This is a genomic window from Streptomyces sp. ID05-26A (assembly GCF_033794685.1).
GTDB lineage: Bacteria > Actinomycetota > Actinomycetes > Mycobacteriales > Pseudonocardiaceae > Lentzea.
Genome location: NZ_JARAYZ010000004.1, coordinates 423,302 through 480,972 on the forward strand (window position 1 = coordinate 423,302; position 57,671 = coordinate 480,972).

46 protein-coding genes (2 of these 46 running past the window's edge) are annotated in these 57,671 nt (G+C 71.3%); 25 read left to right on the plus strand and 21 right to left on the minus strand.

The features are described 5' to 3' along the window. Together PV646_RS33265 and PV646_RS33270 are read left to right on the plus strand one after the other, a co-directional pair. On the plus strand, positions 1-370 hold the end of the coding sequence (locus PV646_RS33265) for a YeiH family protein (RefSeq protein ID WP_500346260.1). It extends 626 nt beyond the left edge of the window; the window shows 370 of its 996 coding nt (coding positions 627-996); its start codon lies off the left edge, out of view; its stop codon occupies positions 368-370. A 29-nt stretch (positions 371-399) separates the two neighbouring features. Then, entirely contained in the window at positions 400-933 is a 534-nt protein-coding gene (locus PV646_RS33270; RefSeq protein ID WP_500346261.1) for a cysteine dioxygenase family protein, read from the plus strand. On the opposite strand, the gene PV646_RS33275 is transcribed toward PV646_RS33270, so the two are convergent. Next, positions 920-1,534, minus strand: a complete 615-nt coding sequence (locus PV646_RS33275) for a TetR/AcrR family transcriptional regulator (protein WP_500346262.1) — start codon at positions 1,532-1,534, stop codon at positions 920-922. The two genes, PV646_RS33270 and PV646_RS33275, sit on opposite strands and share 14 nt — an antisense overlap. Positions 1,535-1,608: 74 nt before the next feature. On the opposite strand from PV646_RS33275, the gene PV646_RS33280 reads away from it, so the two are divergent. The 8 genes from PV646_RS33280 to PV646_RS33315 are packed head-to-tail and all read left to right on the plus strand — an operon-like array spanning position 1,609 to position 8,785. Continuing rightward, positions 1,609-2,274, plus strand: coding sequence for a 3'(2'),5'-bisphosphate nucleotidase CysQ (locus PV646_RS33280; RefSeq protein WP_500346263.1), 666 nt, complete (start codon positions 1,609-1,611; stop codon positions 2,272-2,274). Next, positions 2,271-3,158 carry a sulfate adenylyltransferase subunit CysD gene (gene cysD, locus PV646_RS33285; RefSeq protein WP_500346264.1) on the plus strand — a complete coding sequence of 296 codons (888 nt, stop codon included), beginning with the start codon at positions 2,271-2,273 and terminating at the stop codon, positions 3,156-3,158. The genes PV646_RS33280 and cysD overlap by 4 nt, the downstream gene beginning before the upstream one ends. Next, entirely contained in the window at positions 3,158-4,933 is a 1,776-nt protein-coding gene (gene cysC / locus PV646_RS33290; protein WP_500346265.1) for an adenylyl-sulfate kinase, read from the plus strand. Before cysD ends, cysC begins: the two co-directional genes overlap by 1 nt. 59 nt (positions 4,934-4,992) lie before the next feature. Further along, on the plus strand, positions 4,993-6,048 hold the full coding sequence (locus PV646_RS33295) for a DUF1214 domain-containing protein (protein ID WP_500346266.1): 1,056 nt from the start codon (positions 4,993-4,995) through the stop codon (positions 6,046-6,048). After that, positions 6,045-7,193: a sulfotransferase family protein gene (locus PV646_RS33300; RefSeq protein ID WP_500346267.1), complete on the plus strand. Its 1,149-nt coding sequence runs from the start codon at positions 6,045-6,047 to the stop codon at positions 7,191-7,193. Before PV646_RS33295 ends, PV646_RS33300 begins: the two co-directional genes overlap by 4 nt. Continuing rightward, on the plus strand, positions 7,193-7,972 hold the full coding sequence (locus PV646_RS33305) for an SDR family oxidoreductase (RefSeq protein ID WP_500346268.1): 780 nt from the start codon (positions 7,193-7,195) through the stop codon (positions 7,970-7,972). Before PV646_RS33300 ends, PV646_RS33305 begins: the two co-directional genes overlap by 1 nt. Continuing rightward, a complete protein-coding gene (locus PV646_RS33310) occupies positions 7,969-8,427 on the plus strand; it encodes an SRPBCC family protein (protein ID WP_500346269.1) in 459 nt (152 codons plus the stop codon). The genes PV646_RS33305 and PV646_RS33310 overlap by 4 nt, the downstream gene beginning before the upstream one ends. A 43-nt stretch (positions 8,428-8,470) precedes the next feature. After that, the gene (locus tag PV646_RS33315; protein WP_500346270.1) at positions 8,471-8,785 is read left to right on the plus strand and encodes a hypothetical protein; all 315 of its coding nucleotides are present in this window, start codon (positions 8,471-8,473) and stop codon (positions 8,783-8,785) included. Here PV646_RS33315 and PV646_RS33320 read toward each other — a convergent pair. Next, positions 8,782-9,420, minus strand: a complete 639-nt coding sequence (locus PV646_RS33320; protein WP_500346271.1) for a TetR family transcriptional regulator — start codon at positions 9,418-9,420, stop codon at positions 8,782-8,784. The genes PV646_RS33315 and PV646_RS33320 overlap by 4 nt on opposite strands. 72 nt (positions 9,421-9,492) lie before the next feature. On the opposite strand from PV646_RS33320, the gene PV646_RS33325 reads away from it, so the two are divergent. Then, the gene (locus PV646_RS33325; protein ID WP_500346272.1) at positions 9,493-10,707 is read left to right on the plus strand and encodes a cytochrome P450; all 1,215 of its coding nucleotides are present in this window, start codon (positions 9,493-9,495) and stop codon (positions 10,705-10,707) included. Further along, a complete protein-coding gene (locus tag PV646_RS33330; RefSeq protein ID WP_500346273.1) occupies positions 10,704-10,898 on the plus strand; it encodes a ferredoxin in 195 nt (64 codons plus the stop codon). Before PV646_RS33325 ends, PV646_RS33330 begins: the two co-directional genes overlap by 4 nt. Here the strand turns inward: PV646_RS33330 and PV646_RS33335 are convergent. Then, positions 10,895-11,368: a cupin domain-containing protein gene (locus PV646_RS33335; RefSeq protein ID WP_500346274.1), complete on the minus strand. Its 474-nt coding sequence runs from the start codon at positions 11,366-11,368 to the stop codon at positions 10,895-10,897. The genes PV646_RS33330 and PV646_RS33335 overlap by 4 nt on opposite strands. Positions 11,369-11,437: 69 nt before the next feature. Beyond that, positions 11,438-13,045 carry a serine/threonine-protein kinase gene (locus PV646_RS33340; RefSeq protein ID WP_500346275.1) on the minus strand — a complete coding sequence of 536 codons (1,608 nt, stop codon included), beginning with the start codon at positions 13,043-13,045 and terminating at the stop codon, positions 11,438-11,440. Between the two features lie 45 nt (positions 13,046-13,090). Between PV646_RS33340 and PV646_RS33345 the strand changes: the two genes are divergently transcribed. Next, complete coding sequence (locus PV646_RS33345; RefSeq protein WP_500346276.1) at positions 13,091-14,563, plus strand: tannase/feruloyl esterase family alpha/beta hydrolase; 1,473 nt, start codon at positions 13,091-13,093, stop codon at positions 14,561-14,563. A 71-nt stretch (positions 14,564-14,634) separates the two neighbouring features. Here PV646_RS33345 and PV646_RS33350 read toward each other — a convergent pair whose 3' ends face one another. Then, positions 14,635-15,189 carry an EF-hand domain-containing protein gene (locus tag PV646_RS33350; RefSeq protein WP_500346277.1) on the minus strand — a complete coding sequence of 185 codons (555 nt, stop codon included), beginning with the start codon at positions 15,187-15,189 and terminating at the stop codon, positions 14,635-14,637. A gap of 164 nt (positions 15,190-15,353) precedes the next feature. Between PV646_RS33350 and map the strand changes: the two genes are divergently transcribed. Continuing rightward, positions 15,354-16,175 carry a type I methionyl aminopeptidase gene (map, locus tag PV646_RS33355; RefSeq protein ID WP_500346278.1) on the plus strand — a complete coding sequence of 274 codons (822 nt, stop codon included), beginning with the start codon at positions 15,354-15,356 and terminating at the stop codon, positions 16,173-16,175. Here map and PV646_RS33360 read toward each other — a convergent pair. The 15 genes from PV646_RS33360 to PV646_RS33430 all read right to left on the minus strand — a co-directional run bounded on the left by PV646_RS33360 (position 16,157) and on the right by PV646_RS33430 (position 44,910). Further along, entirely contained in the window at positions 16,157-16,573 is a 417-nt protein-coding gene (locus PV646_RS33360; protein WP_089927032.1) for a VOC family protein, read from the minus strand. The two genes, map and PV646_RS33360, sit on opposite strands and share 19 nt — an antisense overlap. Beyond that, on the minus strand, positions 16,570-16,815 hold the full coding sequence (locus PV646_RS33365) for an acyl carrier protein (protein ID WP_500346279.1): 246 nt from the start codon (positions 16,813-16,815) through the stop codon (positions 16,570-16,572). The genes PV646_RS33360 and PV646_RS33365 overlap by 4 nt, the downstream gene beginning before the upstream one ends. Next, complete coding sequence (locus PV646_RS33370; protein ID WP_500346280.1) at positions 16,808-18,661, minus strand: HAD-IIIC family phosphatase; 1,854 nt, start codon at positions 18,659-18,661, stop codon at positions 16,808-16,810. The genes PV646_RS33365 and PV646_RS33370 overlap by 8 nt, the downstream gene beginning before the upstream one ends. Positions 18,662-18,672: 11 nt before the next feature. Next, positions 18,673-19,689: a 3-oxoacyl-ACP synthase III family protein gene (locus PV646_RS33375; protein WP_500346281.1), complete on the minus strand. Its 1,017-nt coding sequence runs from the start codon at positions 19,687-19,689 to the stop codon at positions 18,673-18,675. Further along, on the minus strand, positions 19,686-21,017 hold the full coding sequence (locus PV646_RS33380; protein WP_500346282.1) for a hypothetical protein: 1,332 nt from the start codon (positions 21,015-21,017) through the stop codon (positions 19,686-19,688). The genes PV646_RS33375 and PV646_RS33380 overlap by 4 nt, the downstream gene beginning before the upstream one ends. Continuing rightward, entirely contained in the window at positions 21,017-21,244 is a 228-nt protein-coding gene (locus tag PV646_RS33385) for an acyl carrier protein (protein ID WP_382438095.1), read from the minus strand. Before PV646_RS33385 ends, PV646_RS33380 begins: the two co-directional genes overlap by 1 nt. Beyond that, entirely contained in the window at positions 21,241-21,417 is a 177-nt protein-coding gene (locus PV646_RS33390) for an MbtH family protein (protein ID WP_500346283.1), read from the minus strand. Before PV646_RS33390 ends, PV646_RS33385 begins: the two co-directional genes overlap by 4 nt. A gap of 9 nt (positions 21,418-21,426) precedes the next feature. Continuing rightward, a complete protein-coding gene (locus tag PV646_RS33395) occupies positions 21,427-22,773 on the minus strand; it encodes an MFS transporter (protein ID WP_500346284.1) in 1,347 nt (448 codons plus the stop codon). Then, positions 22,773-28,472 carry a condensation domain-containing protein gene (locus PV646_RS33400; RefSeq protein WP_500346285.1) on the minus strand — a complete coding sequence of 1,900 codons (5,700 nt, stop codon included), beginning with the start codon at positions 28,470-28,472 and terminating at the stop codon, positions 22,773-22,775. Before PV646_RS33400 ends, PV646_RS33395 begins: the two co-directional genes overlap by 1 nt. Then, complete coding sequence (locus tag PV646_RS33405; protein WP_500346286.1) at positions 28,469-31,516, minus strand: type I polyketide synthase; 3,048 nt, start codon at positions 31,514-31,516, stop codon at positions 28,469-28,471. The genes PV646_RS33400 and PV646_RS33405 overlap by 4 nt, the downstream gene beginning before the upstream one ends. Further along, positions 31,513-34,740 carry a non-ribosomal peptide synthetase gene (locus PV646_RS33410; protein WP_500346287.1) on the minus strand — a complete coding sequence of 1,076 codons (3,228 nt, stop codon included), beginning with the start codon at positions 34,738-34,740 and terminating at the stop codon, positions 31,513-31,515. Before PV646_RS33410 ends, PV646_RS33405 begins: the two co-directional genes overlap by 4 nt. Then, positions 34,737-37,898 carry a non-ribosomal peptide synthetase gene (locus tag PV646_RS33415; protein ID WP_500346288.1) on the minus strand — a complete coding sequence of 1,054 codons (3,162 nt, stop codon included), beginning with the start codon at positions 37,896-37,898 and terminating at the stop codon, positions 34,737-34,739. The genes PV646_RS33410 and PV646_RS33415 overlap by 4 nt, the downstream gene beginning before the upstream one ends. Continuing rightward, a complete protein-coding gene (locus PV646_RS33420; RefSeq protein WP_500346289.1) occupies positions 37,895-38,638 on the minus strand; it encodes a thioesterase II family protein in 744 nt (247 codons plus the stop codon). Before PV646_RS33420 ends, PV646_RS33415 begins: the two co-directional genes overlap by 4 nt. A 147-nt stretch (positions 38,639-38,785) precedes the next feature. After that, positions 38,786-41,773, minus strand: coding sequence for a BTAD domain-containing putative transcriptional regulator (locus tag PV646_RS33425; protein WP_500346290.1), 2,988 nt, complete (start codon positions 41,771-41,773; stop codon positions 38,786-38,788). A gap of 101 nt (positions 41,774-41,874) precedes the next feature. Further along, complete coding sequence (locus tag PV646_RS33430; RefSeq protein ID WP_500346291.1) at positions 41,875-44,910, minus strand: AfsR/SARP family transcriptional regulator; 3,036 nt, start codon at positions 44,908-44,910, stop codon at positions 41,875-41,877. 449 nt (positions 44,911-45,359) lie between these two features. Between PV646_RS33430 and PV646_RS33435 the strand changes: the two genes are divergently transcribed. Both PV646_RS33435 and PV646_RS33440 read left to right on the plus strand, forming a co-directional pair. Beyond that, positions 45,360-45,920 (plus strand): hypothetical protein, encoded by a 561-nt coding sequence (locus PV646_RS33435; RefSeq protein WP_500346292.1) that lies wholly within the window; start codon positions 45,360-45,362, stop codon positions 45,918-45,920. Next, a complete protein-coding gene (locus PV646_RS33440; RefSeq protein ID WP_500346293.1) occupies positions 45,905-46,792 on the plus strand; it encodes a sporulation-delaying protein SdpB family protein in 888 nt (295 codons plus the stop codon). Before PV646_RS33435 ends, PV646_RS33440 begins: the two co-directional genes overlap by 16 nt. On the opposite strand, the gene wecB is transcribed toward PV646_RS33440, so the two are convergent. Continuing rightward, positions 46,749-47,867: a non-hydrolyzing UDP-N-acetylglucosamine 2-epimerase gene (gene wecB / locus PV646_RS33445; RefSeq protein WP_500346294.1), complete on the minus strand. Its 1,119-nt coding sequence runs from the start codon at positions 47,865-47,867 to the stop codon at positions 46,749-46,751. The genes PV646_RS33440 and wecB overlap by 44 nt on opposite strands. Positions 47,868-47,973: 106 nt before the next feature. Between wecB and PV646_RS33450 the strand changes: the two genes are divergently transcribed. From PV646_RS33450 to PV646_RS33490, 9 genes are all read left to right on the plus strand, one after another. Then, positions 47,974-48,801: a hypothetical protein gene (locus PV646_RS33450; RefSeq protein ID WP_500346295.1), complete on the plus strand. Its 828-nt coding sequence runs from the start codon at positions 47,974-47,976 to the stop codon at positions 48,799-48,801. Further along, a complete protein-coding gene (locus tag PV646_RS33455; protein WP_500346296.1) occupies positions 48,798-49,739 on the plus strand; it encodes a polysaccharide deacetylase family protein in 942 nt (313 codons plus the stop codon). Before PV646_RS33450 ends, PV646_RS33455 begins: the two co-directional genes overlap by 4 nt. Then, positions 49,730-50,902, plus strand: a complete 1,173-nt coding sequence (locus tag PV646_RS33460) for an O-antigen ligase family protein (protein ID WP_500346297.1) — start codon at positions 49,730-49,732, stop codon at positions 50,900-50,902. Before PV646_RS33455 ends, PV646_RS33460 begins: the two co-directional genes overlap by 10 nt. Next, on the plus strand, positions 50,884-51,912 hold the full coding sequence (locus PV646_RS33465; protein WP_500346298.1) for a glycosyltransferase: 1,029 nt from the start codon (positions 50,884-50,886) through the stop codon (positions 51,910-51,912). Before PV646_RS33460 ends, PV646_RS33465 begins: the two co-directional genes overlap by 19 nt. Beyond that, positions 51,909-52,763, plus strand: coding sequence for a YveK family protein (locus tag PV646_RS33470; protein WP_500346299.1), 855 nt, complete (start codon positions 51,909-51,911; stop codon positions 52,761-52,763). The genes PV646_RS33465 and PV646_RS33470 overlap by 4 nt, the downstream gene beginning before the upstream one ends. A 271-nt stretch (positions 52,764-53,034) precedes the next feature. Further along, on the plus strand, positions 53,035-54,285 hold the full coding sequence (locus PV646_RS33475) for a glycosyltransferase 87 family protein (protein ID WP_500346300.1): 1,251 nt from the start codon (positions 53,035-53,037) through the stop codon (positions 54,283-54,285). Then, the gene (locus PV646_RS33480; RefSeq protein WP_500346301.1) at positions 54,282-55,682 is read left to right on the plus strand and encodes an oligosaccharide flippase family protein; all 1,401 of its coding nucleotides are present in this window, start codon (positions 54,282-54,284) and stop codon (positions 55,680-55,682) included. Before PV646_RS33475 ends, PV646_RS33480 begins: the two co-directional genes overlap by 4 nt. Continuing rightward, entirely contained in the window at positions 55,679-56,746 is a 1,068-nt protein-coding gene (locus PV646_RS33485) for a glycosyltransferase (RefSeq protein ID WP_500346302.1), read from the plus strand. Before PV646_RS33480 ends, PV646_RS33485 begins: the two co-directional genes overlap by 4 nt. Further along, a protein-coding gene (locus PV646_RS33490) for a glycosyltransferase family 4 protein (protein ID WP_500346303.1) crosses the window boundary here: on the plus strand, positions 56,743-57,671 show its 5' portion. Its footprint extends 169 nt past the window's final position; only the first 929 of its 1,098 coding nucleotides appear in the window; its start codon is at positions 56,743-56,745; the stop codon falls past the right edge of the window. The genes PV646_RS33485 and PV646_RS33490 overlap by 4 nt, the downstream gene beginning before the upstream one ends.

Below are 57,671 nucleotides of genomic sequence, written 5' to 3' on the forward strand. Positions count from 1 at the left end.
GGCGTTGGCGATCGCCGTCGCGGTGAAGCTGACGCGGGTCGTGCTGCTCGCGCCGATGCTCGCCGCCGTGAGCTTCGCCGAACGCCTCAAGTACCCCACTTCCGGCCGGCGTCCGCCGATCGTGCCGTTGTTCGTCGTCGGCTTCCTCGCCATGGCGGCGGTGCGGGCGACCGGTCTGCTGCCCGACGTCGTGCTGTCCGCGGCGACGTTCGTCGACAACGTGTTGCTGGCGGCGGGCATGTTCGCGCTCGGCACGGCGGTGCGCCTGCGTTCCCTGATCCGCTCCGGCCCGGCGGTGCTGCTGCTGGGCCTGCTCTCGACCACGGTGATCGTCGTCCTGGTGCTGACCGGCACGGTGCTGATCGGCTGATCTCCCTTCCTCAAAGGAGGAACCCGCTCATGACGCACAGCCTGCTCTCCCCCACGGCCACGCTTCTGGTGGGCTCGCTCCGGGCCGCCATCACCCCCGGTGGCGGCGAAGCGACCGTCGCGGCGCGCGTGTCGAGGACCCTCGAAGGCCACCTCACCGACCCGTTCCTGCTCAGCGCCGCGCACCGGGAGCCCGACCCGAACGCCTACCGCCAGCACGTCCTGCACGTCGAGCCGGACGGGAGCTTCTCGGTCGTCGCGCTGGTCTGGCTGCCCGGCCAGGAGACCTGCATCCACGACCACGTCTCGTGGTGCGTCGTCGGCACGTACGTCGGCGAGGAGGAAGAGACCACCTACCGGCTGCGCGGCGATCGGCTGATCCCGTTGCGCGTCAACAAGACCCCGGAAGGCGTGGCCTCCTACCTGGTGCCGCCGGGCGACATCCACAAGGTGTGCAACAGCTCCAGCTCCGTGGCGATCTCGATCCACGTCTACGGCGCCGACGTCAGCATCCTCGGCACGAGCATCCGGCGCCGCTACGACCAGCCGATCAGCGGGCGATGATCCCGCGTTCGATCGCGCCGGTGGCGAACTCGATCAGCTGAGCCGGCTTGACCCGGTTGATCCGCGCGCCCTGCAGCAGCAGGTCGTCCGCGAGGCCGATCAGCGAGTCCCAGACCCAGTGCGGCAGCGCGGGATCGTCGATCAGCCGCTGCCCGGAGGCCTCGGCGGTCTCGCGCAACGCCTTCGCGAGCGCCTTCAGGGTCTTGCGGTAGTCCTGGGCCGAGTTCGCCACCTCCTTGCCCCGGCGGCCGCCGGAGAGCACCTTGGCCTCCCACTGCGCCGCTGACCGCCCGAACCGCCGCCAGAGGTCGGTGATCTGCGGCTCGATCTCCCTGAGCACACCCGCGACGCCCAGACCGCGGTCCACCTGGGCGAGGGTGCGTTGGAGCTCGTCCAAGCGCCGTTCCATCAGCGCCGCGAAGACGTCCTCCTTGCCGGAGAAGTACTGGTACACGGTGCCGGAGCTGACGCCCGCGCCGACCGCGATCGCCCGCATGGTCAGGCCCGCGTAGCCCTGCTGTTCGAGGATCAGTTCGGCGGACGACAGGATGTCGCGCCGCCTGCCCTCCGCGTCACCCCAGGCCGTTTGCTCGGTGCTCACGCCGTTCAGCCTAACTTGAACAACGTTCAGAAGCATATTGAACGTTGTTCGGTTTGCTCGCTACGCTCGGGTGCATGGCGGAGACCGATGCGGAACTGGCAAGACGGTTGGCCACCGAGACGGGCCGGTTGCTGGTGAGCGTCAGGCCGGGCGACGGTGACCACGTCGCGCAGCTCTTCCTCGCCGCGCAACTGGACGAGCACCGGCCGGACGACGCGGTGCTGTCCGAGGAGGCGCCGGACGATCCGCGCAGGCTGACCGCCGACCGGGTGTGGATCATCGACCCGCTGGACGGCAGCCGCGAGTACGCCGAACCCGGCCGCACCGACTGGGCCGTGCACGTGGCCCTGTGGGAACGCGGTGACCTCGTGGCCGGAGCGGTCGCGGTGCCCGCGTTGCTCCCGGCTGCGCGAGCGTCCCACCGCCGCCCCAGGATCGTGGTCAGCCGCACCCGTCCCCCCGCGTTCGCCCAGCGGGTCGCCGAGGAACTGGGCGCGGTGCTGGTGCCGATGGGCAGCGCGGGCGCGAAGACGATGGCCGTGGTGCGCGGTGACGCGGACGCCTACCTGCACGCGGGCGGCATGTACGAGTGGGACTCCGCCGCGCCCGTCTACGTGGCCCGCGCGGCCGGCCTGCACGCCTCCCGCGCCGACGGCCGCCCGCTCGTCTACAACCAGCCCGATCCGTGGCTGCCCGACCTGCTGATCTGTCGTCCGGAACTCGCGGGGGTGCTCACGTGAACCACCTCGACCAGCTGGAGTCCGACAGCATCGACATCTTCCGCGAGGCCGTGGCGGAGAGCGAGCGCCCGGTGCTGCTGTACTCGATCGGCAAGGACAGCTCGGTTCTCCTCCACTTGGCGCGCAAGGCTTTCTACCCGTCGAAGCCACCGTTCCCGCTGCTGCACGTCGACACGACGTGGAAGTTCCGCGAAATGATCGCGTTCCGCGACTCCACGGTCGCCTCCCTGGGCCTCGACCTGATCGTGCACCGCAACCCGGACTGCGTGGCCGCGGGCATCAACCCGTTCGACCACGGCTCCGCGCGCCACACCGACCTGTGGAAGACCCAGGGCCTGCGCCAAGCACTGGACGAGCACCGGTTCGACGTCGCGTTCGGCGGCGCACGACGTGACGAGGAAGCCTCACGCGCCAAGGAAAGGGTGTTCTCGTTCCGCACCGCGCAACACCAGTGGGACCCGAAGAACCAGCGCCCCGAACTGTGGCGGCTCTACAACACGCGGGTCGCGCCCGGCGAGAGCATCAGGGTGTTCCCGCTGTCGAACTGGACCGAGCTGGACGTCTGGCGCTACGTCGAACGCGAGCGGATCCCCGTGGTGCCGCTGTACTTCGCGGCTCCACGACCGGTGGTCGACCGTGACGGCGCGCTGATCATGGTCGACGACGACCGGATGCCGCTGACCGAGAAACCGCGGCGGGAACTGGTCCGCTTCCGAACGCTCGGCTGCTACCCGCTGACGGGCGCGGTGCGCAGTTCGGCGCGAACCGTGCCGGAGATCGTCGAGGAGATGCGGGCCGCGACGACGTCGGAACGGCAGGGCCGGGTGATCGACCACGACCAGAGCGGGTCGATGGAGCGCAAGAAGCGGGAGGGGTACTTCTGATGGAACTTCTGCGGTTCATCACCTGCGGCAGCGTGGACGACGGCAAGAGCACGCTGATCGGCCGGCTGCTGTACGAGTCGAAGCTGCTCTACGCCGATCACCTGGCGGCGTTGGAGGCGGACTCGCGCCGGGTCGGCACTCGGGGCGGCGAGCTGGACTTCGCGTTGCTGGTGGACGGGCTGGCCGCCGAACGCGAGCAGGGCATCACGATCGATGTGGCGTACCGGTTCTTCGCCACCGAGGCGCGGCGGTTCATCGTCGCGGACACACCGGGGCATGAGCAGTACACGCGCAACATGGTCACGGGGGCTTCCACGGCGGATGCGGCGGTTCTGCTGCTCGACGCGCGCAAGGGTGTGCTCGCGCAGACTCGGCTGCACGCGCGGATCGCGTCGTTGCTGGGGATCCGGCAGGTGGCGCTGGCGGTGAACAAGCTCGACCTCCTCGGCTACTCGCGGGAGGCGTACGACTCGGTCGTGTCGTCATTCGCGGAGTTCGCGGGCGAGCTGGAGTTCGACGAGGTCACGTGCGTGCCGATGTCCGCGACCGAGGGTGTCAACGTGGTGGGGCGCAGTGAGCTCACGCCCTGGTACGACGGGCCGACCCTGTTGCAGTGGCTGGAGTCGGTCCAGGTTGCTCCGAGACGAGACGTCTCGTCTCGTTTCCTCGTGCAGTGGGTGAACAGGCCGGACGCGACCTTCCGGGGCCTGTCCGGGCGGGTGCTGGCGGGCAACCTGAAACGAGACGAGACGGTCCGTCTCGGCAACGTCACCACCAGGATCGCCCGCATCGTCACCATGGACGGCGACCTCGACGTGGCCCCGACCGGCCAGTCGGTCACCGTCGTGCTGGCGGACGACGTCGACGCCAGCCGGGGCGACGTGCTGGGCTCCGCGGACGACCCACCCACCGCGGCGGACTCGTTCCAGGCGAAGCTGGTCTGGCTGAACGAGACCGGACTGCTGCCCGGACGCCAGTACCTGGCCAAGATCGGCGCGCACACCGTCGGCTTCACCGCGTCCAAGGCATTGCGGCTCAACGAGATCGGCGTCGACAACGTGCACTTCGACGCGCCCGTGCCGTTCGAGAGCTACCGGGCCAACCGCGACCTCGGGTCGTTCATCGTGCTCGACCGGCTGTCCAACGCCACGGTCGGGGCCGGGATGATCGACTTCGCGCTGAGTCCCTCGAACGTGCGCTGGCAGGCGCTCACCGTCGACAAGCGGGCCAGGATCGCGCGCAACGGGCACCGGCCGTGCGTGGTCTGGCTGACCGGGTTGTCGGGGGCCGGCAAGTCGACGATCGCGGACCTGGTCGAGAAGGCGCTGCACGCCGAGGGCCGGCACACGTTCCTGCTCGACGGCGACAACGTGCGGCACGGACTCAACTCCGACCTCGGGTTCACCGACGCGGATCGTGTCGAGAACATCCGGCGCATCGCCGAGGTCGCCGCGTTGATGGTGGACGCCGGGCTGATCGTGCTGGTCTCGTTCATCTCGCCGTTCCGGGCCGAGCGGGCGCTCGCGCGGGACCTCGTCGGCGAGGGCGAGTTCTGCGAGGTCTTCGTCGACACACCGCTGGCGGTGGCGGAGCAGCGGGACCCGAAAGGTCTGTACCGCAAGGCTCGCAGTGGTGAGCTGGCGAACTTCACCGGCATCGACTCGCCCTACGAACCACCTCTCGACCCCGAGATCAGGCTCGACACCACGGCGTTGCGACCGCAGGCCGCCGCCGAGGTCGTGCTCCAGCGGCTTCGTGCGCTCGGCGTCTGTTGAACGTTGTCCAAAATCGTGTACGTTCATCTAGAACACGTTCTAGATTCGGGAGGCGTTCAGTGCCGGACGAGGCGTGGTCGCAGTTCTGCCGGGCGTTGGAGAAGGCCGGCGAGGTGGTGCTGTCCGACGGGGCGCCGGACACCCCGCTCGACCGCGCGGAGGGCTACCGGTACCTCGCCCGGCTGACGCGCGAGATGCTGTACTCCTGTCTGGACAACGCCGATCCCGACTTCCCGCGCTTCCACGAGCTCGACCTCGTGAAGATCGGCGCGGACAACCCCGACAACGTCTACCTGTCCGCGAACGTCCGCGGCGACCGGACGTACCGGATCACCGGCACGCGCGGCACCATCGCGTACTTCAGCATCGGGTCGAAGGCCAACCGGTACGCCAAGGACGGCACGATGGCGTCGACCGGCGAGCTGAGCGACGCCGACCTGACGATCGCCCCGGACGGCACGGTGGAGATCATCGCGAGCGCAGAACCCCAGCCGGGGAACTGGTTGCCGCTCGCTCCCGACTCCACCGGTCTCGTGGTGCGCCAGACCTACCTCGACCGCACGACCGAGACTCCCGGACGGTGGCACGTCGAGCAGGTCGGCGGACCGGCCGAACCCGCCGCGCTGACACCCGAGTTCCTCGCGAAAGCCTTGCAGCGGGCGGCTTTGTCGGTGCACGGCACCGCGGCCACGTTCGCGCACTGGACGCGCACGTTCATGGCGCGCCCCAACGAGCTGCCCGACTTCGGCCAGGAGATGTTCCAGCGGGCGGGTGGCGATCCGGAGATCTTCTACCTGCACGGGTACTGGGTGCTGCAGCCCGGTGAGGCGTGGGTGATCGAGACCGAGGTGCCGGACTGCCCGTACTGGAACTTCCAGCTCGACAACTGGTGGATGGAGTCCCTCGACCACCGTCGCAGGATCACCGTCAACAAGCACACCGCGTCGGTGCGGGACGGCCGGTTGACGATCGTGGTGGCCGCCGAGGACCCCGGCACGGGCAACTGGATCGACACCTGCGGCCACAGCTCGGGCACCGCGTTGCTGCGCTGGCTCGGCGCGTCCGAACACCCGATCCCGAAGTGCCGCGTGGTGCCCCTGGAGGAGGTCCGATGACGGTCACGACCGCGCTGAACGTCGGAGAGCTGCTGGAGAAGGCCTCCGCCAAGACCGGACTGTCCGACTTCGGTGACGACTGGTTCCGCGAGCCGCTGGACGTGCTCGTGCGCAGCCTCAACACCGAGGCCGCCCTGTCCCCACTGGGTTTCGAGCTGACCAAGCACCGGCTGACGGCACTGCTCTCCGACCGGCTCAGGCTGCGCGCGTTGCAACAGGCGAATCCCGAGGTGCTCGACGTCGAAGTGCGCGTGGCCGCGGAGATCTGCGGTCTGCCGCGCACCGGTTCGACGTTGCTGCACCGGCTTCTCGCCGCCTCGCCGCAGGTGACGTCCACGCTGTCGTGGGAGGTCGCGTACCCGCTGCCGTTCCCCGGCGAAGGCCCGGACGCCGAGCAGCGCAAACGGCGTGCGCGGGAACGCATGCAGATGTTCTCGCAGCTCTCCCCCGACTTCGGCGACCTGCACACCGTGGTGTGGGACGGGCCGGAGGAGGACGTGATCCTGCTGGACCGGACGTTCGTGTCGATGAGCTTCGACTCGTTCTACCGGGTGCCCTCCTACGGCGACTGGTTGCGGTCCGCCGATCAACGCCCGGCCTACCGCGAGCTGCGCGAGTGGCTGCAGGTGTTGCAGTGGCAGAACACCGCGCGCTCGCTGCCGTGGGTGCTGAAGTCGCCGCACCACCTGACCGCGGTCGACACCGTGCTGGACGAGTTCCCCGACTGCAAGATCGTGATGACGCACCGGTCGCCGGTCAGCGCCGTGCCGTCGTACGCGTCGATGGTGCGCGCCATGTCCTCGCAGTACAGCGAGAACGTCGATCCGGTCCACATCGGACAGTACTGGTCCCGCAGGTTCGCCACGACGTTGCGGGGCTTCGCCGCCGCCCGGTCCGCGCGCCCCGACCGGTTCGTGGACGTGCGGTTCGCCGACACCGTCAGCACACCGCTCGAGGTCGCGCGCCAGGTGCTGGGCGCGCTGGGCCTGCCCGCCGGTCCCGCCGACACCGCGGCGTTCGAGGCCTACCTGGAGCAGAACCGCACCGAACGGCACGGCTCGCATTCCTATACACCACAGGACTTCGGGCTCTCCGAGGACCAGCTGGGCCGTGACTTCGCCTTCTACTCGGAGGTCTACCTGTGATGCTGCAAGACGAGGTCGTGGTCATCACCGGCGTCGGCCCCGGCCTGGGCTCGAAGCTCGCCGTCCGCGCCGCGGCCGAGGGCGCGAAGGTCGTGATGGCCGCCCGGTCCGCCGACGTGATGAAGCAGGCCGAGAAGGACATCGCCGCCGCCGGTGGTGAGGCCGTCGGCGTGCAGTGCGACGTGCGCAGGCCCGACGAGGTGGCACGGCTGGTCGAGACGGCCGTCGAGCGGTTCGGCAGGATCACGGGCCTGGTGAACTCGGCGTTCGGGCACCCCGGCTGGTTCGACCTGCTGGAGACGCCGGAGAAGGCGGTCCGCCGGTCGATGGACATCATCCTGTTCGGCGCGCTGAACGTGACGCGCGAGGTGGTGCCGCACATGAAGGCCGCCGGGCGCGGCTCGATCGTGAACGTCGGCACGATGACGACCCGCAAACCGATGCGCGGCGAGGGTGGCTACGCCGTGGCGAAGGCCGCGATGGCGACCGCGACCCAGTTCCTGGCACTGGAACTGGGCGAGCACGGCATCCGCGCGAACCAGGCCGTGATGGGCTGGCTCGACGGACCGGGCGTGCGCTTCTACCTCAAGTTCACCGCCGAGGCGCGCGGGATGACCGAACAGGACGTCTACGACGAGATCGCCGCCCGCAACCCGCTGGGGCGCATCCCGACCGACGACGCCTGCGCCGGAGCGGTCCTGTACCTGTTGTCGCGCCACGCTTCCGAGGTCACCGGTGCCGTGCTCGACGTCAACGGCGGGGAGTACATGCCGGCATGAGCGAACACCTGATCGAGTCCGTGGTCGTGGAGATCGAGGCACCCGCCGCGTTCGTGTGGGACGTGCTGCTCGACTACCCGCACTATCCACAGTGGAATCCCTACACGCTCGCGGTCGCCACGACGCTGGTCGTCGACTCGCCGATCGACCTGACCCTGCCCAAGCCCGACGGCAGCGACGGCACGTGGGTGAGCCGCGAGTACATCCGCGTCGTGGAGCCGCCCCGGCTGCTGCGCTACGACACCGGGGACACGTTCCCGGGGCTGCTCGGGGTGCGCGACCAGCTGATCACGCCGTTGTCGGACGGCAGGTGCAGCTACCGGACCTTCGAGACGTTCACCGGCAAGTACGCGGACGCCGTCTTCGCAGCTCAGAAGGAGTATGTGAAGAACGGCTTCGACTCGGTGGCGCACGCACTGCGCAAACGGGTCGAAGCGCTGGTCGCGGGTGAGTAGTTGTACCGATGCCGCCTCCTACCGGTAGCGGCACTCTCGACGTGTGACCGAAATCGACCGTGGCCGCCTCGCCGCACTGGCCGGGTTCGCCACCACCGCCGTCCTGCTCGTGCTGACCTTCACCGCCTTCCTGACAGACGCGATGCGGTCGCTCGACTGGCAGGGCGGCGAGTACGCCTACTCGTTCGTCTGGATCGCGCTCGGCTCGCTGGTCGTGGGCGGCGTGGTGAAGGCGGCCGCGCCCGCCCCGTGGCGTTCCGCCGGATCGGGCCTGCTGGTCGCGGGCGCAGTCGGTGTGCTGATCGTGTTCGCGCTGCTCGTGACGTTCATCATCGCGCTGTCGAGCCTGAGCCTCTAAAGCACCTGCGGCAACCCGCGCAACGCTGCGGCGATCTGCTCGCGATGGCGCTCCAGCGTCTCCCCGGTGATGCCGTGGGCGGCAGCCCTGGCCACCTCGTCGGTGGCGACCTTGAGGACCGCGCTCATGGCCGCGGCCTGCACCCGGACGTCGATCGACGCCGCGGGGCGGCCCATCCGTTCGGCCAGCACCTCCGCGAGCGCGTCTTCTGCTCGTTCGCGCAGCATCAGGTAGGCGGCGCGCAACGCCCGTTCGCCGTGGGTGAGCCGTACGACGGCGAGGACGGCTTCAATGTCCTCGTCGGACGCCGCGTCCAGCAGCGGGCTGTAGGCCTCGCGCAGGTGGTCGATCAGTTCGAGTTCGCGCGGCCAGCCGCGGACCACCGCGCAGAAGGCGTCGACCATCTTGGTGAGCAGCGGTTCGACGCAGCTCTCCTTCTGCGGGAAGTAGCGCCAGAAGGTGCGTTCGGAGACGCCCGCGGCGTGCGCGATCTGCTCCCCCGACGTGGCGGCGACGCCCTGTTCGGCGAACAGCCGGACCGCGTGACGGGAGAGGTCGAGGCGCTGACGCTGACGTTGCTCGTCGCTGACCGGCGGCCGGCCCCGGCGAGGCTTTTCTGTCGCAACGTCCGTCATCGGGTGATTCAAGCACGTCACCCGTCCGGATCTTTATTGGCACCATCTGCCATTAAGCGCTACGGTCGGTGCATGAGCATTGACGCAGAGCGCCTGAAGCTGCCGTTGGCCAGGCCGAACGTCCTCGATCTCGCTCCGCTCTACGAGGTGCTGCGACGAGAGGCACCGATCGCGCCCGTGACGACGCCCGCGGGTGACCCCGCCTGGCTCGTGACGCGCTACGAGGAGGTCCGCCTCCTGCTGGGCGACAAGCGCTTCGGCCGTTCCCACCCGGAACCGGACAAGGCCTCCCGCATCTCGACCTCCGCCGTCCAGGACGGCCCGACCGGCGAGTACGCGACCGAGGAGGCCGACCACACGCGCATGCGCCGCCTGCTCACGCCGGCGTTCTCGGCCAAGCGGATGCGGATGCTCGGCGAGAACATGGAGAGGCTCGTCGACACCTGCCTCGACCAGCTGATCGCCGAGCACGAGAAGACCGGCGTGGTCGACCTGCACCACGGACTCGCGTTCCCGTTGCCCGTCGCGATGATCTGCGGGTTGCTCGGCGTGCCGGAGGAGGACAACGAACTGTTCGCGTCGCTGTCCGAGCGCATGGCGAGCACCGAGATCGGCGAGGAGGCGCACGCGGCCCGCGAGGAGTTCTTCCGCTACATGGTCGGGCTCGTCGAGGGCAAGCGCGGGGATCTCGGCGAGGACGTGATCTCCGATCTCGTGCGCGCACAGGCCGAAGATCCGTCGTTCGACTACGTGGAGATGGTCCGGCTGTGCGTCGGCCTGCTGTTCGCGGGCCACGAGACCACGGTCAACCGCATCGGCCTGGGTGTGCTGTTCCTGCTCACGGAGCGTTCGCGCTGGGACGCCCTCGTCGCCGACCCGGACGGCCGCGTCGACGCGGTGGTCGAGGAGGTCATGCGCCTCGGCGCCCCCGGCGACCTCGGCCTGCTGCGGTACGCGAAGGAGGACGTCGAGCTCGCCGGTGTGACCATCCGCGCCGGCGACGCGCTGGTCCTCTCGACCAACGCGGCCAACCGCGACGTCACCGTGTACTCGGACGCCGAGGAGTTCAACCCGGACCGTCCGGAAAGGACACACCTCGGGTTCGGCCACGGCGCGCACTTCTGCATCGGCGCGTCCCTCGCCCGCACGGAACTGCGCGTGGTGTTCGCCGCACTGGCCAAGCGCCTGCCGGAGATGCGGCTGGCCAAGGAACTCGATCAGCTCCAGGTCCGCGCGACGCTCACCGGTGGCGTGGCCGAGCTGCCCATCACCTGGAGGTCGGCGTGAACATCGTGGTGGACCAGGGCAAGTGCGTCGGGGCCGGGCAGTGCGTGCTGGCCGCGGACGACGTGTTCGACCAGCGAGACGACGACGGTCTCGTCGACCTGCTGGACGCGAGCCCGCCGGCGGAGCGACTGGCCGACGTCCGGCACGCGGCGGCGGTGTGCCCGGCGTCGGCCATCGCGGTGGAGGCTTAGTCCTCCACGAAGTACGAGTCGTGCTTGTCCAGGAACGCGGCGCGATCCTCCGCCGCGACCTGGCCGAGCCGCTCGAAGTACTCCTCGCGCGGCGCACCGGGCGTGAACAGCAGCAGCATCTCGGCCGGTGCGTCGGCGTCGTTGCGGAAGGCGTGCAACCCGCCCTGCGGCACGTGCAGGAAGTCGCCCGCCTCCGCCTCGATCCACTGGTCGCCGTTGTAGAGGCGCACCGTGCCGCTGAGGATGAAGAACGACTCGGAGATCGTGCGGTGGAAGTGCGTCTTGGGTCCGCCTGCCTGGGGTTTCATCATGACCCGGTACAGGCCGAACTCGCCGCGCGTGGTCTCGGTGGTCGCGAGGTAGTGGATGCCGTCGCCCTCGCGGCCGGTGTCGGGCGGGGTGCCCGCCGGGCGGAAGTGCGCGCTGACCTCGCCGGTCGCTCCGAAGTAGACCTTCTCCGGGTAGGACATGTGTTCGTCTCCTCGTCTTGACGGTTTCCTCACCATTCAAGACAAGATTGCCCGCGAAGGTGTGACGGCTCAGTCCTTCATCAGCGGCTCGACCAGCTTCGTGCCGTCGGCCTTGCCCACGAAGCAGTGGATCAGGCGGTCGGAGCTGCGGTACCCGTTCTCCGTCTTCACCTTCCACGCCTCCGCGGTCGGGATGATCACCCAGTACCGCAGGGTCTTCTCCTTGTCCTGGCCGTTCACCTTGGAGGACAGGAACGTGCGTGTGCACTCCGTGCCGCCGACCTTGGTGAGCTGCTCGGCGCCGGGGTACGGCACGTCCTTCTCGATCTCGGTGTCGGCGAGCACGGTGTCGAGCAGTTCGACGTCGTGCTCGCCGTAACAGCCGACGCGGTCCTTGCTCTGGATCTTCGGGGCGTCCTTCGCGGGCAGCCAGGTGAGGCAGGAGTCGCGGAACGCCAGGGACAGCGTGTCGTCCTTCAGATCGCCGTCCGGGCCGATGGTGAGGACCGGCTGCATGGCGGCGGTGCTCGCGGGGCCGTCCGGCACGCCCAGGCCCCAGCTGGTGAACATCGGCTTGAACACCGTGAGGTACAGCAGGACCAGCGCGCCGACGAGGAACAGCGGGACCAGTGTCGCGGAGAGGATCAGGCCCACCGGGCGCTTGCGGCGAGGTGGAACGGCGACGGCCGGGGCCGGACCGAACTGACCGATGGCGATCGGGCCGGACGTGGGCGCGAACGGGCCGCTACCGGACAGCGCCACCGTCGGCCTGCCGTCGGCCACGGGGCCGGTGACCACCGGAGGTCTGGCCGGGTAGAGCTCCGCGACGGCCAGGGCGTGCTCGATGAGCCGGTGCGCCTGGGGAACCCCGAGCCGGCGGGCGGGATCCGGGTTCATCAGGCCGGTGATCAACTCGCCGAGCGGGCCGGCCACGCGGGGCACCGGCCTCTCGTTCATCACCGCGAGGATCGTCGCCGAGGTGGTCGGGCGGTCGAACGCGCCGCGGCCCTCCACGGCGAAGAACAGCGTGGCGCCCAACGCCCACAGGTCCCAGCCGGGTGCGGCCTCGCCGCCCGCGAGGCGTTCCGGGGACATGTAGGCGGGTGAGCCGATCAACGTGCCGGTGGCGGTCAGGCGGGGGTCGTCGAGCGACTGGGCGATGCCGAAGTCGGTGAGCTTCGCCGTGCCCCGGCCGGGCACCATCACGTTGCCGGGCTTGACATCGCGATGCACGACGCCGGACGAGTGCGCCGCCTCCAGCGCGCCCAGCAACTGCCGGGCCAGCGTGGCGGCCTCGCGCGTGCCGAGCGGTCCGTCGAGGTCGACCGACTCCTCCAGCGTCGGAGCGTTGATCAGCTCCATCACGATGAACGTCTGGTCGTCCTCGGAGATGAGGTCGTAGACGGTGACGACGGCGGGGTCCTGGAGCCGGCTCGCGATGCGGGCCTCGCGCAGCACCCTTTCCTGGTACACGGCGCGTTCCGCGGCAGGCACGCCCACCGGCAGCAGCAGTTCCTTGACGGCGACGTCACGGCCGAGAACGGTGTCGTTTCCCAGCCACACGACCCCCATGCCGCCGCGCCCCAGTTCGCGGACCAGCCGGTAGCGTCTGTTGCCCACCTCGCGCATGCGCGGCAGTCTTTCACCCGGTCCGGTGACGTACACCGGCAGCGTCATCTGACGGGCGCGACCGGCCGACGGCCCCGCTTAACGTCGCGCGGCGTGAGACGACTGACGAAGCTGTTGGCCACAACCCTGCTCCTGACCGGACTGGCGCCCCTCGCGCCGGCGTCGGCGAGCACCCCGAACTGCGCCGCGGTCGCGGTCACCGCACCGGCCGGCGCGAAGATCGAGTCCGTGGACGCCGTGAGCCGGGCCGCGCACTGCGAGATCACCGTGACGCTCACGCACACCGACGACCACGTGAAGGTCGTGGTCGGTCTGCCGCAGAACTGGACAGGCCGCTTGCAGGGCGTCGGCGGCAGCGCGTACGCCGCGGGTGACACCGGGGCGCCGTTCGCCCAGGCACTGCAGGACGGCTACGCGGCCGTGACGACCGACGCGGGCGTGCTGGACGGCCTCAACACGAGCTGGGCCGTCAAGAACGGCGAAGTCGACCGGACGCTGCTGACCAACTTCGCGAGCCGTTCGGTGCACGAGGCCGCGGGCATCGCGAAGCAGGTGGTGCGCAAGCACTACCAGCGCTCGGTCACGTACTCCTACTGGAACGGCTGCTCCACCGGCGGCCGCCAGGGATACATGGAGGCACAACAGTTCCCTGACGACTACGACGGCGTCCTCGCCAACGCGCCGGCCGTGAACTGGTCCCAGTTCGCCGTCGCAACGCTGTGGCCCCAGGTCGTGCAGAGCAACGACAAGCACGTCGTCGGCAACTGCGTGCTGGACGCGTTCCGCAAGGCGGCCGTGGAAGCCTGCGACGCGAGCGACGGTGTCACCAACGGCATCGTCGACCGTCCGGACCGCTGCGGTTACGACCCGCGGCAGCTCATCGGCAGGAAGATCCTGTGCGAGGGCACCGAGGTCGTCGTGACGAAGGCGGACGCCGACGTCATGCGCAAGATCTGGGACGGCCCGACCGACGAACGCGGCCGCAGCCTCTGGCCCGGCCTGCCGAAGGGCGCCGACCCGGTGTGGCTCGCGGGCACGATCCCGGGTTTCCCCAGCACCGGTTTCCCCGTCGCGGTGCAGTGGGTGCAGAGCTTCCTGCTGAAGCAGCCCGGTTTCGACACCTCGAAGCTCACCTACTCGCAGTTCCGCGACCTGTTCCGGCAGTCGGTGCGCGAGTTCGACGGCGTCATCGGCACCTCGGACACGAACCTGTCGGCGTTCCGCCGCTCGGGCGGCAAGCTGATCACGTTCGTCGGCACCAACGACCAGCTGATCCCGCCCGGCGGCACGCTCAGGTACCGCGACGCCGTCGAGCGGCGGATGGGCTACGTGAACGACTTCTACCGCCTGTTCACCGCTCCCGGCGTCGACCACTGCTTCGGTGGCACCGGCGCGCAGCCGACGAACGCCCTGGGCCAGCTCGTCGACTGGGTCGAACGCGGCAAGGCACCGGCGACGCTGACCGCCGCCACCGCCGACTCGGCCCGTGACCTGTGCGCGTACCCGAGGACCTCGCGGTACGTCCACGGCGACCCGAAGGCGGCGTCCAGCTACCGCTGCGTCTGAAGGCAGCCGGAGGTGAACCCGGTGCGGCGGGGCGGGGCGCGTGTGCCCCGCCCCGCCGCACCGGCTGCCGTTCAGACGCGCTGCAACGCCTTCGGGTACAGCCAGCTGCCAGGAGTGTCCTCCGCCGGGTTCGTGTAGTAGTCGCGGACGGCCTCCACGTACTCCCGCACGCTGATCGCGCCGTCGCCGTCGGTGTCGAGGTGCGCGAACGCCCTGCCGCAGTCCGCCGGGGACAGGCCGCGCGCCGTCAGCAGGACCTGGAACTCGTCGGCGTCGACCCGGCCGTCGCCGTTCGTGTCCATGAGGTCGAGCAGGGACTGGACGACCTCGAGGAAGTCCATGTTGATCGGGCCGCCCTCGACGAACGCCTCGGCCATGGCGTCGCGGTACTCCACCGGGCCGATCTTGCCGTCGCGGTCGGTGTCGCAGTGGTCCGCCAGCATCTCCCAGAAGCGGTCGTAGGCCTCCACGAGCTCGCGGCCGCGTTCCGAGGACGCCGGCTCGCCGAACGCCCGCAACAGCCGGTTGGCCAGCGCGTAGACGTCCGCGAGTTCGATGACGCCGTTGCCGTTGACGTCGTAGTGGGCGAAGGTCGAGTCGATCCTGTGCTGCAGCACCTGCTTCATGACCACCGACCATGATGAGGCCGTCCCGCGCGCGCAACGCGCGTCCCCCTGACGAGTGATGATCTTCAGCCTCACGGTGCCGCGACCCTGGTCCGCGGCCCTGCTCACCCACACCCCCGAGTAGGCGGTATAGTTATACCGGCACCCGTTCATGGAGGAACACGTTGATCGAGCTCAAGTCCCCTGCCGAGATCGAACGCATGCACGTCACCGGCCAGTTCATCGCGGAGGTGCTCGACGAGCTCTCCGCGAAGGCCGCGGTGGGCGTGAACCTGCTCGACCTCGAGCACCACGCCCGTCACATGATCAAGGAGCGTGGCGCGGAGTCCTGTTACTGGGACTACTCGCCGTCGTTCGGGCGCGGCCCGTTCCGCAACGTGACCTGCCTGGCCGTGAACGACGCGGTGCTGCACGGCCTGCCCAAGAGCTACGTGCTGCAGGACGGCGACGTGCTGACCATGGACATCGCCGTCCTGATCGACGGCTGGGCGGCCGACTCGGCCATGACCGTCATCGTCGGCACGCCCCGCGAGGAGGACCAGCGCCTGGTCCGCGCCACCGAGGTGGCGCTGGCGGCCGCGATCGACGTCGCGCTGGCGGGCAACACGCTGGGCGACATCTCCGCGGCGATCGGCGAGGTCTGCCGCGAGTTCCGCTACAAGCCCAACCTGGAGTTCGGCGGCCACGGCATCGGCCGGACCATGCACGAGGCCCCGCACGTGCTGAACAACGGCAAGCGCGGGCACGGCATGAAGCTCAAGCCGGGCCTGACGATCGCGATCGAGCCGTGGCTCGCCGCGACGACCGACCGGATCATCTACGACGACGACGGCTGGACGCTGCGTTCGGCTGACGGCTCGCGCACGGCGCATTCGGAGCACACCGTCGCGATCACCGAGGACGGGCCGCTGGTGCTGACCCGCCGCAAGAGCGAACTGAACGCCCCGGCGGCGGGTCCCGCGTCCTCTCAGGCCCGCTTGCCGTAGTCGACGAGCTCGACCAGCAGGCCGGTCGCCGGTCCGAGGTGGGCGAACGCCACCCGCAGGCCGGGCCGTCCGCCCCGGCGGGGCTCCTCGTCGACGAGGATCGCGCCGCGGTCCTGCAGCGCGCGCAGGTCCGCGTCGATGTCGTCCACCTCGAACGCCACGTGGTTCAGGCCGGGGCCCAGGCGCTTCAGGTGGCCGTGCACGGCGGCGTCCTCGCGGACCGGCGCGACCAGTTCGATCGAGGTGGTGTCGCCGGGGCACTGCCAGAACGAGGTCGCGACGCCGTACACGTCGACGTCGTCCTCGTAGGTGCACTTCAGGTCCAGCAGGGCCAGGGCGGGCGCGGCCGCCCCGATGTCGGACGTGACCACGCCGACGTGGTCGATGCGCAGGATCATCCCGACTTCTCCTGGGCGCTCGCGACGGCGGCGACGAGGCCGCCGACGTCCTTGATCGCGAAGTACTCCTGGAGGTCCAGGCGCACGGCGAACTTCTGCTCGATGCCGGTGAGCAGGCGCAGCGCGTCGTAGCTCGTCCAGTTGGCGAGCGAGTCGAACCGCGCGTCGGCCGCGATCTCCTCGGCCGGCAGGTCGGTGACCTGACCGACGAGGTCGGCCACGTCGACGAAGACCTCAGACATCGGCGGACTCCCTTTCCACGACGAGGGTGGTCCACTCGGGACCGATCTGCGGCCGCGGGTGCAGCGGCAGGGTGAAACGGCCTTCGGGGTTCCGCGTGAACCCGGCGTCCGGGTAGAACGCGGCCGCGGCCTTGTTGCGGTCGGTGGCGGTGAAGTCCGCCTCCAGCACTGAGGCGCCGGACGAGAGCGCGCGGTCGGCGATGTGCTGCACGACCGTGTGCTCGACGCCGCGGGTGAAGACGCGGCAGCTCATGACGAAGTTCTCGACGAGCCAGTGGTCGTCGTGCTTCGACACCCACACGCCGCCGACGATCCCCTCGGCGCCGAAGCGGTCCGCCACCTCGAAGACGAGCACGAGGTGGTCACCGGACGCGGCCATCTCCCGCGTTCGCGCCTCGGCGTGGGAGGTTCCCGTCATGTTGAACTGGTTGGTGCGCTGGCCGAGCTGGACCAGGCGCGGCAGGCTGAACTCGTCGGCCTCCCGCACGGTGACGATGATCTCCAGGCTGCGCAGGTAGTCCTGCACCGAGCTGAACGAGTCCGCGAACTCGGTGCGCTCGGCGCGGGCCTGGTAGAGCGCGGTGCGGTCGCGGTCGGTCGCCGTCGTCGTCAGGACGTCGAAGGAACCGTTGCGCTGCAACGCGGTCACGTGGTCGGCCGGGTCGCCGTTCAGGTGCACGACGGTGACCTCGGGGATCGAGCCGCGCACCAGTTGCGTCTCGAACGTGCTGTCGTCGGCGAAGACGAAGCTGTCCAGGCCGAGGTTGAGCTGACCGGCGAGCCCGCGGATGTTGTGGTCCTTGGGCTGCCAGTTCACCGCGCGCGCCGCGATGTCGGCGGGGCGGATCACGAGGTCCGGGTGGGTCTCCAGCACCTCGTCGACGATCGTGGCCTCGTTCTTGCTGGCCAGCGCGAGGACCACGCCCTGCTTGCGCAGCTGGACGGCACGCCGCTGCATCTCCCGGAAGGCGTTGCCGGGGTACATCGAACCGATCTGGATGCCGCTCGGGCCGTCGTCGCCGACGACGCCACCCCACAGCGTGTTGTCGAGGTCGAGCACGAGGACCTTCTTGGCGAGCCCCAGGAACGCGCGGCAGAAGTTCGCGGCCTCGGCCGCGTAGACCTGCTCGACCTCGGGCGTCCAGGCCGCGCTCGCGAACCGGTAGAGGCGCTCGTCGCGCAGCCGGACCGGGGCGTCGACCAGGTAGGCCTCCAGGTCGAGGGCGTGGACCTGGTCGCGGCGCAGCGCCATGCCGAGCAGGTCGCTGTTCAGGTCGCGCCACGTCCGGCCGAGCGCCGCCCTGCCGTCGAACGCGACGACGCCGCGCATCTCGACCGGCGACAACGGCACGGTGTGCACGAGGACCGCGCTGCCGGAGCGTTCCGTGAACGCGCCGACCAGGGTGTCGAACATCGACCACCGCCCGCGGACGGCGCTGTCGAGCACCTCCACGTCGTCCCACTCGGCCGGCACGAACCAGTCGTCGTGCAGCAGGCAGAGCGTCACCTGCGGCGCGAACTCCGCCAGTGGCGAGGACGGGCTGCTCAGGTCGACGGCGAGCTGGTCGAAGCCGGACACGTGGATCTCCGGCGCGATCCCCTTGCCCAGCAACGCGATCCGCAGCAGCGGCGCGACGCCGGACGCGGTGAACGTGCCGGTGACCGCGACCTTCAACGGCTTGAGCGTGCCCAGCAACTCCGCCGGTACCTTGCCGAGCAGCCGTCCGGCTTCGAGCAACGCCGGGATGTCGGTCAGGTGCCGCAGGTCGCCGATCAGCGCCGGGTCGGCGGCGGCGCCGGGCTTGGTCAACTGGCGGATCCGCGCCAGGATCTCCTTGGTCTCCACAGTTCTCCCCCTCAGATCGCCAGAAGCGTGCACAGCCAGTGCATGCCGCTGGCCGTGCTGGTCAGTGCCACGACGTCGCCCTCGGTGAGCTCCTCGGTCGTGAGGTAGTGCTCCAGCGACATCAGCTGGTCGGCGCACCCGACGTGCCCGTAGGCCTGGGACACCTCGGTGTTCGTCCACTCCGGACCGTGGTCGAGGTCCTTGGCCAGCAACGTCATCGCGGGCACGCTGTCGTGCAGGTGCAGGAGCTTGCGCAGGTCGGCGGGCTCGATGCCGGCCCGCTTGCAGGAACGCCGGACGACCTCGTGGTTGTTCGTGCGGATGGTCGAGACGAACTCGAACATCTTGCGGATGTCCCCCGCGAAGAACTCCTCCAGCCGCTTCTGCGGGCTCTTGACGCCCACGTCCTGCTGACCGGCGAACGGTCGTGCGGCGGCACCGACTTCCATCATCATGAAGTCGGAGTACCGGCCGTCGCTGATGATCTCGGTGTTGAGCCACCGGTTGCGCGGGTGGTCGCGCTTGACCACGGCCGCCGCCGCACCGTCGGAGAAGATGCTGGTGTTGATCTCCATCCGGTTCCAGTAGGGCTCGCAGACGCGGTTGGCGCCGATGATCAGCGCCGTCCGGTAGTCAGGGTGCGTGGCGAACTTGCCGGCGACGACGTCGAACGCGGCCACTCCCCCGCCGCACGCCTGGGTCAGCAGCACGTTCTCCGCCCCGTGGGCGCCGATCTTGGCCTGCGTGGCGCCGGCCGCGTCCCAGTACAGGTGCTCGGACAGGTCGGACATCGCCAGCACGACCAGGTCGACCTCGTGCGGCTGCACGCCCGCGTCACCGAGCGCCTTCGCACCGGCCTCGGCGGCCAGGTCGGTGAGCCCGACGCCGTCCTTCGCGCGGTGGAAGGTGCGGAAGCCCCACCCCAGCACGCGGTCGACGTCGTCGGTGTAGTCCGGTGCGGCCGCGGCCACGTCGACGGGGTCGCCGAGCACGTGACCGAGCGACACGACTCCGAAGTGGACGGTCACGGGATCTCCTCGATTCTCACTCCGGCGTCCGTCAGGAACCCGGCGGTGATCTGGTTGTGCGGGGTGGCGCGGTGGCGGAACACGAGGTCGCCGTGCTCGTCGCGCAGCCGTCGCAGCACGACGTCCTCGACTCCCTTGCCGAGCACGACGCAGGACAGCGAGAACACGTCCACGACGGTCCCGCCGGTGATGCCGACGGCGCCGCTGATCCCGTACTGGCCGAACTTGTCGCGCACGCGGACCGCGAACACCTCGCGGTCCTCGGTCAGGTCGAGCTTCTCGGTGCCGAGGGTGAAGTCCTTGGCGCGGGAGACCACCTCGACGACCTTGGCGGCGGAGGCGGGGCCGACGGGTTCGAGGTCGACCTCGACGTTCAGACCGGCCATGAAGTCGTCGAGGGACACGGTCTCCCTGGTGGAATGGCGAACGCGGGGTGCCGTGCGGTCCGGGGTGGGGAGGCGGTCCAGCAGGCCGGACCGCGCCACCTCGTCGCGCCACCCGCCGGGCTTGCCGCCCAGCCGCAGCACCCCGGACTCGGCAGCCACCTCCCCCAGCGTCAGCAGCACCGCGGACTCCACCGGCACGCGTTCCCGCGCCGCCACGTCCGCGACCTCCTCCCCCGCCGCCCGCACCACGATCCGGGCGCCGGACTCGCGCAGCCACCGCACCGGTTCGTCCAGCGCGGGGTCCTCGTCCACGACGACGACCCGCGGGGTGACCCCGTGCACGGCCCGCAGCACACCGGCCAGTTGCGCGCCCAACTCGCCGAACACCGCCTCCGTGTACGGGATCTTGGCGAACTTGAACATCGCGGCGTGGTGCGCCGTGGCCGTGCCGACCGCGCGCACCGCCCGTTCCGCATCGACCACCCACGCGTCCGGACGGCCGGCGAGCTCGGCCCGGATCGTCTCCCTGGCCTCGTGCGCCGTCGCGGCCGTGCCTGCGGCCCGCCCGTCGTCCAGCTGCCCGAACGTCCGGTCCTCCGGCACGGCGGGAAGCACGACGACCAGGAACGACTTCCAGCGCCGGGCCGCCGACACCGCGGCGTCGACCGCCGTCAGCAGCTCGTCGCCCAGTTCCTCGAACCGGGGTGCCACCACGAGCACGTCCGGCCGTGCCAGCGCCATCTCCGACGCGTCGTCGAGGCACTGCCGCACGATCTGGTTGTACGGCGCGGTCTCGAACGCGACCGGGAGTCCGGCCTCGTGCAGCGCGACGCCGAGGTGCGGCATCAGCGGGTCGATCGTGTAGCTCGCCAGCAGTCCCACGCGCACGACCGGGCGGACGTCGGTCCGGCCGATCTCCTGCCAGCGCAGTCGCGTGTCCATCAGACCTCGACCCCCTTGGCGCGCAGCACTTCCCGGACCTCCCGGACCGTCCGCGCGCCGGCGATCTCCTCGTAGTCGAAGGAGAGCGAGTAGGCCTCCTCCAGCATCACGATCAGCTGGATGTGCCGCATGCTCGTCCAGGTCGACAGGGTGTCCTGGCCCGCGTCGTCGGTGACGTGCGCCGGATCGACGTCCAGGGCGCCGGCCACCACATCGGTGAAGGTCATGACCGTCCTCTCAGGCTGAACGGGCGCATGTCCGTCCACACGCGACCGATGTGCTCCAGGCACTCGTCCTTGGACCCGCTGACGCCCGCGTCGTGCCAGCCGGGTGCGTTGTCCTTGTGGGCGGGCCAGATCGAGTACTGCTCTTCGTCGTTGACGACCACTCGGTGGGTCATGTCCGTCTCCTAGTCGGCCAGCGCGGGCTGGCGGTCGAGCGGCTTGGCCTCGGGCTCCGGCTCGTGGTCGGGCACGAGCGTCTCGACCTCGCGGACGTTGCGGCTGAAGAAGCCCGCGACGCCGACCCCGGCGCCGAGCACACCCACGACCACGAACAGCAACCCGATGCCCGAGCCCGGTCCGGTGCCGACCAGCCAGCCGAACGTGTCGGCCAGCGCCGTGTCCCCGCGCATCGCCGGTTCGAGCACCTTGTCCACCAGCGGGCCGGCGGCCGCGAAGCCGATCGGGACCGAGAGGTTCTCGAAGAAGTTGCGGGCGGCGAAGACGCGGCCCTGCACCGCCGGGTCGACCTTCTCCTGCCAGATGGTCTGCGCGAGACCGTCGATGAACGGGATGGTCAGCTCGACGAAGAACATCGCCGCGGCCCACGCGATCAGGCCGTCACCGACGCCGTAGAGGATGCGGCCGACGATGCTGAACACCAGGATCGCGCCGAGCACCACGAGCATCTTGCGGCGCGGCGGCCTCATGAACGCGAGCAGCGTGCCGCCGAGGACACCGCCGACCGCGCCGATGCTCTGCACCAGGCCGAGCGTTCCCTCGTCGCCCAGGGTGCGGGCTAGGACCAGCGGCACGATCAGCGCCCACGCCAGTGCGGCGAGAAGGCTGATGGAGAACAGGACGATCTGCACGGCGAGCAGCGGCGGGCGTTCGACGATGTAGCGGAAACCGAACACGCAGTCCTGCCAGAAGGTGCTCTTCTCGCGGTCCTGGCCGGGCACCGGCGGGATCGTCACCACGAGCACGGTGATGATCGCGACGACGTACGTGAGCCCGTCGACGAACAGGATCAGCTTGATGCCGGTCAGGCCGAGCAGGGTGGCGGCGAACGCCGGCGCGAAGATCACCGGGAAGCTCTTGACCGACCACATCATCGCGTTGGCGCGGAGGAACTTCCCCTTCTCCATCATCAGCGCGATGGTCGCACCGAACGCCGGCCCCTGGATCGCGAGCAACGCGCCGGTCAGCACGTTCACGAGGTAGAGGTGCCACAGCTGCGTCGAGTCCGTGAGGAACAACGCGAGCAGGATGAACGTGACGACGATCGACCCGATCTCGCTGATGATGATCGAGACCTTGCGGTTCAGCCGGTCGATCAGGCTGCCCGCGAGAGGGCTGAACAACACGGTCGAACCGAAGCCGCAGAACATCATCAGCGCCATCGACGTGGCCGAGCCGGTGTGCTGCCACACCCAGATGCTGAGCGCGAAGTTCGTCATGCGGGTGCCCAGGGCGGACAGCAGCTGTCCTACCCACATGATCGTGAACGCGCCGAATCCCGAAGGCTTGGGCATTACCTCATCCTGTTCTGGTCAACGAGCTGGCGGAGCAGCCCTTCGATTTCGCCGAGCATCCGGCGCGCGGTCTCCGGCAGGTACATCTCGGTGCCGTAGTTCATCTCGACGCGGATCCGGCCGTCGACGAGCGATCCGACGACGTCGATCCGGCCGGGCCACTCCGTGCCCTTGTCCTGCAGGACGCCGAGTTCTTCCTCGCACAGCTCGAACAGCTCGTCGGCGCTCGAGAGGTCGGTGAACCCGAACGCGCCCGCGTAGTTCACGGTGAGCTGCGGGTTCGGCGTCTCCAGGCGCTGCCTGACGGCGGGATCCGAGTGGTTGTAGCGGAGCAGGCCGTAGCCGATGCCGTTGACGGGCACCTGCTTCAGCTGGTCCGCGAGGGACGTGATCGCGGCCGTGTCGCCCGTCTCCGGCAGGGTGAGCCGGACCGGGTACATGACCTGGAACCAGCCGACCGTGCGGGACAGGTCGAGGCCGTCGAACAACGCCTCGCGGCCGTGCCCGGTGGTCGCGATCGTCCACTCCGGACCGCCGAAGCGGTCCGAGGCCATCCGCACGGACGCCCACACCAGCAGGTCGCTGACTCCGACGTGGTGCGCCTTGGCCAGCTCGCGCAGGCGAGTGGTGGTTTCGGCGTCGATCGTCGTGTGGATGTCCTGCATGACGCCGAACGTGTTGCGGCCGTGCAGGTCGGGCGTCATGTCCTCGGAGCCGGGGGCCTGCCGCTCCCAGTACTCGAGCTCCTCCAAGGGCTTCGGGCCGCGGCCGTACTCGTCGATCCTCCGCGCCCAGTCCCGGAACGACGTGGTCTTCGGCCCGAGGTCGACGCACCGGCCGGCGAGGACCTGGCGCAGCGCGTTCTGGAAGTCCTCCAGGATCAGGCTGCGCGAGACGCCGTCGGTCACCAGGTGGTGGCAGATCAGCATCACGCGGTCGGGATCGTGGCCGCCGAGTCCGAAGTGGACGACCTTGGCCAGCGGGCCCTCGGCGACGTCCAGCGTCGGGTGCACCTCGTTCAGGTGGGCCTCGATCGCCTTCTCGCGGTCGGCCGCCTCCGACACGTCGAACGACACGAACGGCATCGCGCCGTCGACCGGGCCGTGCGAGGCGTGCCAGTCGTTGCCCTCGCGGCGGAACCGGAGGCGCATCCCGTCGTGGTGGGCGACCAGCGCGTTCGTCGCGCGCTCCAGCTGGTCCGGGGTCGCCGGCACGCGGAGACGCAGGTAGTAGGGGTGGTTGAAGTGGGCGGGCGCGACCATCGACGTCGCGAGCGCCTCGAAGAACCAGCGTTGCGCACCCGTGGCCGGGAAGTCGCCCTCCACCGGTCCCTGGTCCACGACCTGCTCCGGTGCGTCCGCGACCAGCAGCGCGGCGATCGTGCGCTTGGCGGTGAGCTGGGCCGGCGTGAACCTGATCCCCGCCTGGTTCGCGAGCCACACCACCTGGATCGCCGTCATCGAGTCACCGCCGAGCTCGAAGAAGTCGTCGTGCGCACCGACCTCGTCGACCTTCAACACCTCGCGCCACACGGCCGCAAGCGCTTGCTGCTCCTCGGACATCGGCACGCGCAGCAGTGCGGCGATCGTGCGCTTCGCCGTCAGCTGGGCCGGCGTGAACCTGATCCCCGCCTGGTTCGCGAGCCACACCACCTGGATCGCCGTCATGGAATCGCCGCCCAGCTCGAAGAAGTCGTCGTGGACGCCGACCTCCGCGAGCTTCAGCACGTCCTGCCAGACGGCCGCGAGCGCGCGTTCCTCATCGGTGCGCGGGGCTTCCGTGCGGGTGTCCTCCGGCAGTTCGCCCAGCAGCCGGGCGAGCTCGGTGCCCAGCACGACGTCCTGATCCCCTTGGGCGGTCAGCAGGTCGACGACGCGCAGGGCCGGGAACCGCCGGGCGAGCCGGTCCGCGGCGTGGCCGAACACCCCGGGCCACGGCTTCTCGGTGCGCTCGGACGTGGCCAGCACGGCCAGTTCCCCGCCGGTGCGGCCGGTCCAGCGGTCGATCGCGGTGCCGAGCCGGTCGAACGCGAACTCGAACGCGGCGACGCCACCGTCGAACAGGTCCTCCCAGCGCAGCACCAGCGCGGTCGTCCCGCCGCCGAACCCGGCCGCGGGGTCCAGCAGCGGACGCAGCACCTGACCGGCCGCGGTCGTGCTGACGGTGAGCGGCACGTCCAGCCTGTCGAGCCACGAGGTCAGCACCGGCAGCACACCGTCGAGCGGACGCGACGACGCGATGCCCATCGTCGGGCAGTCCACAGTGGACGACTCGACCACGATGCGCGTGTCGGGCGCCTCGACCAGTTCGGTGAGCTGCGCGACGAACGAGTCGAGCAGCTCGCCGGCGCCGTCGGCACCGAACAGGTCGGCGCTGTACTCCAGCGTCGCGGCCAGCTCGCCGTGCTCGGTCGTGAGCGTGAGGAACAGGTCGAAGTCGAGGCTCGTGACCGGCACCTCCAGCGGTTCCAGCACCAGTCCCGGCCAGCTCATCGCCTCGTCGGGCAGATCCGCGTAGTTGAACGCGCACTGGTAGACCGGGTGCCGTCCCCGCTGGCGCGGCAGCACGTGGGCGACGCTGGAGAACGGCACGTCACCGTGCTGGTAGCCGTCGACCATCGCGCGGTGCACCCGCTGCACGACCTGCCGGAACGTGAGGCGCCCGCCCAGGTCCACGCGGATCGGCAGCAGGTCGGTGAAACAGCCGACGAGGTGCTCGACCTCCGGACGTGGCCTGCCCTGCTGCGGCACGCTCAGCACGACGTCCGGCTGCGCGCTGCGGCGATACAGCACCACCGCGTACGCCGCGAGCAGCGTGGCGAACGGCGTGCTGCCCTCCGCGCGCGCCAGGTCCTTCAGCGCCGCCGCCACAGTGTCGGGCACGACGGACGACGTGCGCCGGGTCTCGTTGCGCTCAGGGCGTTCCGCGGGCACTTCCAGCTGCGACGGCGCGTCGGCGAGGTAGGTGCGCCAGTGCTCCTGGTGCGGCGCGAGCGCCTCGTCGGTGAGCAGGTCCTGTTGCCACGCCGCGTAGTCCGCGTACTGGACGGTCAGCTCCGGCAGGTCACCGGCCCGGTAGCCGGCGGACAGCTCGGCGAGCAGCACGCCCCACGACGTGTTGTCGCAGACGATGTGGTGCATGCCGAGCAGCAGGTGGTGCTCCTGCGCGGCCGTGCGCACCAGCCGGACGCGCAGCAGCGGCCCGTGCTCCAGGTCGTAGACGTGGGTGGTGTGCTCGGCCAGGAACTCCTCGGGTGAGCCGACCGCCTCGGGCAGCCAGCAGTCCATGTCCTGGTGCACGACCATGACCGGGCGGCCGTCCTGCTCGGCGAACGTCGTGCGCAGGATCTCGTGTCGCCGCACGACGTTCGCGACCGCGGCGCGCAACGCCGGTACGTCGAGCGACCCGCGCAGCGCCACCGCGAACGTGGTGTTCATCCTCGTGGTGGTGGGGTCGAGCTGGGTCGCGGCCCACATGCGCCGCTGGATCGCCGACAGATCGAGGGGTTCGTCGCGGGAGACCGGCGACAGCGGATGCCCGGTCTCCTGCGGCTCGTCGACGAGCTCCGCGAGTGCCTCGACGGTCGGGTGGGTGAACAGCGCGTGCAGCGAGACGTCGGCGCCGAACTCCGCGAACACCATGGACAGCAGCTGCGTCGCGAGCAACGAGTGACCGCCCAGCGCGAAGAAGTCGTGCGTGACGCCGACCTCGTCGAGCTTGAGCACCTCGCGCCACACGCGGGCGAGCCGTTCCTCGGTCGGGGTGCGCGGGGCCACCGGGGGCGTGTCGATCGCGACGGCCCGGACCGCCGGTGCCGCCCGTCCGGCCAGTGCCGCCGGCTCGCCCAGCGCGGTGCCGAGCAGGTGCAGGCGGCCGGCCTCCGGGTGCAGCGTGCGGACCAGCAGGATCGCCAGCGCGGCGAACATCTCCTGCGTGTAGGGGACGTGGCCGAGCTTGTCGGCCTGCGCGTCGAACGTGGCGCTGACCGGCAGTGCCCTGGCCCAGTCCGCGAACCACGTGGCGTGCACACCGTCGACGGAGTCCGCGAGCACCGCGAGCCGGTCGTCGAGGTGGCCGAACGACTGCTCGGACGGGCAGACGACGAGGTGCAGCGGCGCGGCCGACCGTTGCCGGTAGGCCGTGACGGCGGTCTCCAGGTCCTGCCAGTTCGCCTCGACCGCGTCGCCGTGCCGCGTCCAGTCCTCCCAGCGCAGCAGCACGACGTCGGCGATCCTGCCGTCGTCCCCCTTGAGCAAGTGCTGGACGATCTGCTGGTACGGCGCGAGTTCCACGTCCACGGGCAGCCGCAGCACGCCGTTGAGCACGTCCAGTGGTTCGCGGACGGGGTCGGCCGTGAACGTGGCGGCGATCGAGATCCGGTCCCGTCGTGGGAGCGTCCCCTCCGCCAGGTCACCGAGCACGGCGAGGAACTGCTCGCCGAGCTCGCCGACGGTCTCGTCGAGGTAGAGGTCCGCGTTGTAACCGAGGACGCCGCGCAGCTCACCGTCCACTCGGGACAGCACGACGAAGAGGTCGAAGTCGGTCAGGCCGTTGTCGACCTCGAACGGGCGGAACTCGACACCGGCGGCCGTGCGGGGAGCCGATGCCTCGGTGAGGCTCAGCATGGCCTGGAACAACGGGTTCTGGCTCGGGTCGCGCGGCGGGTCGACCGCCTCCACCACCCGTGCGTACGGCGCGTCCTGGTGGGAGTAGGCCTCGCTGATCGCGCGGTGTGTGCCGCGGACCGTCTCGTCGGCGTCGTCCCGGAGGTCCACGCGGAGCACCAGCATGTTCGCCAGCGAGCCGATCAGGTGCTCCAGGCCGGGCCTGCCGCGGCCGCTGACCGGCATGCCGAGCAGCACCCGGTCCTGGCCGATCAGCGCGGCGAACCCGCTGAGCACCACGGCGTTCAGCGACACACCGAGCTGCTGGGCGCGGGCCGCGAGCTTGTCGGTCAGCTCGCGCGGCACGACGAAGTGCCGCCGTCCGCCGGTGTGCGTCTGGACGGCCGGGCGCGGCAGGTCGGACGGCACGGTGGAGCGCGCCGGGCTGTCCGCGAGTCTGTCCCGCCAGTACGCGAGGTGCTCGTCCATCACCTCGGCGGTGAGTCTGCGGCGCTCGGCGGCGGCGTGCCGGCCGAACGACGTGGTCAGCTCGGGCAGCGTCTCCCCGCCGTAGAACGCGGCGAGGTCGGAGCCGAACACCTCGGCCGACGCGGCGTCGAACACGATGTGGTGCGCGGTCACCAGCAGCAGGTGCTCCTCCGGCCCGAGCACGACCAGCCGGAACGCCACCAGCGGTCCCGCGCTCAGGTCGAATGCGTGCCGGGCGTGCTCCAGCGCGATCTCCTCCGCGCGCTCGGGATGGTCGGACAGGTCCGTGACCTCGATGGCGATGGACACGTTGTCGCGCACTCGTTGCCGCAGCTCGCCGTCGCGCTCGAAGAACGTGGTGCGCAGGGCCGGGTGCCGGTCCACGACCCGGCCGACGGCCAGTTCGAGGGCGGTGCGGTCGAGCGGCCCGGTGAGCTCCAGCCCGAACGGGATGGCGTAGGCGGGGTTGCCGGGGTCGAGGCGGTCGAGGAACCAGAGCTGCTCCTGGGTGAACGACACCGGCTGCGAGCGGTCGGCGTTGCGCAGGCGCAGCGCGAGGAGCTGTCTCTGCTCCTCGGTCAGCGAGCTGGTCAGATTGTCTGTCATGACTGGGAGATCTCCTGGGCGTCCCGCTCGCGGTCCAGTTCGGCCCGCAGCTCTTCGGGTGACATGTCGCGGATCTCGGCGAGCAGCAGGGCGAACTCGTCGTCCTGCTCCGGCTGGTCGTCGCGCAGCTCGTCGATCCGCGCGGCGAGCCTGCGGGGCGTCGGCGCCTCGAAGATCGCGCCCGCGGGCAGCGTGACCCCGAGGTCCGCCGTGATCCGCGCGAGGATCTGGGTAGCCAGCAGCGAGTGCCCGCCGAGCTCGAAGTAGTCCTCGTCCGGGCCGACGCGCTCGATGCCGAGCAGCTCCTGCCAGATGCCGGTGACGACCGCGAGGTCGCCCCGGGGCAGCACGACCTCGGCCGGCTGCGGCAGCACCTCGACGACCTCGATCGCCCGCGGCGCCGTGCCGGGCAGGTCGATCCAGTGACAGGCGCGCTCGAACGGGTAGCCCGGCAGCGGAACCCGGCGCCGCCGCTCGTCCGCCGTGAGCGCGCCGAGGTCGACCGGCACACCGGCGATCCACATCCTGCCCGCCGCGGCCAGCATCGTGTCGAGGTCGTGCTTGTCCTCGCGCGGGTGCCGCAGCGATCCCAGCGCGGTACCGCCGCGGAGGTCGTGCTGACGCGCCAAGGTCGTGAGGACGTTGCCCGGCCCGACCTCCAGCACGGTCACCGGCTCGGCGACCAGCGTCGTCAGCCCCTCGCTGAACCGCACGGCCGCGCGAGCGTGCCGGGCCCAGTAACCGGGATCGGTCGCCTCCTCCGCGGTGATCCACGTACCGGACACGTTGGAGACGAACGGGATCCGCGGCGCGCGCGGCCCGATCCGGCCCACCAGCGCGGCGAACTCGCCGAGCATCGGATCGATCATCGCCGAGTGGAACGCGTGCGAGGTGTGCAGCCGCCGGCACGGGACGCCCACCGTCCGTTCGAAGCGCTCGACCGCCTCGAACGTACCGGCGACCGTGCTCAGGTTCGGCGCGTTGCTCGCCGCGAGGGACACGTCCGCCGGCAGATCCAGCTGGTCGGCACCCAGCGGCACGGACAGCATGGCGCCGCCGGGCAACGCGCCCATCAGCGCACCGCGTGCGGTGACGAGTTCGAGCGCTTCCGGCAGCGAGAACACCCCGGCCAGGCACGCGGCCACGTACTCGCCGACGCTGTGCCCGAGCATCGCGCTCGGCCGCACACCCCAGTGCTCCCAGAGCTTCGCGAGCGAGTACTCGACGGCGAAGAGGGCGGGCTGGGTGAACTCGGTGCGGGTCAGGCGGTCGGCGTCGGCGAGGACCTCGTGCAGGTCGAACGGGAGGAGCGCGGCGCATTCGTCGAGGGCGGCGCGGAAGACTGGTTCCTCGGCGGTGAGGTGGGCGGCCATCCCCGCGTACTGCGAACCCTGGCCTGGGAAGAGGAAGACGACGTCGCGCCGGTCGCCGGAGCCGGTCCACGCTTCGGACAGCGCCGTGGTGGTGAGAGAGGCGCCAAGGATGGTGGTGGCGGTCGCGGCGGTGGTGGCGGTCGCGGCACCAGCGGTCCCAACAGCGGGTGCGGGTCCCTCCCCACCTCCGCCCACCACCGCGGCCAGCCTGTGCCGCAACGTCTTCCGCCCCGTCCGCAACGTGTGTGACACGTCCGCGAGCTCCTGACCCCCACCGGCGAGGTGCGCGGCGAGCCGTTCCCGGCTATCCCCCAACGCCTTCTCGCTCCCGGCCGAGAGCACCACCAGGTGCCGCGACCGGGTCGGCGGCATCGGTTCGGGCGACGGCGGCTCCTCGAGCACGGCGTGCGCGTTGGTGCCGCCCATGCCGAACCCGCTGACCCCGGCCCGGCGCGGACCCTCCAACGGCCACGGCGCCGCCTCGCGGTTGACGAAGAACGGGCTGTCCTCCAGCCCCGTCTCGGGGTTCGGCGCGGTGAAGTACGGGCTGGGCGGCACGACGCCCTCCCGCACGGTGAGCGCGGCCTTCACGAACCCGGCGACACCGGCCGCCGCGTCCAGGTGGCCGATCAGCGCCTTGACCGACCCCAAAGCGCAGGCTTGCGGCGGGTGCGCGAACGCCTGCTTCAGCGCGGCCACCTCGATCGGGTCACCCAGCGGTGTGGCGGTGCCGTGCGCCTCGACGTAGCCGATCGTGGAGGAGTCCACTTCGGACAGGTCGTGCGCGGCCCTGATGACCCGCGCCTGGCCGGTGACGCTCGGCGCGGTGAAGCCGACCTTGCTCGCGCCGTCGTTGTTCACGGCGGTGCCCTTCACCACCGCGTAGATCGTGTCGCCGTCGGTGAGGGCGTCCTCCAGGCGGCGCAGCACCACGGCGGCGACGCCGTTGCCGGCGACCACGCCGTGGGCCTGGGCGTCGAAGGGCAGGCAGCGGCCGTCGGCGGCGAGGATGCCGCCCTCGGTGTGCTGGTAGCCCTCGTGCACCGGCGGCCGGATCGAGACGCCGCCCGCCAGGGCGATGTCGCAGTCGTGGCCCAGCAACGCCTGGCACGCCACGTGGATCGTGACGAGCGACGACGAGCACGCCGTCTGCACGGTGATCGCGGGGCCGGTCAGGTCGAGGTGGTAGGCGACACGGCTGGCGAGCGTGTCCTTGTCGTTGGCGAGCAACAGGTCGAGCGGTTGCAGGCCGCCCGGGACGGCGGGGTTGTCCCACAGGTGCCGCAGCAGGTACGTGTCGACGCTCGCCGAGGCGTAGACGCCGATCTCCCGCCCGCCGCCGAGGTGGCCGGCGTGCTCCAACGCGTGCCAGGCGCACTCCAGGAACACCCGCTGCTGCGGGTCCAGCACGGCCGCGTCACGCGGGCTGTAGCCGAACAGCTTGGCGTCGAAGAACTCGATGCCGTCGAGCGCGCCGCCCATGGGGACGAACCCCGGCTCCGCGCGTCGCTCCCTCGACACGCCGGCCGCGTCGAGCTCCTCGTCGGTGAAGCGGCGCACGCCGGCCTCACCGGCGAGCACGTTGCCCCAGAATTCGTCCACTGTGGACGAGCCGGGGAAGCGGCCGGCCATGCCGACGACCGCGATCTCCAGTCCGGTGTACTCCGTCACGACTTCCTCCCCCGAGCCAGCAATGCCTTCCTGCCACCGGTGGACCGCGTCTCCACCACGCCACCGCCGTCGAAGTGGGCGGCGAGCGCCCGCACCGTCGGGTAGGTGAAGAGCGTCACCGTCGGCACCTCCCGCGCGAACAGCTCCGCCAGCCGGCTGCGCGCCTTGACCAGCAGCACCGAGTTGCCACCGAGGTCGAAGAAGTTGTCGTCGGCGCCGACGCGGTCCATCCGCAGCACCTCGCGCCAGACGTCGGAGATCGTCCGTTCGGTCTGGTTGCCCGCGGGCACCACGACCCGTTCGGAGCGCACCGACTCCGGCTTCGGCAACGCGTGGTGGTCGAGCTTCCCGTTGGGGTTGCGCGGGATCGTCGGCACCGCGACGAACGCCGACGGCACCATGTACTCGGGCAGCCCGCGCCGCAGCGAGGCACGCAGCTCCGCGGCGTCGATCTCGCACCCGTCGGCGGCGACCGCGTAGGCGACCAGCCGCACGTCGCCCGGCACGTCCTCGCGGGCGATCACGACCGCCGCGCGGACCGACGGATGTGCGCACACCGCGGTCTGGATCTCGCCCAGCTCGATCCGGTAGCCGCGCAGCTTGATCTGGTCGTCCATCCGGCGCAGGAACTCGACCTGCCCGTCCGGCCGGAACCGCGCGAGGTCACCGGTGCGGTACAGCCGCCCGCCGCCGAACGGGTCGGCGACGAACCTCTCGGCCGTGAGCTCCGGCCGGTTCAGGTAGCCGCGCGCCACCTGCACACCACCGAGGTGCAGCTCCCCCGGCACCCCGACGGGCAGCGGTTCCTGGTGCGCGTCCAGCACGTAGGCCGTGCTGCCGGTGATCGGGCGTCCGATCGGCAACGGGCTCTCGGTGCCGTCGCAGTCCGCGGCGGTGATCCAGATGGACGCCTCGGTGGGCCCGTAGACGTTGAGGAACCGCCGGCCCACGGCCCACGCGGCCGCGACCTCCTCCGGGCAGGCCTCGCCGCCCGCCATCAACGTCCGCAGCCCTGGCACGGAAGCCGGGTCGGTCAGCCGCAGCACTGTCGGCGGCAGGCACGCCACGTCGACGCGTTGCGAGGTGATCGTGCGGGCCAGGTCGGGGCCGGGCTGCAGGTCGTGCTGCGCGGCCAGGACGACCGTGGCGCCGGACCGCAGCGTCACCATGATGTCGGCGACCGACACGTCGAAGCTGAACGACGCGAACTGCAGCATCCGGTTGCCCGGCCCGATGCCGAGCATCCGCGCCAGCTCGTCCGCGAGGTTCACGACGCCGCGGTGCGGCAGCATGGCGCCCTTGGGCTTGCCGGTCGACCCGGACGTGTAGATCACGTACGCGAGGTCGTCCGGTTCCACGGTCCGCGCGAGCCGAGCCGCGGGCACTCCCGAGAAATCGGTCTCGTCCAGCGGAAGCGTTGCGACGCCGGGGAACCTTTCCGAAAACGCCGCCAGTGTGACGACCACGCGCAGCCCGGAGTCGGCGACCATGTACGCCAGCCGGTCCGCCGGGTACTCCGGGTCGAGCGGCACGTAGGCGGCGCCGGACTTGAGCACACCCTGTTGTGCCACCACGAGGTCGAGCGACCGGGGCAGGCTGATGCCGACGAAGTCGCCGCGCCCGATCCCGCGCGACCGCAGCAGGTGCGCGAGCCGGTTGGCCCGCTCGTCCAGTTCCCGGTAGGTCAGCTCCTGGTCCTCGAACACCAGCGCGACGGCGTCGGGCGTGCGGTCGGCGGAGGACTCGGCCAGCTCGTGCACCAGCACGCCGTCGAGCCGGGCCGTGGCGACCGGGTTCCAGTCCTCGAGGATCCGCGCACGCTCGGCCGGCGTGATCATGGTCAGGCGACCGACCGGGCACGACGGGGCGGCGAGTCCGGAGTCGAGCAGGGTCTCCAGGTGGCCGAGCAGGCGGCGCACGGTCTCGGGTTCGTACAGCGCGCTGTCGAACTCCAGCAGGCCGGTGATCCCGCCCTCGGTGGACGTGACGCCCAGCTCGAGGTCCCACTTCGCGGTGCCGGAATGCGCCGGCACGCGGGAGATCTCGATGCCCGGCAACGAAAGGAGCGAGTGCTGGCCGTCCTCCATGCCGACGATCGTCTGGACGACCGGCTGGTGCGCGGTGCTGCGCGGCGGGGCCAGCGCCTCGACGACGCGTTCGAACGGCAGCTCCTGGTGCTGCTGCGCGGCCAGGGTCGTGTCGCGGACCTGGTGCAGCAGCTCCAAGAAGCTGACGTCGGCGTCCACGCGGGTCCGCAGCGCGACCGTGTTGACGAAGAAGCCGATGGCGTCCTCGATCTCGGCCCGCCGGTTGCCGACGTTGGTGCCGACCACGATGTCGCCGGCGCCGGAGTACCGGTGCAGCAACACGTTCCACGCGGTCAGCAGCACCATGAACGGGGTGACGCGCTCGGCGAGGCAGAACGCGTCGAGCCGGTCCTTCAGCGCGGCGGGCCACGCGAACTCGACGGCACCGCCCCGCATCCTCATCACGGCCGGGCGCGGGCGGTCGGCCGGCAGCTCCAGCACCGGCGGCACCCCGGCGAGCTGCGCGGTCCAGTACTCCAGCAGCCGCGCTCCTTCGGCACCGGCCAGCCACTCGGTCTGCCAGCGGCTGAAGTCCAGGTACTGCGCGGGTGCGGGTCCGAGATCACGAGCCGAGTAGGCGGCCTCCCACTCGGCGAACAACAGCTGGGTGCTCCAGCCGTCGCAGACGATGTGGTGCATCGACACGAGCAGCAGCGCGTCGGTGGCGTCGAACACCACCAGCTCCGCCCGCAGCAACGGCCCGTCCGCGAGCGAGAACGGCTCCGCGGCCACCTCGGCGGCACGCTCGGCCGCGAACGCCTCGCGGTCGTCGACGTCCACATGCGACACCACGAGCGAGAACTGCGGCTCCGGCAGGATCACCTGGCGCGGTTCGCCGTCGAGGTCGAGGAACACGGTCCGCAGCACCTCGTGCCGCCGGCCGACCTCCAGCAACGCCTCGCCCAGCGCGCCGGCGTCCACGGTGCCGCGCAGCCGGAAGGCGTACGGCACGTTGTAGACGGCACTGCCGGGGTGCAGCTGGTCGAGCAGCCACAGCCGGCGTTGCCCGGACGACACCGGGTAGACGCCGAAGTCCTCACCCCGTTCGGCGAGCTGCGCGAACACCGCCGCCCGCTTCTCGGGGTCCAGCGCCTTCAAGCGCCGCAACACGTCCTGCACGACTTCCCCTCCAGTCACAGATCGAGCAGGTCGGCGACGGAACGCGAGGCCCTGGCCTCGGCTCGGATCACGCCGACGGGTACGGGTGTGGTGTCGCGCAACCGGTCGACCTCGGACGCGATGCCGGCGACGGTCGGGTGGTCGAAGAGCGACCGCATCGGCAGCCGGACACCCAGTTCGCTCTCGACGCGGGCGAGGATCCTCGCCGCCTTCAGCGAGTGGCCGCCGCAGTCGAAGAAATCGGTGTCGCGGCCGACCGACTCCGTGCCGAGCACCTGGCGCCACAGGTTCGCGACGGCGACCTCGGTGAGCGTCTGCGGCTCGTCGAACTCCTCCTCCGCGGCGATCTCCGGGTCGGGCAACGCGCGCAGGTCGAGCTTCCCGTTGCGGGTCAACGGCAACGACTCCAGCGGCACCAGCGCGGACGGCACGAGGTAGGTGGGCAACGCGGCGCGCACGTGCCGCGCCAGCTCGTCGAGCTGCTCGTCGCCCGCCCGCTCCAGCACGACGTACCCGACCAGGCGGACGTCACCGGCGGCGTCCGGGAGCGGCAGGACGACGGCCTGGCGCACCAGCCCCGAGGAGTGCAGGCAGGCCTCGACCTCGCCCGGTTCGATCCGGAAGCCGCGGATCTTGACCTGGCGGTCGGCCCGGCCCAGGTACTCGAAGGTCCCGTCCGGCAGCAACCGCGCGAGGTCGCCGGTCCGGTAGAGCCGCGCGCCGGGCTTGCCACCCAGGTGGTCCGGGACGAACCTGTCGGCGGTCAGCGCGGGGTTCCCGACGTAGCCGCGGCCGACGCCGTCACCGCCGACGCACAGCTCACCCACGGCCATCGGCGGGACCGGCTCCAGGTACTGGTCCAGCACGTAGAGCTGGGTGTTGCTCAGCCCTCGTCCCAACGGAATGCGACCTGCCGCGCGTTCGCACTCGTGGCTCGACGCGAAGGTCGTGGTCTCGGTGGGGCCGTAGCCGTTCACGACGTGCCGGGGACCGCCGGGGTGGGCGATGAGCGCGGCGACCGCGTGCTCGTCCGGCTGCTCGCCGCCGAACACGAAGTAGCGCAACCCGGACAGCGCGCCCGGCAGCTCGCGCGCCACGTGCATCGCGACGGACGTGGTGAGGAACAACGTGTCGATCGTGTTGGCCCGCAACCACTCCCCCAGCGCCGCCGGGTCGAGCGCGACGTCCTTGGGCAGGCCGACCAGGCGACCGCCGTTCAGCAGGGCGCCCCAGATCTCGAACGTCGCCGCGTCGAACGTCGTCGTCGAGGCCTGCGCGACCCGGTCACCGGGTGCGAAGTCGACGTAGTTCGTGTCGCGCACCAGCCGGACCACGTTGCGGTGGCTGACGCACACGCCCTTCGGCATGCCGGTCGACCCGGACGTGTACATCACGTACGCGAGGTCGTCCGCGACCAGAGTCCTCTGTGGACGGCCGGCGGGACAGGTGAGGACCATCGCGGACAGGTCCACCAGCTCGACCCCGGCCAGCTCGGCGGCGCGGTCGGCGACCACGACGGCCGCGGAGGCGTCCTCGCACAACGACTGCAGCCGGTCGAGCGGGTACTCCGGGTCGAGCGGCAGGTACGCGCCACCGGCCTTGAGCACGGCGATCGCGGCGACGATCCAGTCCACCCCGCGGTCCAGCAGGATGCCGACGGGCGTTCCCGCGGTCACACCGAGGGTGCCCAGGTGGGCGGCGAGCCGGTTGGCCCGCTGGTCCAGTTCGGCGTAGGTGAGCCGCACGCCGCCGAACTCGACGGCGACGTCCGCGGCGAAGCGGTCGGCGGTCTGCTCGAACAGCTCGACGAGGGTCGCGTCGGCCGGGTACGCGGTGGCGTTCGCGTTGAGGTCGCGGACGATCCGGCCGCGCTCGTCGCCGGAGAGCAGCGACAGGTTCGACAGCCGCGTGTCCGGCGCGCTGGTGAGCTGGCCGAGCACGGTGGCGAAGCGCTCGGTCAGGTCGACGACATCGGCGCGCCGGTACAGCGCCGTGCGGAACTTGACCCAGCCGCGCATCTCGCCGCCGCCGGAGTCGGGCAGCTGCAGTTCGAGGTCGTAGAGGCTCTGGTCGCTGGTGCCCTGGACGAACGTGAACACGCACCCTCCGGCGGCCAGCGGACCGGCCAGCGGCGGCGGGGACGCGAAGACGACCTGGAAGACCGGGTGCCGGTCACCGTCCCCGGTCTGCCCGAGCGCGGAGCAGACCTCGTGGAACGGCGCGTCGCGATGGTCGAGCGCGTCCAGCACGGAGCCGCGCACGGCGTCCATCACCTCGCTGAACGTCGGGTCCCAGCCCAGCCGCACCCGCAGCGCCAGCATGTTCACGAAGTAGCCGACCAGCTCGTGGGTGTCGGCGTGCTCGCGACCGGCCGACGGCGAGCCGACCACGACGTCCGACGAGCCGGTCAACCGGTGCAACAGCACGGAGAACGCGCTCAGCAGCACCATGAACGACGACGACCGGTGCGTGCTCGCCGCCCGCCGGACCGCGTTCGCCAGGTCCTCCGGTACGACCAGCGGCAGGGAGTCGGCGGCGAAGTCGGGCGGAGCGGGACGGGTGCGGATCGCCGGCAGCTCCAGCGGTTCCGGCAGGTCGGCCAGCTCGGTGAGCCAGTGCTCCACGCCGCCGGCGAGCGGCGCGATACCCCGGTAGGCGACCGCGGGCCGGGGCAGCGCGACGTCCTCGCCGTCGATCGCGGCCTGGTAGCAGCGCGGCAGCTCGTCCTGCAGGACGGCGACGGACGCGCCGTCGATCGCGATGTGGTGCACCAGCAGGACGAGCTGGTGGCGGTCGTCCTCCATGCGGAGCAACACGATCCGCAACGGCAGCCCCGAAGTGATGTCGACGGGGCGAGCGAGTTCGGCCGCTACCAACGCTTCGGTGCGTGCGGTGCGTTCGGCGGGCGCGAGGTCACGGAGGTCGCGTGCCGCGATCGACACGTGGGCCTCCAGCGCGACGGACGCCACCAGGACGTCGCCGTCGAGGCGGTAGCTGGTGCGCAACGGCTCGTGCCGGTCGATCACCGCGTTCAGCGCGGTGGCGAGCGCGTAGGTGTCGAGCTCGCCGGTGATCTCCACGTGCACCGGCACGGTGTTGAACGTGACGTCCGGCGCGAGCTGGTCGGAGAACCAGATCTGCTGCTGGCCCCGGGTAGCGGGGAACTGGTCGGTCACTGCGCACCTTCCCTGGCCGCGAGCGACCGCACGACGCTCGTCACCGCCGCCGGATCGTCTTTGAGGTAGAAGTGGCCGCCCGGCCGGACCACGAGGTCGAAGCCGGAAACGGTGTGGTGCCGCCAGGCGGCGACGTCGGCCACGGTCGCGAGCGGGTCGTCGGTGCCGGAGAACGCGGTGACCGGCACTTCGACCACGTCGCGCGTGCCGTGGAACCCGGCGCACACCGCCAGATCGGCGCGCAACGTGGGGAGGATCAGCGCGAGCATGTCCTTGTGCGCCAACAGGTCCTCGGGCACGCCGCCGAGCGCGGTCATCCAGTCGAACAGGCCCGCGTCGTCGAGCAGGTGGGGCGCGCCGCCGAACGCGAGGTGCGGAGCCCTGGCCGCCGACACCACGAGGTGCTCGACCTGGTCACCCAAGCGGTGGGCCACGTCGAACGCGAGCAACCCGCCCATGCTGTGGCCGAACAGGACCACCGGTGCCGCGATCTCCGAGCGGATCGCCTCGGCCAGCGGCACGGTGATCGCCGCGGCCTCGGTGAGCGCGGGTTCGCCGAAACGCCGTTCCCTGCCCGGCAGCGCCGCGACCCACAGGTCGACGGACTCTCCCAGCAGGTCCGCCCAGTCCCAGTAGGCCGACGCGCCACCCCCGGCGTACGGCAGGCACACCACCCGCCGTGCCGCGCCCGGCCTCGGCTTCGGCCGGACCAGCCAGCCGCTTCCCCCGTTTTCGTTCACCAGACGAAGCTACGAAGCGGGTCTTAGCGCACCCTTCGGGAAACCTGACGGCTGTCTTATGCCCGCCCTGCCAGCATAAACGCGACCGGGGCCGCCGTTCGCACCAGCGCGGCGCGAACGGCGGCCCCGGTGACCGCGAGAGCGGGCTCAGCCCGCCCGAAGAACCTCCGAACCCCGAGTGCCGAACAGGTCCGGCTCGGCGGGCCGGACGCCGATGTCGCACATCTGCTCCAGGTACACCTGGTACCGCCGCCGCGCCTCGCCGTGCCGCCCGGCGGCCCGCAAAGCCCGCACCAGCCGCACGTGCGCGCTCTCGTCGTAGCGGTCGAGCTCGAGCATCCGGATCAGGTAACCGACCTGCAGGTCGGGATCGCGCACCAGCCGCACCAACGCCCGCAGCACGGCCGTGTACCGCGCGCCCACCTCCTCGCGCACCTGGACGGCCCACTGCTCGTAGGGTTCCTCCGCCAGGAACTCCCCGAGGTACAGCTCGTCGGCGTCGGTCAGCAACGACGCCGCGGCCGGGTCGCCGCGCCGGTCCGCCACGAGCGCGGTGCTCGCGGCGTCCAGGAATCCCGCCACGTCGAGGTCCACGAAGGACAGGTCGAGCGACACCGTGTCGCGGTCCGCCACCAGCGGTTCGGCGTCGGCCGGCAGACCGGGCACGGACAGCACCGCCCGCAACGTCGAGAGCAGCACGGACAACCGGTTCGCCGTGCGGTCCGACCGGTCGTCCGGCCACAGCAGCTCCACGAGCTGCGGCCGCGGCACCGGCCGTCCCCGGTTCGCCGCCAGGATCTTCAGCAGGTCGCGGGCCTTCTTCGACTGCCACGACGCGGCCGGCACCGGGACACCGTCGCGCAGCACCTGGAACCCGCCCAGTGTCCGGACCGCGATCCGCGCCCGCCGGCGCGCACCGACGCCCAGCACGTCGGCCATCAGGACGTCGGTGCGCACCCCGTGCGCCCCGAGTTCGTTCTCGAACCTCGTCGCGTCGGCACCGGTGGACCGCGCCAGCGCCAGTTCCGCGGTCACCGCGCCCACCGGGTCGCCCGCCGCCCGCCACACCATCGCGGCCTCGGCCAGCAACGCCGGACCGTCGGCCGAGGTCGCCGCCGCGAGTTGCAGCGCGTCCGCGAGTCCCGCCCGGTCACCGCGCCTGCCCGCGATCGACCGGGCCGTCGCCGCGTCCGCCCGCGCCGTCTCCCGGTCGCCCGCGAGCACCGCGACCCAGCCGCGGGCGAGCAGCGCGGGCACCTCGCGCACCCGCAACACCCGGCTCGTCGCAACGGCTTCCTCGGCCAGAGCACGCGCGGCCACCGCGTCCTCGCCCGCGACGACCCGCGCGAGCGTCGCCCGCACCAGCGGATCCCCGCCGAGCAGCGCCAGCGCCTCGTCCAGGAACGCCTGCGCCTGACCGGGTTCTCCGCGCCTGCGATGCGCCTCCGCCTTGACCACCAGGTTCTTCGCGCACCCGCCGGCGTCGCGCAGGGCGTCGTCGAAGCGCCCGAGCCGGACGGCCGCCAGCGCCCGGACACCGCGGCAGTCCTGCTCGTGGCCGGTGAGCCCGGCCTGCCTGCCGAGGACGAGCAGCTCGTCGACCTCGGCGAGCGCCTGCTCCGGCCCGAACTCGTCCGCGAGGAACCACGCGCGCTCGCACCGGATCGTGAGCTCCAGCATCCGGCAGCCCGCCCGGCGCGCCCGGTCCGCCGCCCGGCCGTAGTGCATCTCGAACGCCGCCCGGTCACCGCCGAACCCCGCGAGCACGCCGAAAGCCCTGCTGCTCCAAGCGAAGGCGCCGTGCCCGCCACACCTCTTCGCCGACTCGGCGCACCGCTCGGCCAGTTCCTCCGCGCGCTCGACGCGTCCGGTCTCCCGGAACCAGCGCACCGCGAGCGACAGCAGCCGCACCTCGTCCAGGGACACGATGTCGTCGAACACCGTCCGCTCGAACACCTCGACGGCCTGGCCGGTCTGCCCCGCCAGCGCGTGCAGCTGCCCGCGGCGCCACGACGACCGCACGGTGTGCTCGCCCGCCTGCTCGTAGTAGTGCAGCGCCCCGAGCCAATCTCCCTTGTGCTGCAGGGCGAACCCCCACACCAGGTACAGCCGGGAGTCGTCGATCTCCAGCTGTTCCAGCGCGGCGAGCACCGCGTCCGCGTCGCCGCCGGCCACGATCTGCTCGTCGCGGCGCAGCAACAGCCGCGCGACCAGATCCCACCTCCGCACGGCGACCAGGTGCGCGAGCGCGTCAGCGTGCGCACCGGTGCGTTCGCAGAACACGGCGGCCTGGAGCCGGATCTCCTCGTCCTCGCGGCCTTCCTGGCGCAGCAGGTCCGCGACGGGTTCGAGGACGCGCCAGTCCGGCCCGGTCACGAGTCCGCGCCCGGCCAGTCCGGCCAGCGTCTCGCGCACGTCGGCGAATCCGAGCGCCACGCAGAGCGCCGTGGACACCTTGCCGAGCAACGCGATCGCCCGCACCAGGTCCTGGTTCCGCGCGGGCTCCGCCGCCAGCGCGGACGCCGCCATCTCCTCGGTCAGCTCGCCGTGGCACACCGCCGCGGGCCAGCCACCGGTCCGCGCCAGCACCCGTGCCGCGTCCCCGTCGACGAGCGCGGCGATCTCCTGCTCGGAGAAGGCGAGCTCGCGCGCGCCGACCTCGCCGGCCGGCCCGGGGTCGAACGCCAGCGCGCCGCGGGTCAGCAGCACCAGGCCGAACCGGTCGGGGCTGATGCGGCACAACGCCTCCAGCAGCCGGGCGCTCTCCCCGCGCACCGCGCCCGCGTCGTCGACCACGAGCACCAGGGGTTCGTCGAGGTGCACGTCCAGCAGGCCGCAGATCAGGGCGGCGACCGTCTCGGCGCCCTGGGCCGTGGTCGTGATCAGCTCGGCGGGCAGGCGCGGTAATCGCTGTCTCAGCGCGCGCAACAGCCCGCGTGACAGGCGTTCCAGCGACACGTCGGCGGCGTCGAGCCACGCCGCCCTGCGCGTGGCGGCCCACGCGGCGACCGACGTCGTCTTCCCCCAACCGGGCCCCGCCGTCACCACGACCACCTTGTGGGCGGCCGCGGCGTCGAGCGTCGCGGTCAGCGCGGGCCGGTCCACCAGCCTTGCGGGTAACGCGGGCTGCAGCATCTTCGAGCACCACTTCCTACCTGTACGACCTGTCGGAAGCAGTGCACCAACGCCGTGCATCCGTGCCGCATCGATGACCGATGCACGGATGTCGCCGCTGGTCAGCTCACTTTCGCGACCTCGCGCACCACCGTCAGCGCGCGGGGTGCGGGGCGTCCGCAGGCGCAGCGCATGCAACCGGTGCCGGTGCCGGCCAGGTGCGCGCGGGCGTTGTCCGCGTCCACCGCGCCGTCCGGGTAGAGCGCGACGGCCCGTTCCCAGTGCGTGCGCGCCCACTCGTGCTCACCGCGCCGGGCCGCGACGTGGGCAAGACCCTCGTGCGCCCGTGCCCGCACCATCGGCAGCACGCCCGCCATCGCCAGTTCCTCGGCGTCGCGGAACATCGTCTCGGCCTCGCGCAACCGGCCGGCGGCCAGGCAGGTCTCGCCGAGCCCGTTCAGCGCGTCACCCTCGGGCTCGCGCAGGTCCATCCGCCGCACCGAGTCCAGGGCCTCCCGTCCCACGGTGAACGCGTCCGCGATCCTGCCCTGCCGCCGGTAGGTGACCCCGAGCCAGGCCAGGGAGATGCCCTCGCCGCGGCTCATGCCGATCTCCCGGCTGAGCCGCACGGCGCGTTCGAGCGCGGTGGCCGCCTCGCCGTCGCGGCCGCGCAGCTGGGCGAGCCAGCCGAGGTTGATGAGCACCACGACCTCGCCGCCGGTGTAGCCGCCGCGCTGGTGCATCGCCAGTGCGGCGCGGAACCGGGCGTCGGCCTCGGCGTGACGGCCGAGGTTGCAGTCGACGAACCCGAGGTCGATGGTCGAGTTGACCTCGGCCCGCTGGTCGCCGATGGACCGCGCGAGCTCCGCCGCCTCCGCGAAACTCCCGGCGGCGTCGGCCAGCATGCCCGCCTGCACCTGAGCCGCGCCCAGCTCGCGCAGACCTCCCACGGTCGCGGGCAGGTCGCCCAGCTCGCGGCTGATCGTGATGGCCCGGCCGAGGAAGTCGAGCACCTCGCCGTGCCGCCCTTCCTCCCGCAACGCGAACGCCATGTTCGTCAGCGCCATCGACTCACCGCACCGGTCACCGAGGGCCTGTGCCGCTTTCAAAGCGTTGCGGGCCAACTCCAGCACGCCGGACCGCAGTCCCACGCGGGTCAGGTAGGGCATCAGCAGGCACGGAAGCTGCCACGCGTGCACGTGCCAGCCGTGCGCGCTCGCGTACCCGGCCACCGCCACCATGTTCTTGTACTCGGCGCGGAGCTGGCGCACGTCGTCCTCTTCGGACTCGGACGCGGGCAGTTCCGCCTGCCACGTCAGGGCGGGCTCGAAGCCGCGCCGTCCGGGCAGGGAGCGCCGGCCGCGCACGTCGGCGAGGTGCAGGTAGTAGTCGAACAACCGGTGCCGCGCGGTGTCCAGTTCGGACGGTGTGCCGGCGCGGTCGGCGAGGTCGAGGGCGCAGTCGCGAACGAGGTCGTGCAGGCAGTAGCGGTCCGTTCTGCGCTGCATCAGCAGATTGCACTCGACGAGCTCCTCCAGCACGTCCTGCGCGTCCCAGACCGGCACCCCGGCGAGCGCGGCGGCGGCGTGGGCGTCGAAGTCGGCGCCGGGCACGAGCGCCAGCAACCGGAACAGCTCCTGGCGGTCGGCCGGGAGGTGCTGGTACGACAGGACGAGCACGCCCGCAACGCTGACGTCGTTCGCGGTGAACGCCCGTGCGCGGCGCTGCCGGTCGCGCAGTTGCTCGGCGAGGTGCGCGACGCTCCAAGGCCGCCGCCGGAAGCGCGCGGCGGCGATCCGGATCGCCAGCGGGAGCCCGCCGCACAACGAGATCACGTCGGCGACGGCCTCGGGCTCGGCGTCCGCCCGCTCCTGGCCCGCGATCCGGCCGAACAACGCCACCGCGTCGGCCGCGGGCAGCACGTCGAGCGACACCGGGACGGCGCCCTCGATCGACATCAGGTGGCACCGGCTCACCACCAGCACGACCGATCCGGACGCACCGGGCAGCAGCGGCCGGACCTGACCCGCGTCGGCGGCGTTGTCGAGCACGACCAGCAGGCGGCGGCCGGACGCCTCGGCCAGCCACAGGTCGCGGCGCGCGGCCGGGTCCACCGGGATGCGCTCCGGTGGCACGCCGAGCTGGCGCAGCAGCAGTTCGAGCGCGGCGCCCGCGGTCAGCGGCGGGGTGTCGGCGGTGAACCCGCGCAGGTCGACGTAGCAGCGCCCGTCGGGGAAGCGGTCCTCCAGCCGGTTCGCCACGTGCACGGCCAGCGCGGTCTTGCCGATGCCGCCCATGCCCTCGATGGTGACGATCGCGGGCGCCCGGTCCCCGATCGCCTCGACCAGTGCGTCCACTTCGGACTCGCGGCCGGTGAAGTCGGGGATGTCGAACGGGAGCGGCGACCGCCGGGGCTCCGCCACCGGCACCGGTCGCGTGCGCAGGAACTCGGCGTGCAGCCCGGCCAGCTCGGGACCGGGATCGGTGCCCAGCTCGTCGGCCAGCGCCCGGCGGCCCTGCTCGAACACGGTCAACGCGTCGCCCCGGCGCCCGGCCCGGTCGAGCGCCCGCATCAGCGTGGCGCGCAGCGACTCCCGCAACGGGTGCTCGGCGACCTGGCCCATCAGCTCTCCCAGCAGCGAGGTCACCTCCCCCAGTTCCAGTCGCAGCTCGGCGAGCCGCTCCACCGCCTGCAGCCGTTGCTCCCGCAGGCCCTCGGCCTCCGCGTCGATCGACGGGGACGTGAGCCCGGTCAGCACCGGGCCTCGCCACAGGTCGAGCGCGCTCTGCAGGAACGCCACGGCCTGCGCCGGTTCTCCCCTCCCGGCGAGGACGTCCGCCTCGCGGATCCGGGCGCGGAACAGGTCCGCGTCGAGGCTGCCCTCCGGCAGGTCGAGACGGTAGCCGTGGGTGGTGGTCGTCAGGTGGCCACCGCCTCGCGTGACCACGCGGCGCACCGCGGCCGCCGCGTTGCAGACCTGGCGGCGCGCGGTCTGGGGAGGGCTCTCCCAGAGCTCGTCGATCAGCCGGTCGAAGGACACGACGGTGCCGGCGCCGAGCAGCAGGAGCGCGAGGAGCTTGCGCTGCCGCTCCCCGCCGAGCGCGACGGCGTGCCCGGCGGACCGCAGTTCGAGCGGACCCAGAATCCGATAATCCATTCAGCCGCACGCTTTCCGTCTCGAAGTACGCCAGTGTGGCCGTCGGCGGACATCGGTGGCACCGCGGCGAAGACAGGAGATATCACCTTTAAGAGTGAACAAGAGGCGGAAAGATACGCCGGGATTTCTGTACCGATTCAGCCTCACGTGGAATCACGCTTCGGAGCCGCTCGCACACACCCCGTTACCAGTTGACGAAGTGGACAAACGCTGCCATATTCCCCTCCGCAGCGATGAGGAAGGGAGGTTCCTCATCGCAACCAGGAGGGGATCAAGAAATGAGAACAGCGGGTTTCTTCGGCGCGCTATTGGCGGCTGCGGCATTGGCCGCGATCACCTTTGCCGGTTCCACGGCGGACACGGCACCGGTTGAATCGGGCAACCAGACAGCCCTCATCATCGGGCCGTGCACAACGGGCGAGTGCTGAACCAACCGGGATTCAGTTCCGATGTCCATCGAAATGGACACCCAGGCCCGTGCCGCGAAAGGCATGGCCTTCACCAGCGCCGCACTCGGCGTGATTCTGCTCGCGACCACCGCCGCCCAGTTGCCCGCCGACGTCGTCGGGCCGGGAATCAGCGCCCAGCGGGATGCGTTCCGGCTGTTCTGGCCCGTGGGAATGCAACTCTTCACCAATGCGGCGGGGCGTGAGTTCACCGTTGTGTACCGCCACGACAAAGCCGCCGGCACGTTCGTCCCGATCACCCGGACCGCGGGTGACCGGGACTACCTGGGCGGCCTCGACCGCGGGGCCTACGCGGACCTGGTCCGGCTGCTGGCCCTGGTGCGGGAACTGCCGGACGACCGGTGGCGGGACTGCGCGGCAGCGACGGTGGCCGACTGCGCCACCGTCGTCTCCACGACGTCCGCAGTGACCTTGACCAGCTATTTCACCGACCCGGGCGCGTGCGGAACCACCGTCTTCGCCGTCGAGAGGCCCAGCCGGGACGGCACGGTCCGGCACGTCGTCCGGGTAGTGCCCGTGGAGCTCACGTGCGCACCCCGGTAGCCCGCGCGCTCGCGTTCGAACCCCGCACGCGCGCCCTCGGCGCCGCTCGGTCGCTGGTCGCGATCGCGGAACTGTCCGCACTCGTGTTCACCTCGGACACCGACTTGTTCCCCACTGTGCCGAATGGACCAGCCGGCCCCCGATGCGACGGTCTTCGCGCTCTTTCCCTTTGGTGCGCGGACACTTCTCCAGCGGCGCAGACAGTCACCCGACTGGTCACGATCGCCGCACTCGTGCTCGCGGCCTCGGGTTACCGACCGCGCTGGACGTGCATTCCGCAGTGGTACGCGACCTTCAGCCTCGCCGCCGCGATGCACGTCCCCAACGGCGGCGAGAACGTGGCACGAATCGTCACCCTTCTGCTGATCCCGTTGTGCCTCGCCGACGATCGGGTCTGGCACTGGAGACGACCGGACACACCATTACCGGCGTGGTGGAGCGGCGCGTCGTGGATCACCCACTGGGCCATACGCGTGCAGGTCGCCGTCGTCTACGGCCAGGCGGTCTGGATCAAACTCAGGGAACCGGAATGGCGCGACGGCAGCGCAATGCACCATGTGATGCAGGACGCGTATTTCGGAACCGGTTCGTCACTCGTGCCGTTCGCGGATTCGGCTCTTCTGTCCCCCGTGATCACCTGGGCGACGATCCTCGTCGAATCCGCGATCGTGATCTGCGTGCTCGGGAATTCCCGGTCGCGCCGCGCCGCGCTCGCACTCGCCGTCGTGCTGCACGGCGGAATCGTGCTGGCGCTCGGCCTGGTGAGCTTCGGCCTCGTGATGATCGGTTTCGTGGCGGCCGCGAGCAGCGGCCGGACGGAGCAGCCGGTCAGCGCCCCGGCGCCGGCATCCGCCGCACCGCCGCCGCGATGAGCTCGGACGGGGACCCGGTGCCGTACGGCGACGGGATCTCCCGCAGCGCGGCACGATGCCCCTCCACATCGTCCAGCCACGCCAGCACCGAGGCGCCGACCAGCGGGCCGGGGGGAACGAGCGTGCCGAACGTGCCCTCGATCTCCGGGCGTTCGGTGCTGCGCCGCACGACCACGACGGGCCGCTTGAGCACGCTCACCTCCTCCTGGATGCCGCCCGAGTCCGACACGATCACGGCGGAACCGTGCGCCAGCGCCAGGAACGCGCCGTACGACTGCGGTTCGATGACCTGCAACCCGTGCAGCAACCCGTCCAGGCCGAACGCGGTGACGCGCTGCGCGGTGCGCGGGTGCAGCGGCAGCACGACCGGCAGCGGCAACGCGCCGAGCTCGCGCAGGACGATCTCCAGGTTGCCCGCGTCGTCGACGTTCTCCGGGCGGTGGATCGTGGCCAGGACGTAGCGGTCGCGCTTGAGGCCGAGGTCGCCCAGGACCGCGTCCTCCTCATCCGCGCTCGGCAACGCGTGCGCCAGCGCCTCCACGACGGTGTTGCCGGTGACGGCGATGCGGCTGTCCGCGACGCCCTCCCGCAGGAGGTTGTCGCGGTTGAGCGGCGTCGGCGCGCAGCACAGGTCGGAGAGGTGGTCGATGAGCACGCGGTTGTGCTCCTCCGGCATCGCGCGGTCGTAGCTGCGCAGACCGGCCTCCACGTGCACCAGCGGCACGTCGCAGGCGTTGGCCGCCAACGCTCCCGCGAGTGCGGAGGTCGTGTCGCCCTGCACGATCACGGCGTCCGGCCGGTGCGCGGCCAGCACCTCGTCCACGGCCGAGACGGCACGCCCGAGCTGGTCGCCCCGGCGCAGGCCGCCGAGCCGCAACTCGTGGAACGCGCCCGGTTCCGGCACATCCCGGCGGATGAGCGAGTACATCGAGCGGTCGTAGTGCTGGCCGGTGTAGATCATGGTGCACGCGCTGCCGAAGTGGTCGACGAGTGGCGCGAGTTTGATCAGTTCGGGCCTGGTGCCGCAGACGATCGTCACGCTGTTCGATTCCCGCACCGCGGCAAGGTACTTCATCGATCCGGACGAATCCCGGGAAATCCCGCACACGTTCACTCGAAAGAGTTGCCTGGGACATCGCTCGAAAGTGTTGCGGCACAAGCGTGTCGTAGTGTCCGCGCTCATGTCCGGTCATCTGGCACTTGCGGTGTCCACTGTGCTCTACGGCCTGGGGATAGTCGCGCAGACCGTCGCCGCTCGCAGGGCGGACGAACGCCCCGGCACCGGCGTGGGACTGCTCGCCCGCCTGGCCTCGGACCGGTTGTACCTGCTGGGTTTCACCGGCCAGGTCGGCGGGTTCGGGTTCGCGTTCCTCGCTCGTGAGGACCTGCCCCTCTACCTGGTGCAGGCCGGTTCGTCGTGCGCGGTCGGCCTCGCCACCGTGATCGGCGTCGTGGCGCTGGGCTGGCGGATCCGGCGCGTCGAGATCGCGGTGCTGGTGGTGATGGCGTGCGGGCTGCTGTTGCTGACGGGGGCGGCGGCGCCGTCCACGGCCCGTGAGCTCCCGCTGGTGCCCGCGCTGGTGGTGCTGGGGCTGCTGACTCTCGCGGTGCTGCCGCTGGCCCGGACGTTCAAGGCGATGACGCCGGTGCTCGCCGGCGTCGCGTTCGCCGTGGTCGCGGTGGCCGCGCGCAACGTCGCGGGCAAGCCGCTGCTCGACCTGGTGCTGCACCCGCTGACCTGGGTGATGATCATCGCCGCGTTCGTCGGGCAGGCGTGTCTCGCGTCCGCGTTGCAGCGGGGCTCGGCCACGTCCGCGGTGGCGTCGATGGACGCGACCACCGTGGTGATCAGCTCGGCGGCCGGGCTCGCGCTGATGGGCGACCAGATCGCGGCCGGGCGTGAGTGGTGGGTCGTGCTGGGCGTGGTGCTCGTCGTGTCCGGCGTGCTGGTGCTCGGGTCCGCCGCGCAGAAGCCCTCCGACCTGGTGAGCGCGAGAGGTGAGCGGTGAAGCCCGTCGCCAGTGTGTCGCTGGACCTCGACAACCTGTGGGCGTACCTGCGCACGCACGGCGATTCCCGTTGGGAGAGCAGGCCGAGCTTCCTGCCGTCCGCGGTGCCGCGCCTGCTGGACGTCTTCGGTGAACAGCGTCTGACCACCACGGTCTTCGTGGTCGGCGCGGACGCGGAACGCGACGACGGCGCCGAGGCGGTCGCGTCGATCGTCGCGGCCGGGCACGAGATCGCGAACCACTCCTTCTGGCACCAGCCGTGGCTGCACCGGTTCTCCGACGAGGAGGTCGAGAAGGAGGTCATGCGCGCCGAGGAGGCGCTCATGACCGCCGGGGCACCGCGACCGACCGGGTTCCGCGGACCGGGGTACAGCGTCACGCCCGCGTTGCTGGACGTGTTGCGGCGGCGGGGTTATCTCTACGACGCCAGCGTGCTGCCGACGTGGATCGGGCCGCTGGCTCGCGCCTATCACAACCGTTCGGCGGGATCGACGGACGGCGGCGAGGACCTGTTCGGCGGGTTCGGCAAGGTCCGCGCGCCCAACACGGCGTACCGCTGGCGGGACGGCCTGGTCGAGCTGCCGGTGACGACGATGCCGTTGCTGCGGGTGCCGATCCACGGCGCCTATCTGTTGCAGCTGCACCAGATCTCACCCCGGCTGGCCCGTGGGTACTTCCGCACGGCGTTGCGGTTGTGCCTGGCGCGCAAGGTTTCCCCGTCGTTGCTGCTGCACCCGACCGACGTGCTCTCGGGGGCCGAGGCGCCCGGGATGGAGTTCTTCCCCGGCATGGCCGTGCCCGGCGCGGCGAAGGTCGAACTGCTGGGCTGGGTGTTGTCGATGCTGCGCGAGCACTTCGACGTGGTCGGCACCGGCGAGCACGTCGCGCGGATCTCGGGTTCCCCGTTGCGCGAACGGGATCCGGTCGCATGTGGCTGACGGTCCTGCTGCGCGTCTTCGCCTGCGGGACGGTGGCGCTCGCGCCCCTGGAAGGGTACCTGCTGGAGGTGCACGGGCAGTCGGCCAAGGTCGTGCCCGCGCTGCTGATCGCCGTGTGGCTGGTTTCCTCGTACAAGCATCGACGTCTGCCATCGCCGCATCCGCTGCACCTGGTGATCGCGTTGCTGGCGGTGGTGCTGCTGGCGACCTCGGCGGTGCACGAGGCCGAGCCGTTCACGCTGGAGTACCTGGTGCGGTGGGTGCCGTTCCTGGTGATCGCGACGGTGCTCGCCGACGTGGCCGCGTGGGAGGTGCCGGTGCGCGCGCTGCTGGCGGCGACGGTGGCCGGTGCGGTCGTGGCGGCGGCGGGCGGACTGCTCAGCGTGGCCGGGGGCTCGTTGCGCGCCACCGGGCCGTTGGAGGATCCCAACGACCTGGCGTTCTTCCTCGTGGCGGCGTTGCCGTTGCTGGTCGCGCTGCCCGTGAGGGGCCGGTCGCGGATCGTGTTGTTGTTGCTGGGCGCGGTGCTGGTGGCCGGTACGGCGGCGACGTTCTCCCGTGGCGGTGGGATCGCGCTGGCCTGCGCGCTGGTGTGGCTGATCGCGCGCCGGGCTCTGCCGGTGCGCGCCGTGGTCGTGACGGCGGCGGTCGCCGGTGTGGCCGCGCTGGTGTTCGCGTCGACCGCGCAGGCCGAGTTGTCCCGGGCGTTCCAGGAGAAGAGCCACATCGCGGGCACCAACGCCGACACGCGGATGCTGCGCTGGCAGGCGGCGTCGCGGATGCTCGCCGACAACCCGGTGCTCGGCGTCGGGCCGGGCGGGTTCCGCCAGCAGTACGCGGCGGCCGGGCACAACGCGGAGATCGACGAGCAGACCCCGGTGGCGCACAACCTGTTCCTCGAGGTCGCGGCCGAACTCGGGGTGCCCGGGTTCGTGCTGCTCATCGCTTTCATCGCGGTCGGTTTCGTGGCGAGCGAACGGGCGTTGCGGCGCGTGGCGGACCGGCGTGAGGCCGTGGCCGTGCAGGCGGCGCTGATCGCCGTGCTCGTCGCCTCGATCTTCCTGTCCGAGCAGTACTACCTGCCCCTGTGGTCACTCGTCGCCATCGCTGTCGCGATCGAGCGGCGCTCAGTCGAGGAGCCTCGATGCGCGTTCTCCACGTGATCAGCGAGATGGGCGCGGGCGGCGCGGAGGCGCTCGTGTCCGGTATGGCCCTGGCGGGCGGTGACGTCGGCTGGGAGTCCGCGGTGGCGTCCGGTGGCGGGTTCCGCGTCGAGTCGTTGCGCGCTGCCTCGGTGCCCGTGTTCGACGTGCCGGTGGCGCGCCGTTCGCCGTTGGGCGTGGTGCGCGCGACTTGGGCCGTCCGGGCGGCGGTGCGCTCGTTCCGGCCGGACGTCGTGCTGGCGCACAACGTGTCCGCGTCGCTGGTCGCCCGCCTCGCCTCGCGGCGTCCTGTGGTGACGGTGTTCCACGGGGTCGCCGAGGCGGACGTGCCTGGCGCGGTGCGGGTGCTGCGCCGGGTGTCGTCGACCGTCGTGACCGTTGCTTCCGCTGCTCGCACGCGGTTGCTCGACGCCGGGCTCGACTCCGTCGTGATCCCGAACGCCGTGTTCCCGTCTGTTCCGTCGGCGGACCGGGCGACCGTGCGTGCGCGGCTCGGGACACCTGCGACCGTGCCGGTCGCGCTCTGCCCGGCCCGGCTGGAACCGCAGAAGCGGCACGACGTGCTGCTCGCCGCGTGGGCCCAGATCCCCGGCGACTGCGAACTGTGGCTCGCGGGCGACGGCAGCCTGCGCGCCGAACTGGAGGAGCGCGCGGACGGCCGGGTCCGGTTCCTCGGCACCCGCACCGACGTGCGCGACCTCTTCGAGGCGGCGGACGTCACCGTGCTCACCAGCGACTGGGAGGGCATGCCGATCGCGCTGCTCGAGTCGCTGGCGGCGAACCGCCCGATCGTCGCGTCCGATGTGGACGGTGTGCGGGAGGTGCTGGCCGGCGGTGGCGGCGTCATGGTCCCCCGCCGCAGCCCCGGACAGACCGCAAAGGCGTTGCGCGGCCTGCTCTTCTCCCCCACCGCGCGTTCGGTGGCCGCCTCCCACGACGGCTCGGCCGACGCGCACAGCCTGATGAAGTCCTACGACGAACTGCTTCGTACCGTCCTGGAGGGACGATGAAAGCTCGCAGAGCTGTGCTGGAAGGCCTGCTGGCCGCCGTGCTGGTCGGCGCGGCCGTGCTGCTGGCCGTGGCGATGCGCGACGGCGTGACCGAGGGCAGGCTGACCCTGCTCGCCACCCCGTCCGCACCGGACAGCGCCCAGTTCGGCGAGGTCACCTCGCTGGCAGCGCCGGCGGTGGTGCAACTGGTCCGCAGCCCGTCCGTGCTGGAGGTGGCGGCGAAGGCGGCGGGCACCACCCCGGACCGCCTGGCCGACGCCATCGCCGTCGAACTGGTCCCGGCTTCGGGCGTGGCCCGCATCTCGGTCCGCGCGGACTCGGTGGCGCACGCTTCCTCTGCCGTGACGGCGGTGGCGCAGGCCGTGATCGAGGCCGACCTGCTCACACCCGCCGCCAAGTTCCGGCTGGTCGACCCGCTGCCCGAGACCACCCAGGTGTCTCCGGACTGGCGCCTGGCCACGGGCCTCGCGCTGGTGGCGGCGGTGATCGCCGGTGTCGCGGTGGTGGCGTTGCGCCGCCTGCGCGGCAACGTGGTGGGTGCCGCGCTGTCGACCGCGGGCATCCGCCACCCGGTGGTCGTCGCTGCTGACGACGACCCCGACCTGACGTCGCGGCTCGCGTCGTTGTGCGCGGCGGCGGCTCGTCCGGTGCGGGTGCTGCCGGTGAGCCCGTCGCTGGTGGAGCGGGCGGAGGAGCTGGCGCGGGCGTTGCCGGACAAGGCTTCCGAACCCGCGGACGGGACGGCCGTGATCGCTGTCGCGTCGAGCGATCGGGCCCGGCGGAACGACCTGGCGACGGCCCTCGCGGTGCTGCCGGCCTCGTCGGTGCTGGTGGCGGTGGTGCTGGCGTGAGCACTCCGACCGCACGTCCCGGCCCCAACGGTGCTGCCCAGCACCCCGACCTCGCCGGCCCTGGCGACAGGACCGCCGGTGTGAGCACTCCAGAACTGTCAGACCCTCCTGAGACGCTAGCAGTGGGGCCTGAAATCCCCCTGGGGGCCGGTCAGCCCGGATCGATTCGGATGGCCACGATCCTCACCGCTGTCGGTCTGGCCGTCCTCGCCGCCTTGGCCACCGTGACCGCCGTAGCCGCCACCTCGATCGTCCTGGCGGTGGTCCCCGAATGATCACCACGACCAACCGGGCGAGCCTCGCCAAGACCATCGGCGTCGCCCTCGTGGCCGCGGCCGGCGCCCTCAGCGCGTTCCGTGCGCTCAAGCCGTCGTGGGAGGTACCGCTCCCCACCGAGGCGAACCTCCCCGAAGAACGCATGCAGGACTTCCGGGACGCGCTCTACTTCCCCATCCGCGAGTTCCTCAACGGCGGCAACCCGTACGACCCGGCGGTGATGTTCGAGCACTGGCCGGTGCGGCAGAACTTCAACCTCTACCAGCCCTACCACCTGGTCCTGCACCTGCCGTTCGCGCTGCCCGAGTACCGGGTGGGCGCGGTGGCGTTCGCGCTGGCGTGTCTCACTCTCATGATCGGGCTCGCCGTCATGGCGGCAGGCCGGGCGAAGCTGCCGATGATCGCGGGCACGGTCGTGATCAGCACACTGCTCGTCACGAGTCAGGTCGGCAAGGCCCAGATGTACGTCGGGCAGGTCAACCCGCTGATCGCGGTCGGTGCGGCGGGGGCGTTGCTGTTGCGCGCCAAGAGTCCTGGGTGGGCGTCGGCGGCGCTCGCGCTGGCCTGGTTGAAGCCGCAGTTCGGGCTGCCGCTGGCGTTGCTGCTGTTCTTGCGTGGTGATCGGAAGGTCGCGCTCCTGGGCACTGCCCTGGCGGCGCTGGCCAGTGCACCGGTGGCCGTGCTGCTCGTCGTGAGGGGCGGCGGGATCGGCGAGTTCCTCGACGTCATCTCGCGGAACCTGGAGTGGGCCAGCAGCACCGGGTACGGCGCGGTCGATTCCCTGACGGCGCAACGGGTCGACCTGCCGGCGGTGTTCTTCCGGACCACCGGGTGGTTGCCGCCCGCCGCGGAACTGCTGGCGCTGTGCGGAGTTCTCGCCACCACCGCTCTGCTGGCCCGCAAGCTCGACCGCACCGCGAACGGCGGTGAGGCGGCGGATCTGCTGACCTGCCTGGGCATCGTGGTCGCGCTCGTGCACCAGCCCGGCGACGTGCTGATCGCGGTGCCGGCGATGGTGGCGCTGGCGGTCGTGTGCTGGCGGCGGCGCAAGGACAGTCACTGGCGGTGGGCCGGTGTGGCGACGCTGCTGCTCGTGGTGCCGTTCGCACATCTCTACTTCGTCGACACGGTCATCAGGAACACCCTGGGAGCGCGGGCGAGCGTCACGCTGGACGGAGTGGCGGTCGTGGCCGCGTGGATCACCCTCGTGGTGTTCGCGGTGCGGCACGTCCGGCGCACCGCATGACAGACGTGGCGGTGCGGGGGTCGCTGTGGCTCTTCGCGGTCAACCTGGTGAGCAAGAGCAGCCAGATCGTGGTGACCCTCGCGCTCGCCCTGTTCCTCACGGAAGCCGACCTCGGCGCGGTGGCGCTGGTGGTGTCGGTCGTCAACATCGGCCAGGTCGTCCAGGCCATGGGCGTCTACGACATCGTCAGCCGCACCGCCCTGGACCCGCTGAAGACCGCCGGAACGGTGCTCACGATGAGCGTCGCGGCGGGAGCCGTGCTGGCCGTCACCCTCATCGCCGCCGCGAGTCCCATCGCCGCCGTGCTCGGGGCACCGGGCGCGGCGGACATGCTGCGGCTCGCGGCGCTCACGCTGCCGTTCACGGCGGCAGGCGGAGTGCAGATGGCGTTGATGCACCGCGACCTCGACTTCCGCCGCCGCATGCTCCCCGACGCGGGCGGCATGCTCATCGGGGCGGCGGTCACCGTCACGCTGGCAGCGACCGGCACCGGACCGGAAGCGCTGGTCGTCGGCCTGCTGTGCACCGCGATCGCGCAACCCGTGCTCGCCGCCGTCGCCGGCACGCGGATCAGGCCCACCTGGAACCGTGAGGCGGCAACGGAAGCGGCGAAGTGGCTGGCCGTGGTCGGACCGGGCGCGTTGATCGCCGTGCTGCTGATCAACGCCGACTACCTGGCACTCGGGCACGTCCTCGGGCCCGAAGCGGTGGGCGGGTACAGCCTCGCGTTCCGCATCGCCTGGGTGCCGTACATCATGATCGCGGTCGTGCTGGGCGGGGTGCTGTTCCCGATCTGCGCCGAACTGGTCCGGAGTGGACAGAGCACCGAGCTGCCGAACACCCTGCGGCGGTTCACCATCGCGACGCTCGTGATCACCGGCGGTCTGTACACGGCGGTCGCGTTGTCCGCGCACGGGATCGTCGTTCTCGGTGAGCAGTGGGCCGACGCCGCCGGGCTCCTGGTCCTGCTGTGCGGCTACGGACTCGGCCTGGGCCTGCTGCACGTCTGGTACCAGGTGATCAGGGCCGCCGGGCACGCCCGCCAGTACCTCGCCCTCGAAGCCACGCACCTCGTCGCCCTGCTGACGGCGCTGGTCTTCACGACCGAACGCGGCCCGGCGGCGGTCGCCCTCACCCAGCTCACCGTGGTGTGGCTGCTGGTGCCGGTCACGTGGCTGGTCCTCAGGCGCAACGGTCTCGCGTTCCCCCTGCCGTTCCGCGCGCTCGGCAGCGTCGCCGGAGCGGCGGCCGCGTGTCTCGCCATCGACCTCGTCCTGCCGGACAGCACGGGCGTCGCGGGCCTGATCGCCACCGGCCTGCTGCTGCTCGCCACCTACTGCGCGATCACCCTGCACCTCAACCGCACCGTCCTCATCGGACTGAAGGAGCGCGCGTGAAGATCGTCCACGTGACGCAGCCGGTCGAGGCCGGGGTCGCCGTCGTGGTCCTCGACCTGGCCCGGGCTCAGCAACGACAGGGCTGGGACGTCAGCATCGCCTGCCCGCCCACCGGCTGGCTGCCGGACGAGGCCACCGAGGCCGGCATCCCGTTGCACCCCTGGCACGCCACCCGAACGCCCGGCCCGAACACGGCCCGGGAACTCCGCTCACTCCGCGAGATCCTCAGGACGAACCGCCCGGACGTCGTCCACCTGCACAGCTCCAAGGCAGGCCTGGCCAGGCTCGTCCTGCGCGGCCGCGTCCCGACGATCTTCCAGCCCCACCTGTGGTCGTTCCGCGTCGCCACCGGACTGCTCAGCCGGGCCTCCCGGTTCTGGGAAGCCCGCGCCTCCCGCTGGACGACCCTGCTCCTGTGCGTCAGCGACGACGAACTCAAGGCCGGCCGCAAAGCAGATGTCACCGCGCGAGGCGTCGTCGTCTGCAACGGCGTCGACACCCAGCGCCTGACGCCGCGCACCAAGTCCCACGACACCCCCACGGCGTTGTGCGTCGGAAGGCTCGCCCACCAGAAGGGCCAGGACCTGCTGCTCGAAGCCTGGCCCGACGTGCTCGCGAAGGTGCCGGACGCCGAACTGCTGATCGTCGGCGACGGTCCGATGGCCGACCGGCTCCGAGCCGCCGAACACCCGAACACCCGCTGGCACGGCCACAGCGACCAGGTCTCCGACTTCTACGCCGAGGCCGACGTCGTGGTCCTGCCCTCCCGCGCCGAGGGCATGGCTCTGGTGCCGTTGGAAGCCATGGCCTGCGGACGCTCCGTCGTCGCGTTCGACGTCGAGGGCGTCGAACAAAGCCTCGGCGACGCAGGTGAGGTGGTCCCCGCAGGCGACACGAAAGCTCTGGCGCAAGCGATTGCTCTGCGCCTGTCAGACCCGGAGCTCGCGGCCGCCGAAGGCAAACGAGGCAGGCAGAGGGCCGAGACCCTGTTCGACCGCCACCGCATGACCGACCAGATCCTGACGCTCACCGCGAAGCTGGTCACCGAGGAAGGACGACGATGACACGGATCGCCTACCTGCTCACCCAGGACAGCGGTGGCCCGGTGGACGTGACGGTGCGCCTGGCCGCCGCGCTGGCCAAGTCGGGTGACGCCGAGGTGCGCGTGTTCGGCCCGCGACCGAGGCGCGGAGCCGAGCTGATCGACCCGTTCTTCGAAGAGACCCTGGTGATGCGCAAGGGGGACGTGGCCGCCGCACGCCAGGCGCGGGCCGCGATCAAGGCGTGGCGACCGGACGTGGTGCACGCCCAGGACCGCCGCTCCGGACTGGTCAGCGCGGGCCTCGCGACCAGCGGCACCAAGATCGTGCACACCTACCACGGCGTGCCCGACGAGGTGGCCGAACCGTGGTTCCGCAACGTCCGCGGCGCCACCCCTCCCCCGGCCTACACCAGGGCGGTGCTGGCCGCCGACGCCGCCGTCGCGCGGGTCGTGCACCGGACCGTCGTCCCGGCCAGGGAGATGGGCCGGTTCCTGCGTGAACGGCTCTACGTGCCCCCGCACCGGATGACCCACATCGACAACTGCGTCGAGGTCGGCGCCGCCAGCCCGCCCGCCCAGCCGGTCCGCAAGATCATCTTCGTGGGACTGCTGGTGGAGCGCAAAGGTCTGCTGAACCTGCTGGACGCGCTGGAGACCACGATGCCCGAGGACGCCACGCTGACGGTCGTCGGCGACGGTCCGCAGAGGCTTCAGGCGGAGGGCCGGGTCACGCGCAGGGGCCTCACGAACCGGGTGGAGTTCCTGGGTTTCCGCAGCGACGTCCCCGAACTGCTGCTGGAGCACGACGCGCTGGTGCTGCCGTCCACAATGGAGCAGCAGCCGCTCGTCGTCGCGGAGGCCATGGCCGCGGGCAAGCCCGTGCTCGCCACGGACACCGGTGGTGTCGCGGACATGCTGGGCGTTCCCGGCGACGACTGTCCGAAGCC

What these genes read in the sequence shown, in the direction of transcription:
- PV646_RS33270 (WP_500346261.1), top strand. Translation starts at nt 400, where the DNA reads ATGACGCACAGCCTGCTCTCCCCCACGGCCACGCTTCTGGTGGGCTCG.
- PV646_RS33280 (WP_500346263.1), top strand. Translation starts at nt 1,609, where the DNA reads ATGGCGGAGACCGATGCGGAACTGGCAAGACGGTTGGCCACCGAGACG.
- cysC (WP_500346265.1), top strand. Translation starts at nt 3,158, where the DNA reads ATGGAACTTCTGCGGTTCATCACCTGCGGCAGCGTGGACGACGGCAAG.
- PV646_RS33300 (WP_500346267.1), top strand. Translation starts at nt 6,045, where the DNA reads ATGACGGTCACGACCGCGCTGAACGTCGGAGAGCTGCTGGAGAAGGCC.
- PV646_RS33305 (WP_500346268.1), top strand. Translation starts at nt 7,193, where the DNA reads ATGCTGCAAGACGAGGTCGTGGTCATCACCGGCGTCGGCCCCGGCCTG.
- PV646_RS33310 (WP_500346269.1), top strand. Translation starts at nt 7,969, where the DNA reads ATGAGCGAACACCTGATCGAGTCCGTGGTCGTGGAGATCGAGGCACCC.
- PV646_RS33320 (WP_500346271.1), bottom strand. Translation starts at nt 9,420, where the DNA reads ATGACGGACGTTGCGACAGAAAAGCCTCGCCGGGGCCGGCCGCCGGTC.
- PV646_RS33325 (WP_500346272.1), top strand. Translation starts at nt 9,493, where the DNA reads ATGAGCATTGACGCAGAGCGCCTGAAGCTGCCGTTGGCCAGGCCGAAC.
- PV646_RS33335 (WP_500346274.1), bottom strand. Translation starts at nt 11,368, where the DNA reads ATGTCCTACCCGGAGAAGGTCTACTTCGGAGCGACCGGCGAGGTCAGC.
- PV646_RS33340 (WP_500346275.1), bottom strand. Translation starts at nt 13,045, where the DNA reads ATGACGCTGCCGGTGTACGTCACCGGACCGGGTGAAAGACTGCCGCGC.
- PV646_RS33350 (WP_500346277.1), bottom strand. Translation starts at nt 15,189, where the DNA reads ATGAAGCAGGTGCTGCAGCACAGGATCGACTCGACCTTCGCCCACTAC.
- PV646_RS33360 (WP_089927032.1), bottom strand. Translation starts at nt 16,573, where the DNA reads ATGATCCTGCGCATCGACCACGTCGGCGTGGTCACGTCCGACATCGGG.
- PV646_RS33365 (WP_500346279.1), bottom strand. Translation starts at nt 16,815, where the DNA reads ATGTCTGAGGTCTTCGTCGACGTGGCCGACCTCGTCGGTCAGGTCACC.
- PV646_RS33380 (WP_500346282.1), bottom strand. Translation starts at nt 21,017, where the DNA reads ATGGACACGCGACTGCGCTGGCAGGAGATCGGCCGGACCGACGTCCGC.
- PV646_RS33385 (WP_382438095.1), bottom strand. Translation starts at nt 21,244, where the DNA reads ATGACCTTCACCGATGTGGTGGCCGGCGCCCTGGACGTCGATCCGGCG.
- PV646_RS33390 (WP_500346283.1), bottom strand. Translation starts at nt 21,417, where the DNA reads ATGACCCACCGAGTGGTCGTCAACGACGAAGAGCAGTACTCGATCTGG.
- PV646_RS33395 (WP_500346284.1), bottom strand. Translation starts at nt 22,773, where the DNA reads ATGCCCAAGCCTTCGGGATTCGGCGCGTTCACGATCATGTGGGTAGGA.
- PV646_RS33400 (WP_500346285.1), bottom strand. Translation starts at nt 28,472, where the DNA reads ATGACAGACAATCTGACCAGCTCGCTGACCGAGGAGCAGAGACAGCTC.
- PV646_RS33425 (WP_500346290.1), bottom strand. Translation starts at nt 41,773, where the DNA reads ATGCTGCAGCCCGCGTTACCCGCAAGGCTGGTGGACCGGCCCGCGCTG.
- PV646_RS33430 (WP_500346291.1), bottom strand. Translation starts at nt 44,910, where the DNA reads ATGGATTATCGGATTCTGGGTCCGCTCGAACTGCGGTCCGCCGGGCAC.
- PV646_RS33435 (WP_500346292.1), top strand. Translation starts at nt 45,360, where the DNA reads ATGTCCATCGAAATGGACACCCAGGCCCGTGCCGCGAAAGGCATGGCC.
- wecB (WP_500346294.1), bottom strand. Translation starts at nt 47,867, where the DNA reads ATGAAGTACCTTGCCGCGGTGCGGGAATCGAACAGCGTGACGATCGTC.
- PV646_RS33450 (WP_500346295.1), top strand. Translation starts at nt 47,974, where the DNA reads ATGTCCGGTCATCTGGCACTTGCGGTGTCCACTGTGCTCTACGGCCTG.
- PV646_RS33460 (WP_500346297.1), top strand. Translation starts at nt 49,730, where the DNA reads ATGTGGCTGACGGTCCTGCTGCGCGTCTTCGCCTGCGGGACGGTGGCG.
- PV646_RS33465 (WP_500346298.1), top strand. Translation starts at nt 50,884, where the DNA reads ATGCGCGTTCTCCACGTGATCAGCGAGATGGGCGCGGGCGGCGCGGAG.
- PV646_RS33470 (WP_500346299.1), top strand. Translation starts at nt 51,909, where the DNA reads ATGAAAGCTCGCAGAGCTGTGCTGGAAGGCCTGCTGGCCGCCGTGCTG.
- PV646_RS33475 (WP_500346300.1), top strand. Translation starts at nt 53,035, where the DNA reads ATGATCACCACGACCAACCGGGCGAGCCTCGCCAAGACCATCGGCGTC.
- PV646_RS33480 (WP_500346301.1), top strand. Translation starts at nt 54,282, where the DNA reads ATGACAGACGTGGCGGTGCGGGGGTCGCTGTGGCTCTTCGCGGTCAAC.